62 protein-coding genes and 1 tRNA gene (1 of these 63 only partly in view) are annotated in these 54,135 nt (G+C 66.0%); 29 read left to right on the top strand and 34 right to left on the bottom strand.

Going from position 1 to position 54,135, the window contains the following annotated elements; translation table 11 throughout:
• The 3 genes in view from ACJH5R_RS14985 to ACJH5R_RS14975 are tightly spaced (at most 19 nt apart) and all read right to left on the bottom strand, a layout consistent with a single transcriptional unit that may run on beyond the window.
• Positions 1-586, bottom strand: the 5' portion of a protein-coding gene (locus tag ACJH5R_RS14985) for a hypothetical protein (protein ID WP_406759859.1). The gene continues 308 nt to the left of window position 1, outside the view; only the first 586 of its 894 coding nucleotides appear in the window; the start codon lies at positions 584-586; its stop codon lies beyond the left edge, outside the window.
• 19 nt (positions 587-605) lie between these two features.
• A complete protein-coding gene (locus ACJH5R_RS14980) occupies positions 606-1,238 on the bottom strand; it encodes a TetR/AcrR family transcriptional regulator (RefSeq protein WP_406759858.1) in 633 nt (210 codons plus the stop codon).
• A complete protein-coding gene (locus tag ACJH5R_RS14975; RefSeq protein WP_406759857.1) occupies positions 1,228-2,067 on the bottom strand; it encodes an oxidoreductase in 840 nt (279 codons plus the stop codon). Before ACJH5R_RS14975 ends, ACJH5R_RS14980 begins: the two co-directional genes overlap by 11 nt.
• A 92-nt stretch (positions 2,068-2,159) precedes the next feature.
• On the opposite strand from ACJH5R_RS14975, the gene ACJH5R_RS14970 reads away from it, so the two are divergent.
• On the top strand, positions 2,160-3,107 hold the full coding sequence (locus ACJH5R_RS14970) for a LysR family transcriptional regulator (RefSeq protein ID WP_406759887.1): 948 nt from the start codon (positions 2,160-2,162) through the stop codon (positions 3,105-3,107).
• Positions 3,108-3,201: 94 nt separating this feature from the next.
• Positions 3,202-3,702, top strand: coding sequence for a hypothetical protein (locus tag ACJH5R_RS14965; RefSeq protein WP_406759856.1), 501 nt, complete (start codon positions 3,202-3,204; stop codon positions 3,700-3,702).
• Between the two features lie 74 nt (positions 3,703-3,776).
• On the opposite strand, the gene ACJH5R_RS14960 is transcribed toward ACJH5R_RS14965, so the two are convergent.
• From ACJH5R_RS14960 to ACJH5R_RS14950, 3 genes are read right to left on the bottom strand one after another with little or no spacing between them, the layout of a single operon-like run.
• On the bottom strand, positions 3,777-4,109 hold the full coding sequence (locus ACJH5R_RS14960) for a DUF6527 family protein (RefSeq protein WP_406759886.1): 333 nt from the start codon (positions 4,107-4,109) through the stop codon (positions 3,777-3,779).
• Between the two features lie 50 nt (positions 4,110-4,159).
• On the bottom strand, positions 4,160-5,323 hold the full coding sequence (locus ACJH5R_RS14955; RefSeq protein WP_406759855.1) for a ThiF family adenylyltransferase: 1,164 nt from the start codon (positions 5,321-5,323) through the stop codon (positions 4,160-4,162).
• Positions 5,298-5,930, bottom strand: coding sequence for a multiubiquitin domain-containing protein (locus ACJH5R_RS14950; RefSeq protein WP_406759854.1), 633 nt, complete (start codon positions 5,928-5,930; stop codon positions 5,298-5,300). Before ACJH5R_RS14950 ends, ACJH5R_RS14955 begins: the two co-directional genes overlap by 26 nt.
• A 160-nt stretch (positions 5,931-6,090) precedes the next feature.
• Between ACJH5R_RS14950 and ACJH5R_RS14945 the strand changes: the two genes are divergently transcribed.
• Together ACJH5R_RS14945 and ACJH5R_RS14940 are read left to right on the top strand one after the other, a co-directional pair.
• A complete protein-coding gene (locus ACJH5R_RS14945) occupies positions 6,091-6,468 on the top strand; it encodes a helix-turn-helix domain-containing protein (protein WP_406759853.1) in 378 nt (125 codons plus the stop codon).
• 3 nt (positions 6,469-6,471) lie between these two features.
• Complete coding sequence (locus ACJH5R_RS14940) at positions 6,472-7,191, top strand: ImmA/IrrE family metallo-endopeptidase (RefSeq protein ID WP_406759852.1); 720 nt, start codon at positions 6,472-6,474, stop codon at positions 7,189-7,191.
• 190 nt (positions 7,192-7,381) lie between these two features.
• On the opposite strand, the gene ACJH5R_RS14935 is transcribed toward ACJH5R_RS14940, so the two are convergent.
• Together ACJH5R_RS14935 and ACJH5R_RS14930 are read right to left on the bottom strand one after the other, a co-directional pair.
• The gene (locus ACJH5R_RS14935; protein WP_406759851.1) at positions 7,382-8,425 is read right to left on the bottom strand and encodes a ParA family protein; all 1,044 of its coding nucleotides are present in this window, start codon (positions 8,423-8,425) and stop codon (positions 7,382-7,384) included.
• 482 nt (positions 8,426-8,907) lie between these two features.
• Positions 8,908-9,171, bottom strand: coding sequence for a hypothetical protein (locus ACJH5R_RS14930; protein WP_406782278.1), 264 nt, complete (start codon positions 9,169-9,171; stop codon positions 8,908-8,910).
• Positions 9,172-10,098: 927 nt separating this feature from the next.
• On the opposite strand from ACJH5R_RS14930, the gene ACJH5R_RS14925 reads away from it, so the two are divergent.
• The 3 genes from ACJH5R_RS14925 (at position 10,099) to ACJH5R_RS14915 (ending at position 12,251) form a co-directional block, all read left to right on the top strand.
• Complete coding sequence (locus ACJH5R_RS14925; RefSeq protein WP_406782277.1) at positions 10,099-10,632, top strand: ImmA/IrrE family metallo-endopeptidase; 534 nt, start codon at positions 10,099-10,101, stop codon at positions 10,630-10,632.
• Positions 10,632-11,669: a hypothetical protein gene (locus ACJH5R_RS14920; RefSeq protein WP_406782276.1), complete on the top strand. Its 1,038-nt coding sequence runs from the start codon at positions 10,632-10,634 to the stop codon at positions 11,667-11,669. Before ACJH5R_RS14925 ends, ACJH5R_RS14920 begins: the two co-directional genes overlap by 1 nt.
• Positions 11,670-11,948: 279 nt before the next feature.
• Positions 11,949-12,251 (top strand): hypothetical protein, encoded by a 303-nt coding sequence (locus tag ACJH5R_RS14915; RefSeq protein WP_406782275.1) that lies wholly within the window; start codon positions 11,949-11,951, stop codon positions 12,249-12,251.
• A 4-nt stretch (positions 12,252-12,255) separates the two neighbouring features.
• Here ACJH5R_RS14915 and ACJH5R_RS14910 read toward each other — a convergent pair whose 3' ends face one another.
• From ACJH5R_RS14910 to ACJH5R_RS14855, 12 genes are all read right to left on the bottom strand, one after another.
• The gene (locus tag ACJH5R_RS14910) at positions 12,256-14,040 is read right to left on the bottom strand and encodes a hypothetical protein (protein ID WP_406782274.1); all 1,785 of its coding nucleotides are present in this window, start codon (positions 14,038-14,040) and stop codon (positions 12,256-12,258) included.
• A 63-nt stretch (positions 14,041-14,103) separates the two neighbouring features.
• The gene (locus tag ACJH5R_RS14905; protein ID WP_406782273.1) at positions 14,104-14,796 is read right to left on the bottom strand and encodes a hypothetical protein; all 693 of its coding nucleotides are present in this window, start codon (positions 14,794-14,796) and stop codon (positions 14,104-14,106) included.
• A 15-nt stretch (positions 14,797-14,811) separates the two neighbouring features.
• Positions 14,812-15,159: a helix-turn-helix domain-containing protein gene (locus ACJH5R_RS14900; RefSeq protein WP_406782272.1), complete on the bottom strand. Its 348-nt coding sequence runs from the start codon at positions 15,157-15,159 to the stop codon at positions 14,812-14,814.
• Positions 15,160-15,212: 53 nt separating this feature from the next.
• Complete coding sequence (locus ACJH5R_RS14895; protein ID WP_406782271.1) at positions 15,213-15,482, bottom strand: hypothetical protein; 270 nt, start codon at positions 15,480-15,482, stop codon at positions 15,213-15,215.
• Entirely contained in the window at positions 15,479-15,850 is a 372-nt protein-coding gene (locus tag ACJH5R_RS14890) for a WhiB family transcriptional regulator (protein WP_406782270.1), read from the bottom strand. Before ACJH5R_RS14890 ends, ACJH5R_RS14895 begins: the two co-directional genes overlap by 4 nt.
• A 232-nt stretch (positions 15,851-16,082) precedes the next feature.
• Positions 16,083-16,784, bottom strand: a complete 702-nt coding sequence (locus ACJH5R_RS14885; RefSeq protein WP_406782269.1) for a hypothetical protein — start codon at positions 16,782-16,784, stop codon at positions 16,083-16,085.
• On the bottom strand, positions 16,781-18,331 hold the full coding sequence (locus tag ACJH5R_RS14880; protein WP_406782268.1) for a hypothetical protein: 1,551 nt from the start codon (positions 18,329-18,331) through the stop codon (positions 16,781-16,783). The genes ACJH5R_RS14885 and ACJH5R_RS14880 overlap by 4 nt, the downstream gene beginning before the upstream one ends.
• Positions 18,328-18,636 carry a DUF2742 domain-containing protein gene (locus ACJH5R_RS14875; RefSeq protein ID WP_406782267.1) on the bottom strand — a complete coding sequence of 103 codons (309 nt, stop codon included), beginning with the start codon at positions 18,634-18,636 and terminating at the stop codon, positions 18,328-18,330. The genes ACJH5R_RS14880 and ACJH5R_RS14875 overlap by 4 nt, the downstream gene beginning before the upstream one ends.
• Complete coding sequence (locus ACJH5R_RS14870; protein ID WP_406782266.1) at positions 18,633-18,812, bottom strand: DUF6011 domain-containing protein; 180 nt, start codon at positions 18,810-18,812, stop codon at positions 18,633-18,635. Before ACJH5R_RS14870 ends, ACJH5R_RS14875 begins: the two co-directional genes overlap by 4 nt.
• Positions 18,812-19,213 (bottom strand): DUF6907 domain-containing protein, encoded by a 402-nt coding sequence (locus ACJH5R_RS14865; RefSeq protein ID WP_406782265.1) that lies wholly within the window; start codon positions 19,211-19,213, stop codon positions 18,812-18,814. The genes ACJH5R_RS14870 and ACJH5R_RS14865 overlap by 1 nt, the downstream gene beginning before the upstream one ends.
• Positions 19,213-19,713, bottom strand: a complete 501-nt coding sequence (locus tag ACJH5R_RS14860; protein WP_406782264.1) for a hypothetical protein — start codon at positions 19,711-19,713, stop codon at positions 19,213-19,215. Before ACJH5R_RS14860 ends, ACJH5R_RS14865 begins: the two co-directional genes overlap by 1 nt.
• 160 nt (positions 19,714-19,873) lie before the next feature.
• Positions 19,874-20,095 (bottom strand): helix-turn-helix domain-containing protein, encoded by a 222-nt coding sequence (locus ACJH5R_RS14855; RefSeq protein WP_406782263.1) that lies wholly within the window; start codon positions 20,093-20,095, stop codon positions 19,874-19,876.
• 96 nt (positions 20,096-20,191) lie between these two features.
• Here ACJH5R_RS14855 and ACJH5R_RS14850 point away from each other — a divergent pair, with 96 nt between their 5' ends.
• Positions 20,192-20,800, top strand: coding sequence for a hypothetical protein (locus tag ACJH5R_RS14850; RefSeq protein WP_406782262.1), 609 nt, complete (start codon positions 20,192-20,194; stop codon positions 20,798-20,800).
• Positions 20,793-21,989 carry a tyrosine-type recombinase/integrase gene (locus ACJH5R_RS14845; protein ID WP_406782261.1) on the top strand — a complete coding sequence of 399 codons (1,197 nt, stop codon included), beginning with the start codon at positions 20,793-20,795 and terminating at the stop codon, positions 21,987-21,989. Before ACJH5R_RS14850 ends, ACJH5R_RS14845 begins: the two co-directional genes overlap by 8 nt.
• Before the next feature lie 79 nt (positions 21,990-22,068).
• Here ACJH5R_RS14845 and ACJH5R_RS14840 read toward each other — a convergent pair.
• Positions 22,069-22,142, bottom strand: a tRNA-Gly gene (locus ACJH5R_RS14840).
• 160 nt (positions 22,143-22,302) lie between these two features.
• Between ACJH5R_RS14840 and dcd the strand changes: the two genes are divergently transcribed.
• The 6 genes from dcd to rfbA all read left to right on the top strand — a co-directional run bounded on the left by dcd (position 22,303) and on the right by rfbA (position 28,413).
• Positions 22,303-22,875 carry a dCTP deaminase gene (gene dcd / locus ACJH5R_RS14835; protein WP_406759850.1) on the top strand — a complete coding sequence of 191 codons (573 nt, stop codon included), beginning with the start codon at positions 22,303-22,305 and terminating at the stop codon, positions 22,873-22,875.
• A gap of 109 nt (positions 22,876-22,984) precedes the next feature.
• Positions 22,985-24,460, top strand: coding sequence for a hypothetical protein (locus tag ACJH5R_RS14830; RefSeq protein WP_406759849.1), 1,476 nt, complete (start codon positions 22,985-22,987; stop codon positions 24,458-24,460).
• Positions 24,461-24,572: 112 nt separating this feature from the next.
• Positions 24,573-26,300 carry a hypothetical protein gene (locus tag ACJH5R_RS14825; protein ID WP_406759885.1) on the top strand — a complete coding sequence of 576 codons (1,728 nt, stop codon included), beginning with the start codon at positions 24,573-24,575 and terminating at the stop codon, positions 26,298-26,300.
• A gap of 29 nt (positions 26,301-26,329) precedes the next feature.
• Complete coding sequence (locus ACJH5R_RS14820; protein WP_406759848.1) at positions 26,330-27,091, top strand: maleylpyruvate isomerase family mycothiol-dependent enzyme; 762 nt, start codon at positions 26,330-26,332, stop codon at positions 27,089-27,091.
• A gap of 22 nt (positions 27,092-27,113) precedes the next feature.
• On the top strand, positions 27,114-27,473 hold the full coding sequence (locus tag ACJH5R_RS14815) for a nuclear transport factor 2 family protein (protein WP_406759847.1): 360 nt from the start codon (positions 27,114-27,116) through the stop codon (positions 27,471-27,473).
• A gap of 73 nt (positions 27,474-27,546) precedes the next feature.
• Entirely contained in the window at positions 27,547-28,413 is an 867-nt protein-coding gene (gene rfbA, locus ACJH5R_RS14810; protein WP_406782260.1) for a glucose-1-phosphate thymidylyltransferase RfbA, read from the top strand.
• Between the two features lie 7 nt (positions 28,414-28,420).
• Here rfbA and ACJH5R_RS14805 read toward each other — a convergent pair whose 3' ends face one another.
• The gene (locus ACJH5R_RS14805; protein ID WP_406759845.1) at positions 28,421-29,047 is read right to left on the bottom strand and encodes a TetR/AcrR family transcriptional regulator; all 627 of its coding nucleotides are present in this window, start codon (positions 29,045-29,047) and stop codon (positions 28,421-28,423) included.
• 66 nt (positions 29,048-29,113) lie between these two features.
• Here ACJH5R_RS14805 and ACJH5R_RS14800 point away from each other — a divergent pair, with 66 nt between their 5' ends.
• The gene (locus ACJH5R_RS14800; RefSeq protein ID WP_406782259.1) at positions 29,114-30,559 is read left to right on the top strand and encodes a carotenoid oxygenase family protein; all 1,446 of its coding nucleotides are present in this window, start codon (positions 29,114-29,116) and stop codon (positions 30,557-30,559) included.
• Positions 30,560-30,570: 11 nt separating this feature from the next.
• Positions 30,571-31,062, top strand: coding sequence for a DUF1707 domain-containing protein (locus ACJH5R_RS14795; RefSeq protein WP_406759843.1), 492 nt, complete (start codon positions 30,571-30,573; stop codon positions 31,060-31,062).
• 29 nt (positions 31,063-31,091) lie between these two features.
• On the opposite strand, the gene ACJH5R_RS14790 is transcribed toward ACJH5R_RS14795, so the two are convergent.
• Both ACJH5R_RS14790 and ACJH5R_RS14785 read right to left on the bottom strand, forming a co-directional pair.
• Entirely contained in the window at positions 31,092-32,342 is a 1,251-nt protein-coding gene (locus ACJH5R_RS14790) for a pyridoxal phosphate-dependent aminotransferase (protein WP_406759884.1), read from the bottom strand.
• 118 nt (positions 32,343-32,460) lie between these two features.
• A complete protein-coding gene (locus ACJH5R_RS14785) occupies positions 32,461-35,322 on the bottom strand; it encodes a (Fe-S)-binding protein (RefSeq protein ID WP_406759883.1) in 2,862 nt (953 codons plus the stop codon).
• Positions 35,323-35,575: 253 nt separating this feature from the next.
• Here ACJH5R_RS14785 and ACJH5R_RS14780 point away from each other — a divergent pair, with 253 nt between their 5' ends.
• Positions 35,576-36,049, top strand: coding sequence for a hypothetical protein (locus ACJH5R_RS14780; protein ID WP_406782258.1), 474 nt, complete (start codon positions 35,576-35,578; stop codon positions 36,047-36,049).
• 151 nt (positions 36,050-36,200) lie between these two features.
• On the opposite strand, the gene ACJH5R_RS14775 is transcribed toward ACJH5R_RS14780, so the two are convergent.
• The 6 genes from ACJH5R_RS14775 to ACJH5R_RS14750 all read right to left on the bottom strand — a co-directional run bounded on the left by ACJH5R_RS14775 (position 36,201) and on the right by ACJH5R_RS14750 (position 40,198).
• Positions 36,201-36,572 carry a DUF3054 domain-containing protein gene (locus tag ACJH5R_RS14775; protein WP_406782257.1) on the bottom strand — a complete coding sequence of 124 codons (372 nt, stop codon included), beginning with the start codon at positions 36,570-36,572 and terminating at the stop codon, positions 36,201-36,203.
• A 25-nt stretch (positions 36,573-36,597) separates the two neighbouring features.
• Positions 36,598-37,251 (bottom strand): hypothetical protein, encoded by a 654-nt coding sequence (locus ACJH5R_RS14770; protein WP_406782256.1) that lies wholly within the window; start codon positions 37,249-37,251, stop codon positions 36,598-36,600.
• Positions 37,252-37,298: 47 nt separating this feature from the next.
• Positions 37,299-37,868 carry a hypothetical protein gene (locus ACJH5R_RS14765; protein WP_406782255.1) on the bottom strand — a complete coding sequence of 190 codons (570 nt, stop codon included), beginning with the start codon at positions 37,866-37,868 and terminating at the stop codon, positions 37,299-37,301.
• Between the two features lie 107 nt (positions 37,869-37,975).
• Positions 37,976-38,158, bottom strand: a complete 183-nt coding sequence (locus ACJH5R_RS14760; RefSeq protein WP_406759838.1) for a hypothetical protein — start codon at positions 38,156-38,158, stop codon at positions 37,976-37,978.
• Positions 38,159-38,173: 15 nt separating this feature from the next.
• A complete protein-coding gene (locus ACJH5R_RS14755; RefSeq protein ID WP_406759837.1) occupies positions 38,174-39,658 on the bottom strand; it encodes an amino acid permease in 1,485 nt (494 codons plus the stop codon).
• A 96-nt stretch (positions 39,659-39,754) separates the two neighbouring features.
• Positions 39,755-40,198, bottom strand: coding sequence for a hypothetical protein (locus ACJH5R_RS14750; RefSeq protein ID WP_406782254.1), 444 nt, complete (start codon positions 40,196-40,198; stop codon positions 39,755-39,757).
• Between the two features lie 93 nt (positions 40,199-40,291).
• Between ACJH5R_RS14750 and ACJH5R_RS14745 the strand changes: the two genes are divergently transcribed.
• The 4 genes from ACJH5R_RS14745 to ACJH5R_RS14730 are packed head-to-tail and all read left to right on the top strand — an operon-like array spanning position 40,292 to position 43,729.
• Positions 40,292-40,855, top strand: a complete 564-nt coding sequence (locus ACJH5R_RS14745) for a TetR/AcrR family transcriptional regulator (RefSeq protein WP_406759835.1) — start codon at positions 40,292-40,294, stop codon at positions 40,853-40,855.
• 14 nt (positions 40,856-40,869) lie between these two features.
• Positions 40,870-41,298 carry an MmcQ/YjbR family DNA-binding protein gene (locus ACJH5R_RS14740; RefSeq protein ID WP_406782253.1) on the top strand — a complete coding sequence of 143 codons (429 nt, stop codon included), beginning with the start codon at positions 40,870-40,872 and terminating at the stop codon, positions 41,296-41,298.
• Complete coding sequence (locus ACJH5R_RS14735; protein WP_406782252.1) at positions 41,295-42,458, top strand: FAD-dependent oxidoreductase; 1,164 nt, start codon at positions 41,295-41,297, stop codon at positions 42,456-42,458. The genes ACJH5R_RS14740 and ACJH5R_RS14735 overlap by 4 nt, the downstream gene beginning before the upstream one ends.
• Positions 42,455-43,729 carry a cytochrome P450 gene (locus ACJH5R_RS14730; protein ID WP_406782251.1) on the top strand — a complete coding sequence of 425 codons (1,275 nt, stop codon included), beginning with the start codon at positions 42,455-42,457 and terminating at the stop codon, positions 43,727-43,729. Before ACJH5R_RS14735 ends, ACJH5R_RS14730 begins: the two co-directional genes overlap by 4 nt.
• 23 nt (positions 43,730-43,752) lie before the next feature.
• On the opposite strand, the gene ACJH5R_RS14725 is transcribed toward ACJH5R_RS14730, so the two are convergent.
• A complete protein-coding gene (locus ACJH5R_RS14725) occupies positions 43,753-44,241 on the bottom strand; it encodes a winged helix-turn-helix transcriptional regulator (protein ID WP_406782250.1) in 489 nt (162 codons plus the stop codon).
• A gap of 92 nt (positions 44,242-44,333) precedes the next feature.
• Between ACJH5R_RS14725 and ACJH5R_RS14720 the strand changes: the two genes are divergently transcribed.
• The 7 genes from ACJH5R_RS14720 to ACJH5R_RS14690 all read left to right on the top strand — a co-directional run bounded on the left by ACJH5R_RS14720 (position 44,334) and on the right by ACJH5R_RS14690 (position 51,241).
• Positions 44,334-45,524 (top strand): thiolase family protein, encoded by a 1,191-nt coding sequence (locus ACJH5R_RS14720; protein WP_406782249.1) that lies wholly within the window; start codon positions 44,334-44,336, stop codon positions 45,522-45,524.
• A gap of 5 nt (positions 45,525-45,529) precedes the next feature.
• Complete coding sequence (locus ACJH5R_RS14715; RefSeq protein WP_406782248.1) at positions 45,530-46,507, top strand: nitrilase-related carbon-nitrogen hydrolase; 978 nt, start codon at positions 45,530-45,532, stop codon at positions 46,505-46,507.
• Positions 46,494-47,018 carry a DUF302 domain-containing protein gene (locus tag ACJH5R_RS14710; RefSeq protein WP_406782247.1) on the top strand — a complete coding sequence of 175 codons (525 nt, stop codon included), beginning with the start codon at positions 46,494-46,496 and terminating at the stop codon, positions 47,016-47,018. Before ACJH5R_RS14715 ends, ACJH5R_RS14710 begins: the two co-directional genes overlap by 14 nt.
• A 160-nt stretch (positions 47,019-47,178) precedes the next feature.
• On the top strand, positions 47,179-49,029 hold the full coding sequence (dnaK, locus tag ACJH5R_RS14705) for a molecular chaperone DnaK (RefSeq protein WP_406782246.1): 1,851 nt from the start codon (positions 47,179-47,181) through the stop codon (positions 49,027-49,029).
• Positions 49,026-49,655, top strand: a complete 630-nt coding sequence (gene grpE / locus ACJH5R_RS14700; RefSeq protein ID WP_406759826.1) for a nucleotide exchange factor GrpE — start codon at positions 49,026-49,028, stop codon at positions 49,653-49,655. Before dnaK ends, grpE begins: the two co-directional genes overlap by 4 nt.
• A gap of 21 nt (positions 49,656-49,676) precedes the next feature.
• Positions 49,677-50,873: a molecular chaperone DnaJ gene (gene dnaJ / locus ACJH5R_RS14695; RefSeq protein WP_406759825.1), complete on the top strand. Its 1,197-nt coding sequence runs from the start codon at positions 49,677-49,679 to the stop codon at positions 50,871-50,873.
• Positions 50,870-51,241 (top strand): heat shock protein transcriptional repressor HspR, encoded by a 372-nt coding sequence (locus ACJH5R_RS14690; RefSeq protein WP_406759824.1) that lies wholly within the window; start codon positions 50,870-50,872, stop codon positions 51,239-51,241. Before dnaJ ends, ACJH5R_RS14690 begins: the two co-directional genes overlap by 4 nt.
• A gap of 67 nt (positions 51,242-51,308) precedes the next feature.
• Here ACJH5R_RS14690 and ACJH5R_RS14685 read toward each other — a convergent pair whose 3' ends face one another.
• Genes ACJH5R_RS14685 through ACJH5R_RS14675 form a run of 3 tightly spaced genes read right to left on the bottom strand, consistent with a single transcriptional unit; the run spans position 51,309 to position 54,088 of the window.
• The gene (locus ACJH5R_RS14685; RefSeq protein WP_406782245.1) at positions 51,309-52,211 is read right to left on the bottom strand and encodes an aldose 1-epimerase; all 903 of its coding nucleotides are present in this window, start codon (positions 52,209-52,211) and stop codon (positions 51,309-51,311) included.
• Positions 52,212-52,213: 2 nt separating this feature from the next.
• A complete protein-coding gene (locus tag ACJH5R_RS14680) occupies positions 52,214-53,380 on the bottom strand; it encodes an FAD-binding oxidoreductase (RefSeq protein ID WP_406782244.1) in 1,167 nt (388 codons plus the stop codon).
• 36 nt (positions 53,381-53,416) lie between these two features.
• Complete coding sequence (locus ACJH5R_RS14675) at positions 53,417-54,088, bottom strand: GAP family protein (RefSeq protein WP_406782243.1); 672 nt, start codon at positions 54,086-54,088, stop codon at positions 53,417-53,419.
• Positions 54,089-54,135 lie beyond the last annotated feature (47 nt).

Raw genomic sequence — 54,135 nt, 5'->3', positions numbered from 1 at the left:
GCGGTGCGGGATCGGGTTGCGTTGGTACGTCGACGTTCTCGGGAAGATGGCGCCCGCACAACACCTCGGCGAGCAGCCGCACCTGCTCGCGCCGGTCGGTGACGCCGTACTCGCGGGCCAGCGCGCACAACACGATGGCGTGGTTGACGAATCCCGCCAGCTCGCCCACCGGGACCACTCGGGTCAGCCAGCCGAACACCCCCGGGGAGGCGACCACCACGGTGTTGAGCGCACCCACCCGGTGCACCCACCAGTGCACCCGTTGCTCGCGACTCATCCGCTCCCACGCCGCGGTGCCGGGCAGATCCGCGGCGTTGATCAGCTGGGCCCCGGCGTTCAAGGCGCGGTTGGTGACGTTGGGGCCGCGACCGGCGTCGTGACGGCGCCGCCGCAGCCGAAACCGCCGGATGCGATGGGACAGGCCGCGGGGCGGGGTGAGCAGTCGGCGGGTGCGTTTGCGCAGCCCGATCGGATCGGCCTCGGCGAGCAGGTCGAGCAGCGGATCGATAACCGCGACCGCGCGGCCCAGCGCGTCGGCGACCTCGGTGTCGGTCAAGGTGGCGTGTGGCTTCGGAAACAGACCCATACCGGAGATTGTGGCGGGATCAGCCGGCTTGGGGGCCGTTTGGGGCGAGTGCACTGCGCAGCGCGACGTCGGCCAGCCGCCGCGCATGTTCCTCGGTGAGCGTGCAGTGGCCGCTCATGCGGCGAAAGATGAGCGGCCCGAACAGCAGATCGATGACGTCATCGATGGCTATGTCGGCGTCGACGTCGCCGCGGCTGACTCCCCGTTGCCACAGTTCGGTGATGGCCGCGCGGCGGCCGTCGAGAAAGTAGTCCCGGAAATAGGCGGCGCCCGCCGCGTCTTCGACGCAGGCGGCGAGCAGCTGCGCGAATACGTCACCGCGACTACTCGCGTAGAACGCCGAGACCCGCACCACCTGCTCGGTGAGATCGCCGACGGTGCTTCCGGTATCCGGCAGCGGCAGATCCTGGGCCATCATCGCGCCGAAAGCCTCGGCGGCCACCGCAGTTCGTGACGGCCAGTGCTTGTAGATGGTGGCCTTGCTGGCCCCGGACCGGGCCGCGATCGCGTCGACGGTGGAGGCGGCATAGCCGCCCTCGTCGAGCAGTTGCGCGGTCGCATCCAAGATGGCCTGGTGGATGCGATCGCTGCGGGCACCGGTAGGTCGGACGAAGGTGGATTCGCCCGACCGGCCGGCGGTTTCAGACGACATCGTCGAAGTCGGTCGATGCCGAGACGCCGCGCCACTGCGCCAACTCGGCCTGCACGTGGGCCAGCTTGCCCTCGACTGCGGCGATGGTGTCATTGCCCAGCAGCAGGCGCACCGGGGGCCGCTCGGATTCGACCACATCGATGATCGCGGCCGCCGCCTTGACGGGATCGCCGGGCTGGTCGTGGTTGCGCTCGCCCGCGGTGATGCGCATCTTGCCCGCGGGCCCGTCGGCGTAGTCGTCGATGGTGTGCTGCTGGACCTGCAGGCTGGACGAGTCGAGGAAGTCCGTGCGGAAGTAGCCGGGCTCCACCACCATCGCGTGGATTCCCAGGGGCTGCAGTTCGGCGTGCAGCGCCTCGGAGAGGGCTTCGACGGCGAACTTGGTGGACGCGTACACGCCCCATCCCGGGGAGCTGACGAACCCGCCCACCGACGAAATGTTGACGACGGTGCCGGACCGCTGCGCCCGCAGTACCGGTGTGACCGCGCGGGTGACGGTCAACAGACCGAACACGTTGGTCTCGTAGACAGCGCGAACCTCGGCGTCGGTGGCTTCCTCGACCGCGCCCAGCAGTCCACGGCCGGCGTTGTTGATCAGAACGTCGATGCGACCGAAACGGTCCACTGCCGCCTGCACGGCCTGGCGGGCCTGCGTCTCGTCGGTGACGTCGAGGGCCACGGCGAGCACGTTGTCGTTCTCGCCGAGCGCCTCGGTGACTGTTGCCGCGTCACGCGCGGTCGCGACCACCTGGTGGCCGCGTTCCAGCAGGTCACGTGCGATCTGCAGACCGAACCCGCGGGAAGCTCCTGTGATGAACCAAACGCTCATGTTCTCGCCTTCCGTAACTGAACTGCACGGCTAGTTTAGCTAATGGGACCGGGCGATGCAAGATTTGAGTCGAAGCCGCAGGATGTGCGGCTATATTCGCTGGTATCGACATCAACACCCGCAAGCTGCGCCACTTCGTTGTGGTTGCCGAGGAGCTGAATTTCAGCCGCGCCGCCACCAGCCTGTGTATGACCCAGCAGGCGCTTAGCCGCGAGATCAAGGAAATTGAGGCGTCGGCCGGTGCCAAACTGCTGAACCGCACGACGCGGAAGGTGACGCTCACCCCGGCCGGCGATATCTTCCTGGCCGGGGCGCGGGAGATGCTGGCGACGCTGGACGCCACCACCACCGATATCGCACGGGCGGTCCGCGGACTGTCGGGGACGCTGCGGCTGGGTTTTGGCCCCGGTGGCGCACTGGAGTTGACCGGCCTGATCGTCGACGAGTTCCGTCGTTGCTATCCCGGCGTCGACGTCACCATGCGTGAGTTCCCGATCGGCGACCCGTCGGCCGGGCTGGCGTCGGGGGTCAGCGATGTGGCGCTGCTGCGGTTGCCGGTAAGCACCCCCGATATTGAGACGGAATCACTGTTCGTCGACCCGGTCGTCGCGATGGTCTCCGCCAACCATCGACTTGCCGCCTGCTCCTCGGTATCGGTGCTCGATCTCATCGACGAACCGATTACGGTTACCGACACCACCGATGAGAGTCACCGTGCCTTCTGGTGTCTGGATGCCGTGCGCGATGATGCGACCGCGGTCCGGCGGTTCCCGATCAACTCGGTCACCGAGGAGGCACAGCTGGTTCAGGCTGGGGTGGCGGTCGCAATTACTAGTGCGGCAGTCACGCAGTACCTGCCGGCGCCGGGCGTGCGCTGCCTGCCGGTCGACGACTGGCCGGGATCTGTGGTAGCGGTCGCCTGGCTGCGCGATGAACCGAGCCCGCTGGTGGCGCGGTTCGTCGAGGTGGCTTGCGCCGTTCGAGACCGGGAGGTCGACGTGGTACGTGCAATCGAGGGCCGACTGGCGGGGCGCTCCTAGGGCGAGGGCCGCGCCTTTGCCTCGCCAGGGTTCGTTCATTTGCCGTTGCAAACGGAAAACATCGTTGACACATGACGCCGTTAGCGTTCGCGCTATGAGAATCGCCGTCACAGCGGTATTGCTGGCTACTACGTTCACGGGCGTGGCTGCGCCCGCCACGGCCGCTGCGGCGTGCGGAGATCCCGGCCAATCACTGTGTATCGGAAGCGTTCCCACCGCCGACGAGGTGCTCGCCGCGGTGGCCGAGTTGACCGACCCGAACATCCCCGCGGCGAACAAGACCAACGTCGTCACCCCCGGCTTCACGCCCGAGGAAGCCCAGACCATCGACGATCGCCTGCGCGAGACCCAAGAGGCCGGACTGTTGCCCTACCACTTCGTGGTGTCCGACATTCAGCCCGCGGGCGACAATCTCGCCGGAGCGACCGTCACCTCCGTGGGGGGCTTTCATGAAGAGAGCGCACCCGAGCCCATCGGCCTGATCAACCAGGGCGGGCACTGGCTGATAGCGCACGACACCGCCGTCTCCGCGCTGGAGCATTTCTGGCACAACGCCAACCGGCCGTTTGTGCCGATCGTGCCGTGGGTTAAATGAGCGGGTCTCCTCAGCAGGCCGGCACTGCTCAAACGTGGAGCCGATGACGGGAATCGAACCCGCGTAGCGACCAGTCATCTTTTCTTGAGGCGGTGCCAGGCGCGTCTAATCAAGCCGCCCCTCGAGCGTTGAATCTCCACTGCGTGTTGATCGGCGTGCCGGGCTCGTTGCGCCTGGACCGGGCTGAGATTCTGACGCCAGTCGACTTCGCCTCGGGTGATGAAATAGTGGGAGTTACACGGGAGCCCCGTAGCTGCCACCGACGGCCATAGCGAGACCTCGCCATCGAATGTGATCCGCCATCGGGCTGGGGAGAGCTTGGTGACGACTTGATGCCGGCATCCGCAGGGGCATAGATGACCGGCTGTGGAGTAATTCGGCGAGACGTACAGGATGCCGGGCTCCATTGGTGTAGGGAACGACTCGACGAATTCGGCGGCGTAGCGATCCGCGCGGGTCATGTCGTGTCGCCGTTTCGAAGTTCATTGAGAAACAATTTGTAGATGGTCTCGGCCGCCGGAGTGTGGGTGGCGTAGAAACCGAGATGACGCTTCCAGCTGATGACGGCGAGTAATGCGTTGAGGGCGTTCAGGTCTGCGACTTGTATGTTCGTACCGTAGTCGTCCTGGCCCGGTGTCGCCGGAGGGTTGACCGGTGACGTGATGTGGTTGTCGGGGAGGTACATGGTGGACCGGACGAGTCCGGTGAGACCCCCGTCTTCTTGATGGAGTCCCATCCCGACGTCGACAAACGGGATGTCGTGCTCGCTCAGCCAAGTCATGATGAGGGGCCGCTGGTCGGCGTCCGCCGCCGCAAGGAAGACGAAAGTGGTGTTCGCGAGCAGATCGATGTTGCTCATGGTCAGGTGTTCGGGATGTGCAGTGATGCCGGTGTGCATCCGGGAGTACTCCTCGGCGAAGTACTCCGCTTTGTTCCGTCTCGCCTGAAGTGTTTCAAGTGCAGCGGCGCCGGGTGCGCGGAAAGCATTGTGATTCTCGAACACGTCACCGTCGAAGAGGTCAATGCAGTCAACCCAAGTCTTCGCGACCTGGTCAAGGATGTAGCTCCCGCTGCCCCCGACGCCGATGACGGCGATTCGGTGGCCACGAAAGACGTTGTTCAGTGGTGTGAGTCCTGCTCGGGTGGAATTGGTATCGCGGTAGACGAGGGGCAGGTCGTCTTCGACGGCTTGGAAGGCGGCTCCGGGCGTCGTGGTGAGGGTCGAGTCGACTTCACGAGCGGGGATGCTGAGGATGCGAGCGTAGGAGCGCACCTTCTCGTACAGGCTGGGATAACTGCCGCCGGGTGGCTTGAAGGACAACATGAAGTTGACGCTGCCTGCTTTTCCGAGGTCACGGGGGCTCGCGCCGCCGAGGGGCGCTCCGCGCTCGTCGCGTGGTTCGTTGCCGCTGAACCAGATGGTGTGGTCGCCAATGGCATCGGTGATGACACCGCCGCTGTCATTCACCGGCAGAACCAGCCGGCCGTCGGCGCGCGGGCCGTCAGCGGTCAGGTAGGGCACACGATCGATGATCAGGTGTCCGGTCTGCAATTTCAGGTCGTAACCCTCGGCGAGCAGACGACCAATGGGTTCCTCAGGACCGATTAGTGGGTTCGACATCGAACGTCATTCCTTCCTTGACGCGAACACTCTCGCCCGGCCGCAGGGACTTATCTGGGCCGTGGCCCCGGCTGATTTCGACGGTCGTGCCCGCGGGGTCGTACGGTTGGCCGGGGGAGGCGAGCTCCACTACCTGCTCGAAAGTGATGTCTTTGCCGCCCCACAGGTGGGGCTTGGTGTTGACGATGATCGTGACCCCTTCACTCTTCGTACTGACGAACTCGTCTCCGTCGCGGACGGTGATCAGCTGCTCGTCGGCGAACCGCTCACGTCCACCTGCACCATTGACCCGAGCCAAGTCGTATTTCGCTGGGTCGAGCCCGGCCAACCGCAGCAGCGCCGCCGCAGTCTGGTCGTCGTCCCAACTTGTGTGCGGCTCGCCGTCGATCGTGAAGTGCACCTTGCGGCGGGTGTGGAACTCGTTGCCATCGTGCAGATCGACGATCTGCTTGTCCTTGATGTGCGACTCGATGCCGTGCTGGTCGACGATGAACAGGTCATAGTCCCTCGGGTCCCGGCCCGCGAGGCGAAGCAGCGACGCTGCCTCCTGGTCATCGTCAGTGACGAGGCGTTCGACGTTGTCGATAGTGATGCGCAATGTGGTCACGATCAGGCACTCCTTCTGCTCGGCGGGAGGTCAACCCGCGGCGTTGTTGCGACCGCGGTGCTCCACTGTGCGCGTGTTCGCATGTGTGCGTACATCATGACATTAGCATCATGCGTCGGCAATGTCTGTCAGCGCGGTGCGCGTGCGCTAGTTTGCGAACATGGCGAGTCGTGGCGCGGGCAAACCGCTCGGTGATCGGGTAAAAGATGCGAGGGTCGAGGCGGGCCTTACCCTGCGCGGCGTTGCGAAGTCGCTAGGCCTGTCGCCGTCCTACCTCAACGACATTGAGTACAACCGACGCACACCCTCGGATGACGCGCTGCAAAAAATCTCAGCTCTGTTTGGTCTCGACCTCGACGAACTGCTGGCCGCCGCAGGGCGTGTCGGCATCAGTAAGGATGCCGAGCAGTATATTCGGGAAAACCCCAGTGCTGGAGTTCTTTTCAGGCGTGTGACCAATGAGCGAATTCCTGAGGCGGAGCTCAAGAAGCTGATCGAGGCCGTTGACGAGTTGAAGCGAGATCGCGGACTGGAGTGAGCGATGCAATGGTATTCCGGCCCCGAGGGCGACCAGCGAATTTGGTACGAGGCTGACGAGATTGAGCAGATGGCTGTCGAGCAACTCCGAAAAGCAGAGCTGTTGCCGAGTCTGACGGATCCAGTAGCCGATTTGGAGCTGCTAGTCGAGGGTTACCTGCGATGCGATCTTGACCTGTATGCAGACCTTCCGTCGGATGTACTCGGTTTGACGATCTTCGACCCTAAACGGAAACCGCGAGTGCAGATCAACAGTGAGTTGACCTGCGCTCGGGATGAGGAGGGTGCCGGCACCGCCGCGATCGGACGTTGGAGAGCAACCATCGCCCACGAAGCGTCGCACGTTTACCTGCATCGGTACCTATACGAACCCGAGTTCGCGCGGCTCGCCGGAGCTGCGCAGCCGTTAACTGAGGCGGGTGCGAGAGTCGAGTGTCTGCACCGCGATATTTCGCCGGAACCTGTAGATGCCGTTTTGACGCGCCGGAGATCCGACTGGCGCGAGGTCCAGGCAAATCGAGGAATGGCGGCGTTATTGATGCCACGCAGATTGTTTAATCGGGTGGCACTCAGAGAAATGGGGCGCCTAGGTCTTGGGACGGCCGTCGCTGTTGACTCTGCTGAGCATCAGACATTGACTTCCGTGCTGGCCAGTACGTTCGAGGTATCGCTGCAGGCAGCCGGAATCCGTTTGAAAACTGCGTCGTTCGTCACCGCGGCGTAGGCGCCGGGACCAATGCCCAGATGCTCTGCCGCGTTTTGGCCGCACCAAAAGGCTGCCGTGGAGATGGTTCCCAACAGAAGCGCGGTTGGTGCTCGACTTGACTGCTCCGCTACGGCACCCGAGGTTCTGCAAAGCGGTGTACTGGCCTGCGGTGTTGCGGGCGAACCGGAAACGTTGTACCGCTGACGGGCTAGCTGACCGGTTCGGCGTCCCGGGCCTCCTGGCCGGTACGAGCAAGGATGTTGTCGCACAATGCCCTGAACTGTTCTTCGCTCGCCAACGCCTTCTTGTGTTGGTCGCCGAAAATCACGTCATCCACCTGTAGTTCGAAAATGGCCCGTCGCATGTTCTGCGCATACGGAACGAGGCTGTGATAGTTCTTCAGATCGCCGAGATCCGCGCCCCGGGCGAGGGCCGGATCAGCCAGGGTGGCATCTGTGCCGGTCCCATCTCCGAATTCGGACAGTGGCAGCAGTAGACCGTCGTGGAATGCGCCGGGCATCTGTTCGATCCAATGCCTGAATGCCCGCGTTGCCTCGCCCCTGTAGATATTGAACTGTTGTCGGACGTAGCCAAGCGTCTTTGGCAGTCCCAACGGAATGTCGAATGCCAACCCACGCGGGCAGACGGTCAATGCGGTGGCCCACTGCCGCACCCAAGTCTCCAGGCTGCCGCCGACGCTGGGTAGGGCCCGGATGGAGAACAGGTCGGCCGCCAGCGGCACAATCAGGTAGTCGCTTCCGAGGAGCACAGCCCTGTTCAGCGCGCCAACATTGGGACCAAGGTCAACAAAGGCATAGTCCGCGTCAACCTGGTCAGCAAGTTGCTGGATCAACCGATAAGGCGCACTCGTGACCCGGAAGCCGCGCTCGTTACCAGCCAACGCTTCGGTCCAGGCACTCGGCATGATGCCTTCGAAGTTGGTTAGACCGAGGTCGCCAGCCGCCAACCAAACTCCGCCGGGCCGTACGACGTGCGCCTCAGGGAGTGCGATGTCCCCGGAGCCGCCGACCAGCGGGTTGAACGCGTGCGCCACAGTCTGGTTTGTCGCACCGGCAACGAACAGCTGTTCCAGGGCTTCGTCGGGAAGGCTGATGGCGGTCAAGTTCGCCTGCGCGTCTAGGTCAACCATGAGCACGCGCATCCCGAGACGGGACATCTCGATGGCCGTGTTGAAGAGCATCGTCGTCTTGCCAACGCCGCCCTTGTGGTTGAAGAAGGAAATGATCTGCACGCGCGCCCCTCCACTGCCCGAGGCCCCTTTGCTGGAGCCGCCCTGCCAATCGACATTACGCGAACATCAGTTCGATGCAAGTGGACCGCAGATGACTCTTGACGGACGGGAGTAGAGACAGGGGTGCCCACCCCGGCGGCGTCTTGCAGGCAGAGCAAGGGACCGTTAAGGGACCGCCGGGCGGGTGAGGTGAGCTGATCGGGCTAAAACCCCTGCTCAAACGTGGAGCCGATGACGGGAATCGAACCCGCGTATTCAGCTTGGCGTCGAAGCGTCTGCTGAAGATTGCTGAAGTCCGTTAATGTATTGCGCTGCAAACGATCACGCTTGCTATCAGTGCGTACGGATGCGGGTAAGTACGCGGCGTGTCGTGCACGTTTATACGGGGAAAATACGGAGCAGCTGCAAACAATCTGTCGCCCTTGAACCGTTGAGTTCCGATCAAGTGCGCCGCATTGGGCACGAGGCCTGATCCCGCTAGGTCAGCTCTGCTCCAGCGCTGCCAGCGTGGCCAGGTCTTCACGGATCGCGGCGATATCGTCGGCATCGAGCGCAGGGTCATCAATGAAGTTGACCACCGCGTCGACCAGGTTCTGCGGCAGGCGGATGCTGCGGATCGCAGCCTGCTCAACCAGGTCGATGATCGCTGCGACGTATTCGCCGGCCGCAATCGCGCCCTTGATCGCCCAATCCCCGCTAGGGGCGGCCACAGCGAACAGCTCCTCGGCAAGGTCGCGATCATTCACAACCCAGATTCTACGGCCGGAACCAGTACAGGCCTGCCGCTAAAGGAGAAGCCTCGAACGGCAAGCCATCTCCGACTGCCCTAAGCGAAAATCGGTATCGTCCTCCGCCATGACCCTCCCCGTGAATACCTACTCGCTGGCTGAGGTCGCCCGGTCGGTATGCGGAGATGACCTGGAACACCCCGGCCTGTGGCTGCTGCGCCTGGTCCGGTCAGGGGAGGTGTCCGCACTGCGGATAAGTAGGGGCGTTTACCGCTTCACCCAGCAGCAGGTTGATGCTTTACTTGCGCAACTCGACACCAAGCGCGCAGCAGAACCGAAGGCTGAAGTGCCCACAGCCGAGGGTGCAGAGCCTCGCATCCGCACGCTTTCCCTTACCCCAAGATCCGCCCGCCGCCTTCGCAGCATCAACGCGATACATGACGATGCGGGACGCCAATCCCCCGTGGAACGGGGGGACGTCCCGCACGATCCAGTCTAACGACGAAGGGTGGGGAGGCAGCCAACCCCTTTGCAGGATCGCCGCTCGTGGCTTAGGCATTTACCCCCCATTCCGTTTTTTCCACACCGGGGGAGGGGGGGTATGTCGGGGGGAGTAAACGCCTAAGCCACGAGCGGCGGTGTAGGCGGCCGAGGGGGTCACCCCCCCACCCCTACCTTTGGCGCTGCTGCCCCGCCGGCCCAGCGAAATGGCAGGTCAATCCGTGGGCGCATCGGTGCGCCCCTCAGCTTCATTTGCGGCCTTGTCGGACCGCTGCGCTACCGTGCCGTGTTTGAGAACGGATGGCGCCTTCAGCGCGCTAGTCTTCGTATTATCGGTTTGGCGTGTACCGCCAGTCACCTGGGTCACGAAGGGGGCAGCCTTGCGATGCAACTCGCATACCGGGGCGCCTTCGAGCGCGAGATGATGGTGGTGGAGGTTTGGAAGTGGTAGGCGTGTTGAGTCAGGGTGCGGTGGAGGCGCCGCGATCGAGACTGTCCTATTCAGCAATCGCGACGTACGCCGAGCAGATCGCGGGCGAACACGGAGTCATCGCCACGAACGGCCACGTCAACGTGCACGAGCTGCTCAGGAAGCTCGGCGGCGAGATCATCGTCGACGACCGCGCCGAGTCGCTCGAAGTCCGGGACAAGGGCGACTTCACGGTGATCATCCCCACGCACACCTCGCAGCTGCGCGACCGGTTCACGATCGCCCACGAGTTGGGCCACTACTTCTTGCACTACCGCGCGCCGGAGACGCATCGCGTCGGTGAACGCGTCTCCATCTTCACGCGGCTGGGCCGCAACGTGGCCGAGACGCAGGCGAACGTGTTCGCTTCGAACCTCCTGATGCCGGAGGAACACTTCAAGTCGGCGTTCAAGCAGCTGAACGGCGACATGGTGATGGTCGCTCGTCGCTTCGAGGTGTCGATTCCGGCGGTGAAGGTGCGCGCCGAGTATCTCGGCCTCGACACCTGATGGCTTCGGGCGCCAACCGTGACGGATCGATCCTCTTCCTCTCCTGTGACCTGCAGAACTCGACGCAGTTCAAGCAGAGCGAGGAGAACGACTGGATCAAGACGTTCCTCGCCTTCTACACGGAGTTCCCCTCGATTCTGTCGGCGGAAGTGGCGAAGTCGTGTGCCGGTCTCAGCGGGCGACTGTCGCTGTGGAAGGCCATCGGGGACGAGCTGATCTTTTCGGTTCTCATCGACTCCGAGCAGGAGTGCAGCGATGCAGTTGACGCCTGGCTCGCGGCGATGCTGGCCTTCGAACAGCAGCACCTCCTCTTGAAGACCCCGATGACCTTGAAAGGTGGCGCCTTTCTGGCGACGGTTCCTGCCCCGGACCGGCGGGTCGCGATCCCGCGAAAGGTTCAGGTGCAAGATCCGAAGTCGCAGATCGATGCGGAGGCCGCCAACGAGAAGACCCTCAACGATGCGAGTCCAGACGACGACACCTTCGCCGCCGAGTTCGCGATGGACTTCGTTGGTCCGAGCATCGACACGGGTTTCCGCGTGCTCAAGTACGCGACGCGCGAGTACTTCGTGCTGACCGCAGAAGTAGCGCACCTGCTGTTCAAGCACTACAGCGCTGCGGAGCTCAACAACCGCAAAGCCCATCTCGTCGGCACCCACGTACTCAAGGGTGTGTGGGGTGGTCAGCCGTACCCTGTGTTCGCACTCGCACGCGCGCTGGACGAGCAGACGCCGGCGCAGACGTTGGCCACACTCTTCGACGACAGCAAACTGATCACCGAAGACTACCCGGTGTATCCGTCACGTAAGCCGCACGATGTCCTCGATCCGATCACCCGGTACCGCAGCGCTCGCGGTTGGCAAGGGGGGATATTCGCGCCCGAGGCGGCCCACCCCACATTCCGCAGTCATCAGGCCGCCGTTGATATGCGCCGGAGGCTTGAGGATGACTTCGTCGACACGTCGGAGGATTCACTCGACAAGCTGAACGATCTGGGTGAGCAGAACGTCGTGGGCTCCGACCTGCCGCGTGACTGAGGCGATCCGTCCCAGTCGGTGATCTTGGAAAGAAGATCCCTGGGGGGGCACCCCTTCGGCCACCGACAGTGCCGCTCGTGGCATAGGCATCAATCTCTCCCCGTCAAGAAAAAAAAAGAACTCCCTCTATTAACGCCTATGCCACGAGCGGCGTCGTGGGGGGTCGGAGGGGTTCCCCCCAGGGTATGTGCAGTGCAGCATGGATATGAAGACCTGCGGGGATGGTCGGTCGGGTGGTACTTGTTGTGGATGATTGGAATCAATGCGCGGAGTCGTGTTGTGTCGGTGGCCGGTGTCGGTGTGGCCTGCCTGGGGTTGCTGCTCGGAACAGCCGCAGTGGCGAGTGCCGACAAGCAGGAGTTTCTGGACTTCATCCATGCGCAAGGCGTTCCGCCGAGTTACTTCAGCACGCCCGGCGCCGATTACAGCAACATCATGGTCGCCAACATGGTGTGCGACGTATTCCATAACGGCGGCACCGCAGCCGACATCCCGTTCCTCGGACTTCAGCAGAACGCATACCGCGATCCCCTGATTGAGGGTGCGCAGCGATACATGTGTCCCGACACGCTGCCGCAATAGATCGTCAAAACAAGTCATTGGAGCCGAAGAGAGTCCCGATTGCGGACCACATGGTTTGTAGCGTGCGGACGGCTTGCCCCATGGGGTCTTCCTGCTCCGACCCGGTCCCGATCGTCACGTCGAAAGTCTTCGGGGTGGACTCGTCGTAGTGCATACGGATCGCCGTGAACTGGTCCGTGTAGAGCAGACCGTCGATCTCGAACAGGGCGCGCGTCCCAAGATCGAAGTCGTAGTAGACCTGGTAGGGCCGGCGGTTCCAGATGCTGACCTTGAACGACTGGTAGGGGCGGGTCTTCCAATGCCCCTGCCGCAACGTCAACGCTGAACTGATCGTGTAGGCGGTCCCGCCACCCTCCTGAGTGAAATACTCCAAATAGCCCATGTCCCCGGCTGCGATCTCCCGCATCGGGTCCGTGTGCCGCATGAACGCCAACAGCATGTTGTCGAACTGCCCTTGGTAGACCTCTTCAAGCCCGGATCCTTGGGGGGCGGGGCCGGCCACAGCAGCGCCAGCGCCGCCGTATCCGTATGCATGCGTGACCTGGATAAAGCTGAGCCCGAACTTGATCCCGAACGTCTGTAGCTGGTTCACCCATCCGGGGCTCTTGCCTCCGGCCAGAATGGATTTGGCCTTGCTCTTGAAGATCGCCCGTTCCGACGACTTGATCGGTGACTGGTCCAACGAGTCCCGGAACACAATGTTCGGCAGTTTCGGTGCAGTGCCCAGGAAGTCCTGAATGTAGGGCTTCACGTTCTTCCCGGTGCGTGGGTCGATGGCGTCGGCGTCGCGGAACTCGTACAGGATCTCCGAGATCAAGTCATCAGCCGTCGCCGCAACCAGATTCACGGCCCCGTCGATTGCAGTACCCGTCAAACCAACAACTCCGGACTGGTCCTCAACCGCCAGGACGATGCAGTTCCGGGAAGGCCGCGCAGCTTCCTCCCCGACGAGAACCGCGAGTTCGGGGTGCGGCGAGTCTTCGTCCTCCGTCAGCCAGGTGTAGGCGCGGACGTTGCATCCCGCATCCTTCAACATTCCTTCGGTGGTGTCGTGGGCCGAGGACCAGCGTGACGCCAACACACTGAACCGACTGGTATCGGTGAGTGGGTTGACGAACTGCATCTGGATCGGCCACCCCAACGGTGACCACAACCGCCCATCCGTCAAGGGCTTCAGCCACGCGCCGGGGTTGACGAAGTTGTCGATTATCCCCAACGGCGGGTAGAAGATCCGCGCCAAGTTGACGAACCCCGATACCGCCGTAATCGTCCGCGTGTTCCCCGGTAGCACCCATGCTTTGAGGGGCTGGAATTCCGGGGCACACCAGGGTGTGGCCGCGAAGTAGAGGTGTTTCCAGTGCTCCCGGTTCTCCGCTACATCGAAATGCAGCTCATGCAAGCCCTTCTCAGTGCGCACGTTACGGACAGCAGTGACTTTGCCGCCCCACCGCCACCGCCAATTCCGGTTGTTCGGATACGGGTCGACGGTGATGTTAAGGTCATCGTTGGATCGGACATCGGTGCGTAGGAACTTGTTGATCCAATCCGAGCCCCGCAACACAATCGAACCGGTACCGGTGTCATGCAAACGGGTCTCGATATCAACGGACTTCTCACCACCGATACGGCCGATGAACTTCATGTCCTTGTCCCACAACCGGATTAACGGCCGAGCACGCGACTCCGCATCCTTCGCATTACGCTTCGCGTCCGCCCACATATAGGCCGAGATCGGGGCCAAGACAGGATCAGGTACGCCGTTCTCGCCGATTGCGGGCATTTTGAGCATGTGCCCCCTTCCTATGTGTGTGTGGGTGCGTGGCCGGTGCCTGGCTGACCCAGGGCGAGGCCATCAGGAGACGGCGACGGTTCCGAGGGAGCCGGGACGGTAGGTTCTGCTGGTCGGCTTGGTGGCGTTCGCCGGTGGGGTCTCCGCGAGCTTCCGGAGCTGGCCGGCGGTGTCGTCAGCCGTCAGTATCGACGGTGCGGCGGTGCGGATGATGGAGGCCAGCTCGGTGGGCAACGCAGGCAGCGGGACTGTAAAAACCATCGCCACAGCGGTGTTGAAGTTTCGGCCGGTGGGCAGCGCGTCCAGCTCCGTGTAGGCGCCGGTTTGTCCGGTGCCGGCGGCGTAGGCGGCGGCGACATCGGTGATTCCTTGGGTATCGGCGCGGGCCGCGATGGCTCGTGCCATGAGGTCGTCGCCCCGGTCGAGGGCGCGTGCCATGAGGGGGCCGTATTCGTCGGGGTCGGTGATCTTCGCGGCGCGGTCCTCCGCGTCCCGATAGACCAACACCGTGGCGGGATCGGCCCCGGCGGGCAGGCCGAACAGCTTGCGGGCGAGCTTGCGGCGAGTCTCTTCGCTGGTGGTGACGAACTGGTCCCGCAGTTCGACGGCCAGCGAGCGGGCATCGAGGATGGCCTTCGCGATCTCGTGAACCTTGCCGTCTGTCGAGTACCTGGCGTTCGCGCAGACGGTGTCGACCTCGGCCTGTAGGTCGGCGCGGATGGCGCTCATCTTGGTCTTTGCTTCAGCGAATTGCATTGCGATTACTCCTGTTCAGGTGGCTTGTGTGATGTTGAGGTGCTGCGGGCGGATCAACCACCGGCCACCGCAGCGGGTGGCGGATATCCGGCCGTCGCGGCACCATTTGCGGACGGCGCGGTCGGTGCAGCCCAACAGTTGGGCTGCTTGAGCGGTCGTGATCCATACATCTGAGTCTTGCGGGTTGCGTTGCCGCCCTGCGGTTTCTGTTCCGGTACCGGAACGGTGATGTAGGGCGGCAAGGTGCAAGGCCGCAAGAATCTCGTAGGCCGGCGGGTCGGTGACGCGCAGCCCGATTCGGCGGTCAGCGGTCAGTCCCGCTTTCGCTTCCAGCCACGCCGCGATCCGTGGCGGCACGGTCACTGAGCCATCTGGGCCGACGTGTCGGGCGATTCGGTCAGACCAACTGTCACCTGTCACGGCAGTTCAACCAAGACCAGCTCAGCGCCATCACGCTCAAGGTCGGCGTAGTACGCCAGGACCGGGCCAAGGCCATGGCCTGACCCGTGTGCTTCGGCCTCTTTGATGCGGCGGCAGGCTTGGCGCCAGAGTTCGGGGGGATGTTCCGCGCCGACAGCGAGGGAGGACTGCGGCACCCCGAAGAGCAAGCTCAGCCCAGCGGGGTCGATGTAAAGATCCTCGCCGTCCATGGCATAGCGCACGACAATCCTGCTGGGATTGCTCACGATGCCTCCTTCGTGGCCGTAAACGCGCCGACGGAATTAACTTCTGGTCCCACAGAACTAGAAGTGCTTACTGGGCTGGGGTGGAGTAATCCTGCGGTGACTCCGGTCGGTCGGCGGCGGGACGGTTGTGCCTCGACCCATGTACGGCATTCGGCGAGGGCAGGGCAGCGTGCGCAGATGCGTATGGCTGCTTCAATCCCGTCGCGCAGCTCATTCTCGGCGGCGAAGAACACCGTCGTGTGGTTCCGGCAGGCGGCTCCGGTCAGACGTGGTACGCCGGACAAGATTGCGCCGAGCACGGTGATGGTGGCGTCAGCGTCTGGAAGGTTCGCGTGTGAAACGTGACCCCTTGAGACGGGGGTGGTCATGATGCCTCCCTGGGGTGTCGGGGCTCGCCGAAATCGACGGGGGTCAGGGGCGTGTTTTTCCCGGCTTCAGGCATTGGGATGTCTGCGTTGGCGATTCGGCTGACGCACGGCACCTTGCTCACCCGACCGGTGGCTTTGGTGCAGGGGTTGCCAGGCTGGGCGCCGCAGTGGGGGCAGGGGACATCCCATGCGCCCGTGTCCCGATAGGCGGCGAGTACGACATGGCCGGCGGTCACGAGACGGCCTGGTGCTGGTAGTCGATGACGCGTCGCACGGTTGAGAAGCCGACATTGAGGCGGCGGGCGATCGTGCTGGGCGCGGTGCCGGAGGCGTGGGCTTCGAGCACCTGCGCGACGCGTTCGACTCCGATGCGCACAAGGCCAGTCGCGACGAGGCGGTGCGCGGCGTCCAGATGTGCACCGTCGTGCGCGGTCGGTTCGGCAGAGTGCAGTGCGTTGCTTACCGTGTTGTGCACTGCGACATGCACCGAGGGTGGCGTGTCCGTGTGATGCTCGGCGGTGTGCGCCTGCGGTGCGGGTTGGCTAAGCGCCAGGAGCGCGACCATGCTGGCGGTCATGCCCAGATCAATGATCAGGGGCGCTATCCACGCTATGCCGGGGGCGATGCCCGCCCAACCGATCACCAAGTCGCGCAAGGCGACGTAGTTGAGCGTGAACGCACCGATGGCGAGCACCACCGCGGCGGCCACCGCGGTGCGGTATGCGGCTCCGGCGATCCGGGCCTGCACCAGCATGTGCACTCCAAAAGTGGCGCATACCTGGATGCACACGACTGTGGCAGCCAGAGCGGATGCGATCACCGGGGAGCGCGCGTTGCCGAGCGCGGCGTGCGTCACGACGCCCGTCGTCGACACTGCCGCCGAGGCGATAAGCCACGCCCAAAAGAATCGCCTGGCTGTCCGGGTGGCGGTCATGAAGTGGCCTCTGCGGGAGCGATGGCATAGACGGTGGACTGGCCGATGCGGCGCACGAAGCTCAGTTCGGGGCTGCGCTGGATGTAGGTGGATACGTTCGGCGCCCCGTAGCCGTTGGCACGTCCGGCAGCGTGCACAGCAAACGATGTGACTTCGGTTTCGCCGGCGGCGCGGAGGTCGTCGATGTACTGGGCGAGCCAGTCCGGGCAGGACAGCTTCGCCTGGCTAGATTCCGGCGACCTGCGAGAATCGAGATCCGTGACGGTAGCTGAGGGTTCAGCGGTGAACTCCGGGGTCAGCGCCTCTGAACTGGCATTTTGGGTGCTGAACTGCGGTTCAGCGGTGAACTCCTGGGCCAGCTCGTAGTGCGTGCCGCCCTGTGGGGCCGCGACAGCTGACACCTGGCCGTCGGCAGCTAACTCGGCGATAGCCGAGTCGAGCAGTTCTCGGTATTCGCGTTTGCCCATCCTGGACATCAGATCCCGCCGCGCGGTGCGGCCGTTGGTCAACACCTTGAGCACCCGGCGCTTCACGACGTCGAGGCGTCGGCCGTCTATGACCTCTTCGCCTACTGCACGACTGATCGCGCGATCGCGAAGCTTGGCTCGGGCTGCCTGGCGGTCATAGTCGATCACTGCGTTTCGGGTGGCGTCGGACTTGGCCATGACGACCTCGGACAGTTGCCAGTCCAGTTCGGAGATGACCGACCGGTGATCGAGAATTGCGAGCGCCGCTGCGACCTTGAGTCGGGTCAAGGTTCGGTGGCCATCGAGGGCGTCAACTTCTCCGCGCTGATTGGCCAACAGTCCCGCTGCGACGTACTCAGCAATCTGCGGGGTGCCGTACTGGATCAGCACCGGCTTGTCCGCCAGCGCCCACCCCGGCAGATTCGTGGCCAGCACCCGGTCAGGTTCCGGACCGGGGATGTCCGGGATGGAAGGGTCGGTGACCGATCCCCACACCAGTCGTTGTGGCGTGCCGCCCGATACGTCGTCGAGAAGGACCCCGCAGTGGCCGAACTGTGCGCTGATGGACAGGCCCAGCCGGTAGCTGTCAGCCGGGACTGAGCGCGTCGTAGCAGTGGATGCACCCTTGCTGCCGAGCCTGTCACCTGTCAGCGCCGCTTTGAATGCCGCCCTGGTGTTGTTGCCCTGCCCGGCATTGAGGGCGGTCAGGTGGTCAATCTCTGAGACGGTGATCAGGGCGCGGGTGATCCGGTCCTCGGGATCTTTCGTTTCCTTGAAGAGGTCGTGGATGCCCTGCCCTGAACCGAGTCCTTCTTCGTGAATGTCGTCGCGGGGCCAGACAGTGCGAGCCAACTTGTCAGTGACCCCCTTGCCGGAACCTGACCGGCCGACGAGAACGATGCCCATGTTCAGCGATGCTGGGGCTGGCGGGCCGGGCAACATCACGCGGTGGCTGGTGGACAAATCCACCCGTAGCAGCACCGTGAGTAGCAAGGCCATCGGTGCTACGTATCGTGCCCGTGCCCATTGGTGAATCAGGTTGAGTTGGTCGGTGGCTGACCAGAATTCGTCGTCAGTCAAGATGCCCTCCTGGGGATGTATGCAGGGCCGCGTCCGGCCCGGATGCACCGGGATACGGCGTGCCAGTTCTCCGATGCGGCAATGGCTTTGGATGCGTCGGCAGCGGCGGTTTGGGTGATGTCCCATTGCAGGACGGCGTGCTGGCCAGCGTCAGCGAGGGCAATCAGCTTCTCTATGCTGTCGTCGGGCATGGCGCGCCATTCCGGGGAGCCGGCCAGCGGCAGTGGCCCGCAGTTGGCGGCCTTGATTACCTCGGTGATGAACCGGTTGACTTCCGACCAGGACACCTGGCGGCTGCTCGTCATCCGGCCTCCCGCACCGCACACGAGGGTCCGATGCCAGCGCGGACACTCTGAGGGTCGGTCAGCCACCGATTGCAGCAGCGACACTGCACCGCGATCCGCCACGGCACGAGGTCGGTGGGGACACCGGGCCGAAGCCCGATGCCGCCCTCCGTGATGATCTGCGCCTTGTTGGACATCAGAGGCCGCCCTGGATCTCGGCGGCGACCGTCAACAGGTGCTTGGCCATGACGACTGCTTCGGCTGGCGTCAGCTTGAACTCCGTATCGACGCTCCAGAACGGGCGGCTGCTCTCCCGGTAAACGTGCAGCGCGACGTATGGCAGCCGGTAGTAGCGCCCACACGCGTATGCGCTGATATGCGGATCGGCGCCGATGTCGAGTTCCTTGTGGGCTGCCGGGGCGGCCTCTTCGAGACTGCACCCGACTGTGTAGAGCTGCCCCTGGCACCACTGGTCTTCGCGGTGAGATTCCTGCGGGTGGCCGTCGCCTTCAAGGCACCAGGGGGCGCAGGGCCAACTGTTGGTGAGAGTCGACTCTGCCGTAGCCCGCATCGTTGTCGTCAGAGAGTCGGCGGTCATCACTGCACCACCCACTGGTCGGTGAGATCAGCTGCCGCCAGCAGTGCCCCGGCCAAGGCCCGTGCGTCCGCGGCACTGTAGTTGCCGCTGTCAGCGAAGATGCGCGGCGCTTCCGGCCCCTCAATGACCAGGGTTCCGTCATCGAGCTGGACTGCGCCTACCCGGATACCAAGGTCAGGCAGAGGGGCGGGCAACTCGAAGGTCGGCGACCAAACGCACCTACTGGTGATCCCGGTGGTGTCATCGGTCTCGAACTCGTCGGTGTGCCCCGGATCGGCACCGGGCGGCTGGGGGACGGTGTAGGTGCTCATCGGGCCCACCACCCCGTTGACTAGGGCCAGCAGGTGGTTGGCAAAGGCGACAGCCTCGGAGTCGGCCAGGTGAAGGGTGCGGCCGCAGAAGTTCAGCGTGACGATGCCGTTGCGGAGGTAGGCGACGGGCCGGTCAACGTTGATCGGATCGACCAACAGGTACGGGATCGGCTGATGGTGTGCTTTCATGGTGTTCAGGACTCCTGTTCTTGGATGAGTGGGGGTTTCTGCGAGCCCTCGGCGGTGTTGGCGCACCGACCGGGGGCATTTTTCGTACGGAGGTCTTCCGTCTTGTCCGCCTCGTCCCAGATACCGAGGTCGGGGTGCGATTCCTGCGGGTAGACGCGCATCAGGCCGCATCACCACCGGTTTGGTCGACGCGGTCGATGTAGTCGTTGATGGCCGTCTCGGAGACCAACCGCCGTCGCCCGACTTTCACCGACCGCAGCTCCCCGCTGCGTATCAGATCGAAGACCATGCTCCGGCCGATCGACAGCCGCTGCATGACGGCCTCGACTGTCCACAACCGGCTGTTGAACCGGTCGACCTGCTCCTGTAGCTCGGGCGCCACGACCCCTCCTCATTCGTAAGGCGAAGAATTTCCTCGTCTTGCGCAGATTAACACGGACTTATACGGACGCAAGCGCGTGTGGCATAATTTCTTCGCATGGCGAAGGAGCGGGTATATCCCAGCGACGGCGACAAATGGGCTGCTGAACTGGTTGAACGCATCGGTTCCGCTATGAAGAGGGCGCGCGCGGGCGGAAAATCCGCCGCATGGTTGAGCGCGCGCACCGAAGAGATCGGCTACCGAATATCACCTACGGTGGTATCCAAGCTGGATTCTGGACACAGGGGCGGCGTACTAAGTGTCCCCGAGCTACTCGTTATCGCGGCAGCTCTGGAAATTCCAGCGCTCGACTTGCTCTACTCAGACCATGACCAGCAGGTATGCGTACTCCCTGGCGTCAACGCCTCGACCAAGGTGGCGCGCAACCTGTTCACTGGCCACGATCTGGAACGTCTGGAACGCATCGATGCCGAAGTGCAGCAAGCGAACGACATGCTGCGGGAGGCAATTGAGGAACATCGCCAGGCGGTTGAGGGTCAGCAGCAGGCCAACAACAACATGCGGGAAGCGCTCGCGGCGCGACGCCAGGCAGTCGAGGAGTTTCGTCAGGCCGCCGAGGAACTGCAAGCCGCAATCGAGATCAGGCAGCAGGCGATCGAAATGCAGCGGACACCAAGAGGCGACGATACGGCCGGCGATGCCTAGGCAGCGGATGGAGCCAGGCGAGCACGGCAAGATTGCCGAGCGCGTTGTCACGCACGAACTGAACGGAACGAAGCAGGAAATCTTCTACGCCTCAACTTACTTGCGGCTGCACAGTGGGAAGCTGCGTGAGCGTGAGGCGTCGTCGCGAAAGTCGGCCGAGGATGCCCGGCGGGAGCTGAAGCGCCGCATCGCCGACGAACTCGAAGCCGGGGAACCCACGGGCGTAATCAACCGGACCACCACCCTGTCAGAACTGTTCGCGGCATGGATTCCGGCCAAGATCGCCGAGGACCGTATCGGGGAGCGGACCGCGACCATCTACCGGGATACGTGGCGGCTGCACGGTGAACCGTGGGGCGGTGACCTACGGATCGCGGAACTGACTACCAGCCGGGCCGATGCGCACCTGAAGGCGTTGCCGTCGTCGTCGGCGATCTACTTGAGGATCATCTTGTCGGGGATGTACAGCCTGGCGGCCCGGTTCGACGTGGTGAAGCACAACCCGATCCGGGAGACGAAGACGGCCAAGCCGGAGCGCAAGAAGGCGCGTGCGCTGACGGGCATGGAGCTGGAACAGGTGCGCCGTGCCGTCGAGGTGTGGTGCGGGCATCGGGGGCCGGGGCCTCGTCGGGGGTTGATGCTGCCGGCGTTCGTGGAGCTGCTCGCGGCGACGGGTGTGCGGCCGGGGGAGGTGCTGGCGATCGAATGGGATGAGGTCGACTTGCTCGCCGTGCCGCCGACCGTCACCGTCTCCGGGACTGTGCAGGACGCGGGGCGGGTGGCCGGTAAGCCGCTGCACCGTCAGGACCGCCGCAAAGGGGATGCGCCGCCGCACACGGTGACACTGCCGAAGTTCGGCGCCCAGGTGCTCACCGACCTCTACGCGATCACCGGCCCGACCGGCACGGTGCTCAAGAACAGAGACGGCGGCCTGATGTCCCTGTCCAACATCCGATCATCACTGCGGGAGGCACTGGCACCGCACGCTGACCTGAAGTGGGTGACACCGCACAGCTTCCGACGGTCGGTGGCCACCGTTGTGCGGGACGGGCTCGGTGTCGAGGCGGCCCAACAGCAGCTGTCGCACGCCCAGCTCGCGACCACCGAAGGGCACTACGTTCAGCGGGTGACGGCCGGACCGGATACCCGCGCTGTGCTGGAAGAATGGGCCAGCAAACCGACCGGCTGACCCAATTTACGGGGAAAATGCGGGATTTCGCGAATGCAAGTTTGCTGGCAAACTTCCGAAAGCCTCTGACCTGCATGTATGGAGCCGATGACGGGAATCGAACCCGCGTATTCAGCTTGGGAAGCTGATGTTCTGCCATTGAACTACATCGGCACTGGTGCGCTAGCAGGCTAGCATCCGGGCGCCCAGCCGCTCCGCGAGTGTGCGGAATCGTTGGCCGAACCGCCGAAAACCGAATCAAACCGCACACTCGGTGGCCACCACGGGCTTGGTCATCCGGCCCGGCCCGCGGGTCGAGCGATACGCTCGTGCCGTGCTGCTCTCCGATCGCGATCTGCGGGCCGAAATCGCTGCTGGCCGGCTGGGCATCGACCCGTTTGACGACGAGCTGGTACAGCCGTCCAGCGTGGACGTCCGCCTCGACAGCCTGTTCCGGGTGTTCAACAACACCCGCTACACCCACATCGATCCGGCCAAACAGCAAGACGAGCTGACCACGCTGGTCGAACCCAAACCCGGCGAACCGTTCGTGCTGCATCCCGGGGAGTTCGTGCTGGGCTCCACGCTGGAGTGCTGCACCCTGCCGGAGGATCTGGCCGGCCGGCTGGAGGGCAAGTCGAGCCTGGGCCGCCTCGGCCTGCTGACCCACTCCACCGCGGGTTTCATCGATCCCGGCTTCTCCGGGCACATCACGCTGGAGCTGTCCAACGTGGCGAATCTGCCGATCACGCTGTGGCCGGGTATGAAGATCGGCCAGCTGTGCCTGCTGCGATTGACCAGTCCGGCCGAGCACCCGTACGGCAGTACGCGCGTAGGGTCGAAATATCAGGGCCAGCGCGGGCCGACGCCGTCCCGCTCGTACCAGAACTTCATCAAGTCCGGTTAGCCCTCGGACCTGACGGCCGCCCCGCGGCTGCGATGAAGCCGGTATCGGCCAGCCCTGGTGGGGGTTCGGCCCACATACCTGGCCGATAAGCAGTAACAGGGGAGGTTTCGTGGAGATCGTTCTTGGGGTGTCGGTGGCACCCTCGGCGGTCCGCATGGTGTTGGTGGAAGGCGAGAACGCCGACGGGGTCACCGTGGAGCACGACGACTTCGACGTGATGGATGGCGCCCAAACCGCGCCGGAGCGTGTGGTGTCGGCGATTCTGGGCACCCGTGAGGGCGCCCGCGAGGGCGGCTATGAGCTGAGCTCCACCGGCGTGACCTGGAGCAATCCGGCCGAGGCGAACGCGCTGCGCGAGGCGCTCGCGGGCCGCAAGGTCGAAAACGTGATGCTGGTGTCGGCGTTTCTTGCCGCGGCAGCGCTGGCCCAGTCGGTGGGCAGTGCGACGCGTTACGCCCGGACAGCGCTGCTGTTCGTCGAGCCGGAAGCCGCCACGCTGGCCGTCGTCAATTCCGACGACGGTTCGATCACCGAGATTCACCGTCAGTCGCTGTCGAACGACGATGAGCGTGCGGTCGGCGAGATCACCGAGCTGGCCGCCGGTGCGCAACGGCTGGAGTCGAACCCCGACGGCCTGTTCGTGGTGGGCTCGGGCGTCAACGTGGCGATGATCAAACCGGAGTTGGACAAGGCCACTCCGCTGCCGGTCAGCGTGCCCGAGGAACCGGACATGGCGCTGGCCCGTGGGGCAGCGTTGGCCAGCGCGCACGCCCCGCTGTTCTCGTCCTCCACCCGGGCAGTGGCCTGGGCGCAGGACCCGGGCACCGGCGAAATGGATCCGGCACTGGCCGGTGCCGGATACGCCTACGTCGCGCCCGACGGGGTCAACTACGACGAGGTGGACTACAACGCCACCAGCGATAACGAGCCACTGGCCTACAGCGCGCTTCCGGACAGTGGCGTGGTCCTGGGGGCCGCGCTTCCGGATCTCGCCGACGATCCCGAACTCGTCGACTCCCGGATGCTGGACTTCAGTACCGGCATCCAGCCGCGGGAACGCAAGCCGATGCTGGTCACCGGCGGGGTCGCGGCGATATTCGTGATCGGGGTGCTGGGGCTGGCGATCGCGTTGGCCGTCGGGATGCGGGCGGCCAACCAGCACCGACCTGACGTGCGGGCGAACGTCGTCACCCATCAGGCACCGCCGCCGGCTGCCGTCGTCACGCCCGCACCGGCGCCTCCGCAGGCCCCGCCCGCTCCGGCCGGCGAACCGGCTCCGCCGCGGGCTCCGGCGCCAGCTCCCGCTCCAGTGCCCGAGGCCCCGGCTCCAGCAGCCCCCGCACCGGTGGCACCGCCTCCACCGCCTCCGGCGCTCCCGCCGCCACCGCTTCCCAACCTGGGGATTCCGGGCCTGCCCGGCGGTCCGCCGCTGTTCGGCCCGCCCCGGGGCGGTTGGGGCGGCGACGACGACTGGGGGCCCGGTGGTGGTCATGGCCGCGGTGGCGGTCATGGCGGTGGCCACGGTGGTGGTCACGGCCGCGGTGGTGGCGGGTTCCCGTTTAAGATCCCCGGCCTTCCTTTCTGAGTGGGGATTCACATCCAACAGTCGTAAGATGGGCTAATAATTCGCCGGCCGTAGTGGAGGAGGTGCGGTGGACATCGTTCTGGGGGTCTCGATGGCACCGCCATCGGTACGCATGGTCCTCGTCGAGGGGGAGCGCGCCGGTGGCGTGACCGTCGATGAAGACGGATTCGAGGTGGATGCCGACGAGAAGGCGTTCCCCGACCAGGTCGTGTCGGCCATCCTGGGCACCCAGGAAAGTGCCCGGGAGAGCGGCTACCGGCTGGCCTCGACCGGGGTGACCGTCGCCAACCAGCTGCAAGCCGGCCAGCTGCGTGATGCGCTGGCCGGTCACCGGGTCGAGAACGTGATGCTGGTGTCGGCGTTCTTGGCCGCGGCAGCACTGGCACAGACGGTGGGCGGGTCGATCGGCTACGAGCGGACCGCGCTGATGTTCATCGAGCCCGATGGCGCGACCCTGGCCGTCGTCGACTCCTCGGATGGCTCGATAGCCGAGGTGCAGCGGGTGGCCCTGCCATCCGATGACGCCGCCGCGGTGGGCGCGCTGACCCGTCTGGCCGCCCAGGCCGGCCGCCTGTCGTCGCGACCCGACGGCCTGTTCGTGGTCGGTTCCGGAGTCAACGTCGGCATGGTCAAGCCCGAGCTGGACGCGGTCAGTGCCATCCCGGTGAGCGTGCCCGAGGAGCCCGAGACCGCGCTGGCGCGCGGCGCGGCGCTGGCCAGTGCCCATGCGCCGCTGTTCGACTCCTCGACTTCGGCACTGGCGTGGGCACGCGACCCGGGCACCGGCGTGATCGACCCGGACTTGGTCGCGCTCGCCTATGCCCACCAGGCCGACTATGACGCCACCATGGGCGAGTATGCGCTGGCCTACAGTGCGGTGCGCGACGACACCGCCGACAGCGGCTATCTGAACCTGGTCGACGGTGACGGCTTTGACGGCGCTGTCATCGAGGACGACGACTACCCGCCGAGTTCCGGTGTGGATCTGTTCGAGGACAGCAAACCTCTTCGGCGACGCAACCCCTTCCTGCTGGCCGGCAGCGGGCTGGCGGCGTTCTTCGTGGTCGGGGTCTCCAGCCTGGTGGTGGCGCTGGCGGTCAGCATCCGGCCCACCGCCGCAGATCATCCGCCGCCCGCCGGTCACATCGTGGTCCCCACCCAGCAGGCCCCGGCCCCGGCGCCTGTCCCCGAGGCGGCGCCCCCACCTGCCCCCGCGCCGCCACCGGCGGCCCCGCCCGTCACCGAGGTCCCGGTAGCTCGGCCGGCGCCGGCCGCGCCTGCTCCTGCGCCAGCACCGGCGGCTCCGGCTCCCGCCCCAGCGGCCCCGGCTCCCGCGCCGGTGGCCCCGGTGCCGATTCCGGTGCCCATCCATGTGCCCGCGCCGGTCGAGGCGCCGGCACCTGCTGCACCGGTCCCCGCACCGCCTCCGATCCAGCAACCCGAGCTGCCGCCGATCTTCCGGCCACCGTCCAACAACGGCGGCAACCCTTCCTGGCTGCCGGGCAACAACAACGGTGGCGGCAACAAGGGTGGTAACCCGTCCTGGCTGCCCGACAACGATGGCGGCGGCAAGAAGGGTGGTAACCCGTCCTGGCTGCCCGACAACGATGGCGGCGGAAAAAAGGGTGGCAACCCGTCACCCTGGCTGCCCGGCATCGGCGGCAACGGTGGTGGCGGGAACCCGTGGTTCCCGGGCCTCGGCGGCGGCGGCAACGGCAACGGTGGTGGGCGCGGCGGTGGCGGTGGCGGCGGCTCCTGGTTCCCGGGCCTCGGCGGTGGCGGAGGCGGAGGCGGCCACGGCGGTGGTGGCGGTGGCGGCAAAGGCGGCTGGCCCTTCTGAGCCGGCACAGAATCCACTAGCCTGACGGCGTGGACTACGCCGCAGCATTGCTCGATGAGACGCGCGCGTTCGGGGGGCTGATCCGCGCCGGCGATCCGCAGTTGGCGATCCCGACTTGCCCGGAGTGGAACCTCACCCAACTGTTCCGGCACTTCGGGCGTGGAAACCGTTGGGCCGCACAAATCGTCGCCGATCGAATGGACGGTCCCCTGGACCCGCGTGACGTCGTCGACGGCAAACCGCCCGCCGAGCCCGACGCAGCCCTCGACTGGCTGCACGACGGCGCACAGCGTGTGTTGGACGCGGTGGCCCACGCTGGGCCGGAGACGCCGGCGTGGACGTTCATGGGTCCACGTCCGGCCTCGTGGTGGGTGCGCCGCCGGCTGCACGAGGCAACCGTGCACCGCGCCGACGCCGCGCTGGCGCTCGGCGTTGACTTCGCCCTGTCCCCGGAGTTGGCCGCCGACGGGATCGGTGAGTTGCTGGACCTGATCCCCACGCTCATCGCGCGCAATGGGCAGACGTTGCCGCTGGCCGAAGGCCACAGCGTGCACCTGCACGCCACCGATGACGGCCTCGGGCCGGCCGGGGAGTGGACCATCAGCAGACCGAGCGGTACCGACACGGTGAGCTGGTCGCATGAGCACGGCAAAGGCTCGGTGGCCCTGCGTGGTCCGGCGCGCGACCTGTTTTTGGCGGTGATGCGCCGGGTGCCGATAGCCGATACCGACATCGCGATCTTCGGCGACGCCGCGGTGTGGCAGAACTGGGTCGACCACACCGCCTTCTGATCGGGCGGTAGTTTTGGCGACCATGAGCACATCGGAGATCGCAACGGTCCTCGCCTGGCACGACGCCCTGGCCGCCGGTGATCTGGACACCCTGGAACAGCTGTCCAGCGACGACATCGAGGTGGCCGACGCAAACGGGGCCGGGCAGGGGCATCAGGCGTTGCGCGGGTGGGCCGCGTCGGCGCAGGTGAGCGCCGGAATCGGCCGAATGTACGTGCACGACGGCGTGGTGGTGGCCGAGCTGACCCCGGTGGGAGCGGGCACAGCCCAGGCGGTCGCCTTCCGGGTGGTGCGCGATCACGTCACCGCGGTGTTCCGCCACGACGACCTGGACCACGCCCTGGCCGCCACGGACCTCTCCGAAGCAGATCGGGTCGATTAGCCCGCTGTGTTGATGACGTCGACCCGCTGCGCCCGGCTCCGCCGCGCTTGCGATCGCCGTTAGGCTAGGCGGCATGCGCGGGATCATCCTGGCCGGTGGCTCCGGCACCCGCCTGCATCCGATCACCATGGGCGTCAGCAAGCAGCTGCTGCCGGTGTACGACAAGCCGCTGGTCTACTACCCGCTGTGCACGCTGATGCTGGCGGGAATTCGGGACATTCAGGTGATCACCACCGGCCACGACGCGCCCGCCTTCCAGCGACTGCTGGGGGACGGCAGGGCGTTCGGGGTCGACATCAGCTACGCCGTCCAGGAGCAGCCGGACGGACTGGCGCGAGCGTTCGTGATCGGCGCCGACCACATCGGCACCGACTCTGTTGCGCTGGTGTTGGGGGACAACATCTTCTACGGCGCCGGCTTGGGAACCAGCCTGCGGCGTCACCAATCCCTTTCCGGTGCAGTTATTTTCACGTACTGGATGGCCGACCCATCGGCCTACGGTGTGGTCGAGTTCGACGCGAACGGGTCAGCGGTGTCGGTGGTGGAGAAGCCGACCTCGCCCCGGTCGCACTACGCGATACCCGGGCTGTATTTCTATGACAACGACGTCGTCGAGATCGCCCGGGGCCTCAAGCCTTCCGCGCGCGGCGAGTACGAGATCACCGACATCAACCAGACCTACCTCGAGCAGGGCCACCTCACGGTCGAGACCCTGGCCCGCGGTACCGCGTGGCTGGACACCGGGACTTTCGACTCACTGCTGGACGCCGGCGATTACGTCCGCACCGTCGAGCGGCGCCAGGGCCTCAAGATCGGTGTGCCCGAAGAGGTGGCCTGGCGGATGGGCTTCATCGACGACGCCGCACTCGCCGCCCGGGCCGCGGCGCTGTGCAAGTCCGGCTACGGCGACTACCTGATGGGCTTGTTGGATCGTCGGTGACGGGTGCTCACTGACGAATGGCGTCGGCCGCACGTCGCAGTGACAGCTCGGCGCTTGTCCGACTGTCGCCCATCCCGACGAACAGGTCGATGGTCATCGGGCTGAGGATGTGAGTCAGCGCCCGGCCGTCCTGCTCGAACGTGCCGACAAGTTCCAGCAGCACCACGCCGTGGATCATGCTCCAGATTCGCCCGGCCAGTTCAACGGCGTCGTCGGCGCGGATCCGGCCGGTGGTGACAATACGATCCACGGCGGCGACGAGTTGGTCGAAGGTCGCTGTCGCTACGGGTATTTCGGGGACGTGAAACTTCTGGGGTGCGGCGAGCCCGAACATCAGCCGATAGCGTTGCGGGCTGGCTAGCGCGAACTCCCGGTAGGCGTAACCCATGACGAAGAAGTCCGCCATCGGATCGTCGGTCTTGGGTGCGGACGCCAGCGCGGCGCCGAAACGCTCGAACGCGGCGGAGACGATTGCCTCCAGGAGCCCGTTCATCCCGCCGAAGTGGGTGTAGACCGCCATGGTGGAGGCGCCGATCTCGGCGGCGACCTTGCGGGCCTGCAGAGACTCGGGGCCCTCGCTGTCCAGCAGTCGGGTACCGGCCTCGATCAGGCGATCGCGCGGGCTCGAATTCACCCTTGCCATCCTGCCATAACAGTGTTATACATGGTCCATAACATTGTTATGGACAGGAGGTGTCCGATGACCAATCCTTACCTTCAGGGCGGATTCGCGCCGATCGCACAGGAGCACACCCTCACCGAGCTGGCGGTGACCGGGACTATCCCGGACTACCTGGACGGGCGCTACCTGCGTAACGGGCCCAACCCGGTCGGCGAGATCGATCCCGCGTTCTATCACTGGTTCATCGGGGACGGCATGGTCCACGGCGTGCGCCTTCGCGACGGCAAGGCCGAGTGGTACCGCAACCGGTACGTGCGGGGCCCGCAGACTGCGGCCGCGCTCGGCGAATCGCCGCGCCCCGGCCGGCACGGCGGGGCTTCCGGGATCGGCGCCAACACCAACGTGATCGGCCACGCCGGGCGGACCCTTGCGCTGATCGAGGGCGGGATCTCCTGCTACGAGCTGACCGACGAGCTGGAGACCGTCGGCACCTGCGACTTCGACGGCACGTTGTCCGGCGGGTACACCGCGCACCCCAAACGTGACCCCGACACCGGTGAGCTGCATGCCGTGTCGTACGCGTTCAACCGCGGAAACACTGTCCAGTACTCGGTGATCGGCGCCGACGGTCGGGCGCGGCGCACCGTGGATATCGAAGTCACCGGTTCTCCGATGATGCACGACTTCTCGCTCACCGAGAACCACGTCGTCTTCTATGACCTGCCGGTCACGTTCGACGCCCGCCAGGTCGCCGAGGGTGCAGCGCCGCCTGGCCTGCGGCTACCGGTGCGGCTGATCATGTCGGCTCTGATCGGCCGGGTGCGCATTCCGGATCCGATCATGGCCCGGTTGCCGATGCCCAAGAGCAGTGTTCGCACCATGCCGTATCGGTGGAACCCGAAATACCCTGCGCGGGTAGGAGTAATGCCACGTGACGGGGGCAACGACGACGTTCGGTGGTTCGAAGTGGAACCGTGCTACGTGTTCCATCCGATGAATGCCTACGACGAGGGTGACACCGTCGTCCTCGATGTGGTCCGGCATCCGAAGATGTTCGACACCGAGATGCGTGGCCCCGCCGAGGGGCTGCCCACGCTGGAACGGTGGACCATCGACCTGGCCGACGGCAAGGTCCGCGAATCTCGGGTTGACGATCGTGGTCAGGAGTTTCCCCGCGTTGACGAACGACTGGTCGGCAAGCGGCACCGGTTCGGCTACGCGGTCAGTATCGGCAACGGCGTAGTCCCCGACGCGACGCTGCTCAAACACGACCTGGTCGGCGGGTCGGCAGCGACGCGTTCATTCGGTGAGGGAAAACAGTTGGGTGAGTTCGTCTTCCATCCGGCAACGGCGGACGCGGCCGAAGATGACGGCGTTCTGATGGGCTTCGTCTACGACAGCTCGACCGACACCAGCGAGCTGGCGATCCTGGATGCGGCCACGCTGGAGGACATCGCGGGCATCCACCTGCCGCACCGTGTCCCGGCCGGATTTCACGGCAACTGGGTGCCTAACGGCCAATAGGGGTGCGACACATGACCACACGATTCGTCACGCCATCGGATTCTGCTGTACGAGTAGGTGACGCGGAGCGGGGCCGCACCGCCGACCATCTCGGTCAGGCGTTCACCCAGGGCTACCTGTCGATGGAGGAATACGAGACACGACTGGCCTGGGCGTTTGAGGCTCAGACAGCCGGAGCGCTCGAGGATCTCCTCACCGATCTGCCTGTCGCGCAGATCATCAGGAGAGACCCCCGCCGTTCTGCGCAACGCAGCGCGGCCGCCCGACGGGGCGTCCAGATTCACCTGGGCGTCTACCTGGCCGTGTCCGTGTTGATGATCGGCATCTGGCTGGTGACCGCGGTGACCGCCGGTGCGTGGTACTTCTGGCCGGTCTGGCCGATCCTCGGATGGGGCATCGGGATCGTCTCGCACGCGATTCCCGTCGGGGCGTGTGCGCGCAGGGCTTCGGGTGCCGTCGAGCCTGTTGTTAGCGAGTTCGGTACTCGAACTTTCTCGCGCTAACTACAGTTTCGGCGCAAGCGCCGAAGAAACTAGGGGCGGTAGCTGACCAGGAAGTTGCCCAGCCGCTCGATGGCGCTGGACAGGTCGCGGGCCCACGGCAGGGTCACGATGCGCAGGTGGTCGGGCGCCGGCCAGTTGAACCCGGTGCCCTGGGTGACCAGGATCTTCTCCTGCAACAACAGGTCCAGCACCAACTGCTCGTCGTTGTCGATCGGATAGACCTCCGGGTCCAGCCGCGGGAACGCGTAGAGCGCACCACGGGGCTTGACGCAGGAGACACCGGGGATCTCGTTGAGCTTGCTCCAGGCCACATCACGCTGTTCGAGTAGCCGCCCACCCGGCAGCACCAGATCATCGATGCTCTGGTGGCCGCCCAACGCCACCTGAATGGCGTGCTGGGCCGGCACATTCGGGCACAGCCGCATGTTGGCCAGCAGGTTGATGCCCTCCAGGAAGCTGGTTGCGTGCTCCTTGGGGCCGGTGATCGCCAGCCAGCCGGAGCGGTAGCCGGCCACCCGGTAGGCCTTCGACAGGCCATTGAAGGTCAAGCACAACAGATCTGGCGCCAGGGTGGCCAGGCTGGTGTGCTCGGCGTCGTCATAGAGGATCTTGTCGTAGATCTCATCGGCCAGCAGCAGCAGCTGGTGCTTACGGGCCAACTCGGCGATCTGGCCGAGGACCTCGCGGCTGTAGACCGCCCCGGTCGGGTTGTTCGGGTTGATCACGACCAACGCCTTGGTGCGTTCGGTGATCTTCGATTCCATGTCGGCGATGTCGGGCTGCCAGCCCTGGGTCTCGTCGCACAGATAGTGCACCGGGGTGCCACCGGCCAGCGAGGTCGACGCCGTCCACAGCGGGTAGTCCGGGGCCGGGATCAGCACCTGGTCGCCGTTGTCCAACAGCGCCTGCAACACCAGCGAGATCAGTTCGGAGACGCCGTTACCGAGGTAGACATCGTCGACGTCGAAGCGGGGGAAGCCTTCCACCAATTCGTAGCGGGTGACCACCGCGCGCCGCGCCGGCAGGATGCCCTGGGAGTCCGAGTAGCCCTGCGCATACGGCAGCGCCTGGATCATGTCCCGCATGATCACGTCGGGCGCGTCGAACCCGAATGGCGCCGGGTTGCCGATGTTGAGCTTGAGGATGCGGTGCCCCTCGGCCTCCATCCGGGCGGCCTGGGCGTGGATCGGGCCGCGGATCTCGTAGAGGACGTCCTGCAGCTTGGTCGACTGCGCGAACGTACGCTGCCGTGGCTGACTGCCGGTGGCAGGCCAGGGCATCTGGTGCGGCAACGAATGAGCGGTCACGTTGGCAATAATCCCATAGCTGTCCAATCAAAATTTGCCCGAGAAACAAGTTGGGGCCGTATGTGCACCCATACGGCCCCAACCTGTTATCTCAGCGTTTGCCAGGCGGTCGTGCTCCGCGCTGGATTCCCAGGCCCTTCACCGGCGGCTGTTCCTTGGGTGCCTCCGCTGCCGGAGCCGCCTCGGGAGCTGCCGGAGCCGTCTCGGGCTCGTCAGCAACCGGCGCGGAAGCCGGTTCGGGGGCGGCTTGCGCGGGCTCGGCGGCCGGAGCGGCCGGGGCGGCCTTCTTGGCGCCGGGCTTGCGGGCGCCTGCTGCCATGCCCAGGCCCTTGACCGGCGCAGCCGGTGCGGCGGGTGCCGCGGGTGCGGCCGACTCAGCGGGCGCCGCGGGAGCGGCGGTGCTGGCCTCGGGCGCGGGGGCCGCGGGGGCTGCGGCCGGGGCCGCCTTCTTGGCGCCCGGACGCTTGGCGCCGCCCGCCATCCCCAGCCCCTTCACCGGGGCAGCGGCAGCCGCCGGTGCGGGGGCGCTGGCCTCGGGCGCGGGGGCCGCGGGGGCTGCGGCCGGGGCCGCCTTCTTGGCGCCCGGGCGCTTGGCGGCGCCGGCCATCCCCAGGCCCTTGACCGGGGCCGCGGCCTTGGCCTCGGCAGCCGGCTTCTCCACCGTCGCGGTGGCCACAGCAGCCGCAGCAGGTGCCGGCGCCTTCTCCTCGACCTTCTTCGGACCCGCCTTGGCGGCGGCCTCGGCGGCAGTGCCCTTGGCCGGCAACGTCACCGAGTCCATGTCGAGGGACTCCAGCAGCAGCTGGGCGATGTCACGCACGTCCACACCGGAACGGCCGGACGCCTCGATGCGGTCGTCGATGCCGTCGCTGACCATCACCCGGCAGAACGGGCAGCCGGTGGCGATGGTGGTGGCTCCGGTGGCCAGCGCCTCGTCCACGCGGTCGTGGTTCACCCGCTTGCCGATGTGCTCTTCCATCCACATCCGGGCACCGCCGGCGCCACAGCAGAACGAGCGGTCGCGGTTACGCGGCATCTCGACCAAGTTGGCACCTGAGGCCTCGACCAGCTCACGCGGCGGCTCGTAGACCTTGTTGTGGCGACCCAGGAAGCACGGGTCGTGGTAGGTGACCTCCCGCGACACCGGAGCGACCGGAATCAGTCGCTTGTCGCGGACCAGCCGGTTGAGCACCTGAGTGTGGTGCAGCACCGTGTATTCGCTGCCCAGCTGCGGGTATTCGCGAGAGATCGTGTTGAAGCAGTGCGGGCAGCTGGCGATGATCTTGCGGTCCGGCTTGTCCAGGCCGTCGAACACCTCGTTGAGCATCTCGACGTTCTGCGAGGCCAACTGCTGGAACAGGAACTCGTTGCCGGCACGGCGGGCCGGGTCACCGGTACAGGTCTCGCCGGTGCCCAGCACCAGGAACTTCACGCCGGCAGCGGCCAGCAGCTCCGCGGTCGCCTTGGTGGTCTTCTTGGCGCGGTCCTCATAGGCGCCGGCACAGCCCACCCAGAACAGGTACTCGAACCCGTCGAAGCTGTCGACGTCCTGGCCGTAGACCGGGATGTCGAAGTTGAGCTCGTCGATCCAGGAGGTGCGCTCCTTGGCGTTCTGCCCCCACGGGTTGCCCTTGTTCTCCAGGTTCTTGAACAGCACACCCAGCTCGGAGGGGAACTCCGACTCCACCAGCACCTGGTAGCGGCGCATGTCGACGATGTGGTCGATGTGCTCGATGTCCACCGGGCACTGCTCGACGCAGGCGCCACAGTTGGTGCACGACCACAGCACGTCGGGGTCGATCACGCCGCCTTCTTCGGCGGTGCCCACCAGCGGGCGGACGGCCTGCTCCGGGCCGGAGCCGCCGATACGCTCGAAGCCCTTCTCCGGCACGTGGTGGCCGGGCAGCGGCTGGGCGTCGGCCAGGTCGACCTCACCGGTCGGCATCGGCTTGTCGCCGAGCAGGTAGGGGGCCTTGGCCATCCAGTGGTCACGCAGGTCCATGATGAGCAACTTGGGGCTCAGCGGCTTGCCGGTGTTCCAGGCGGGACACTGCGACTGGCAGCGGCCACACTCGGTACAGGTGGCGAAGTCGAGCATGCCCTTCCAGGTGAAGTCGTCGATCTTGCCGCGACCGAACACCGCGTCTTCCGGCGGGTTGTCGAAGTCCAGCGGCTCGCCCTGGTACTCGATCGGCAGCAGCGGGCCCAGGGCGTTGGGCAGACGCTTGAAGGTGACGTTGATCGGGGCCAAGAAGATGTGCAGGTGCTTGGAGTTCAGCACGATCAGCAGGAAGCCCAGTGCCACGGCGACGTGCAGCAGCAACGCGGCGGTCTCGATGTTCTCGTTGACGGCGAGCCCCAGCGGCGCCATGACCTTGCCCATGAGGTGCGACAGGTAGGCGCCCTTGCCGTAGGGCAGGGTGCCGGTGTTGGCCGCGGCCCCGCGCAGCAGCAGGAAGGTCCAGACCACGTTGAGGATCATCACCAGGATCAGCCACGCACCGCCGTTGTGCGAGCCGTAGAACCGGGACGACCGGCCGTGCTCGGTCGGGTTGCGCAGGACCCGGATGACCATGAACACGAAGATCGACAGGGTGACCGCGGTGATGAAGAAGTCCTGCATGAAGCCCAGGAAGTCCCAGTGCCCCACGAGCGGGATGGCGAAGTGGGGGTTGAACATCTGACCGTAGGCCTCGATGTAGACCGTGATCAGGACGAAGAACGCCCACATGGTGAAGAAGTGCGCGATCCCGGGGATATTCCACTTCAGCAGCTTGGCCTGGCCGGCGACCTCGCGGATCTGGGTCTCGATCCGGGACTTGATGTCGTTCGTCCGTTCGGCACCGACCTTCTGACCGGACATGACCAGTCGGAAGAGCCAGAACACCCGGCGTGCGGCCAGCAGGCCGACGAGTCCCGTCATGGACAGGCCGACCACCAGCCTGATCAGCATCTGGGTATTTTCGGTCACGGAGAGCCTCTCCCATCCACAAGTTACCGGTCAGTAACTTAGCTATGGTTACTGACGGGTAACTTACCGCCAATCTTGCGCAGCACCAGTTCAAGCCCTGCTCGGTGCTCGCTCATAGTGCCACTCCGAGGCCGTTCAGCGCGACAAAGGCTGGCCTAACTGTATCGGCCGGCGACTGTTCGGCCGGGCTTTCGCGCCCGGTCAGGCGGTCGGAATTCAGAGTCCGGGCAGCGGGATGACGATCGCCGGTGGCTGTCGCGTCGACGTCGGGGTGGCGGGGGCAGCCGTGGTGCTCGGGGCCGTCGTAGTCGGGGCCTCGGACGTGGTCGGCGGCACCGTGGTGGTGGTCGGCGGTTCGGTGGTTGTCGTGGTGGTCGGTGCCTCGGTGGTGGAAGTGGGGGACTCCGACTCCGTCGCCGGCGGCGGGTTTTCGGCGGTGGGGGCGTCGGACGGGGCCTGTTCCGGGCCCGTGTCGGCGGGCGCTTCGGCGGGCGCGGTGGTGGTAGAGGTCACCGAACTGGTCGCCGGGGCGGTGGGGCTCGGTTCCTTGTTCACCAGCCGGACCATGCCCCACACCAACAGGGCGATCAGGATTGCGGTCACCACGCCCAGGCCGACCAGCGCGACTGGTCGCAGATACCAGGGGGTCGGTGGTGGCGGCTCGGTCCACTCGGGCTGGCGTCCCGTGGGCTCGCGGTACTCGCTGTAATAGGCCGGCTCGCCGTAGTTACCGTTGCCGCCGTAGTCGAGCCGGCCATCTGGGTCGGCTCGTTATTCGGGTCGTCCGGCGATCGGTTCACACGAACCGAGGGTAGGGGCCGCGCCTGACGAAATCCCGCGACGACACTGGCGGAAACCCGTCAGCTGTCCGAGCGGCGACGTGCGACAAGCTCGGAGACGGCTCGCCAGCCGAGCAGGAACACGGCGGTCACCGTCGACGCGACCAGGATGAAACTCCTCGCCACGCCGGCCGAGGTCGCTTCGCGCAGCAGCATGCCGACCAGCACCGTCGATACCCAGACCGTGACCCCGGTGGGCCAGAGCGCGGTGGGATTGCGCCAGGCGCGCGATAACAGCCAGCCCAGCGCTGTGCCGCTCAGAAATGGCCAGGCCGTGGTCGCCAAGCCGCTGAGGGTGATGCCCTCGTCGTGACTACGCCGGCCGAGAGCGCAGAAGATCAACACGGCCACCACGTCAATGCCGAGCCAAGCCGGCTTCCGGGGTGGTTGCATGCGGCGAGAGTACCGGGCCGGTGGACTACCGGCGCGGCGGCAGTGTGATCACCGTCGGCAGCTCGGGAACCTTGGGGATCGGCGGGATGGTGATCACCGACGGCAGATGCGGCAGGTGACGGTGCGACGGCTCGCTCGGTGGCGGCGCCTGCTGTGCCGGAGGCTGCGGCGGCGGGGCCTGTCGGGGCGGGGCGGCCGACGGCGCGGTGGTGCTGGGCGCACTGGACGTGGCACTGGTCGTGCTGCTGGTCGTACTACTGGTCGAGCTGCTGGTGGTGCTGGACGAGCTGGTCGCCGGGGTGGTGCCGCCGCCGGGTCCGTGGCTGGTCAGCTGGATGATTCCCCAGACCACCAGCGCGATCATCACCGCGATGAGCCCGAACCAGGCGATCAGCACCGATCGGCGGCGAAACCAGGGGATGGCCGATGGCGCAGCGAAATCGGCGCCCGTCGGATCGGTCGGTTCGTCGAAGGCGTTGTAGGAGGCGTACTGGGTGGGTGCGTTGCCCGGCTGGTAACGGGCATCGCCTGGGTTACGTCCCGGGTTGGCGGGGCCGAAGGGGGCCGGGGGCGGTCCGGGCGGCCCTGGCGGCCGTGGGCCGCGCTGGGCGGCGGGCATGGACCGAGTCTGGTCCTCGCTGGGTTTGCCGGAACCGTCCGAAGATCCGAAGCGCGCCATTTCACCGATCGTATCGGAAACTACTAGCAGGCGACGTGGCCGAAAAATCAGAAAGTATCGATGTTCTCGATGCTGACGACCATGCCGTGGCCGGTGCGGTCGTTGGTGAACCGCGTGCCGTTGATGTCGGCGTTGATCGTCCAGCCTTGAGCTTGGTAGGTGAGGTAGTCGATGGTGACGACCGGGATGTCACCCAGGTTGCCCAACACCCATTTCACGGACCCGTCGGTGCTGATACTGACCCCGTTGGCGTGCTGTCCGTCCTTGAGCGGGGTATTGGTGAACTGGGCCTCGCAGTCGACCTGCGCCGACGAGATCTGACAGCGGGTCCGGCCGGATTTCGTCTCGATGAAGACGTAACCGTTGTCGTCGGGAGGCAGCGGGATGGCATCGGCCGGCCGGTTCGGAGTGGCCGACTTGGTGGGGCCCGGCGAGCTCGTCGGGGTCGGCGGTGCGGTGCTGGTGCGGGGCGGCCGAAACGACGGCTCCGGTGGTCCACCGCCCGGAACCGCGGTCGGGTGGCCGTCGACGGTGCTACTGCAACCCGCCAGTAGTAGCGCAGCCGCCAGCGCCAGCTTCCCGGCCGTCCGGCGCCTCGTCTGGTCTGGTACCCGCACTCATTCCCCCGCTGACATATGTTGCGGACTAGCCTACGCATCCAGTGACATCAGTGGCTGTAGTGACGCGCGGTACTACGGAGCGACGTCCGGTGCGCGGCCTGCGGTCAGGAAAAGTCGCGGAAGGCCAGCGCCGTACCGGCGACCGCCGTCACCGCGGCGAGCGCATAACCCACCAGCGACCACCAGCCGGCGTGCAGGTAGGCGGTGACGGCGACGATCGCGATGGCGCAGAAGACCAGCACCATTCCATACAGCGGGGGTCTGGCTGCGTAACGGTTGCGGGCCATCTGGTTTCGGGCCTTCTACTCGTCGGGATCCGGCTGCACGGCCATGGCCGGGGTCTGCTCGGGGGGCGTCGTTTCGGCGAGCGCTGCGGCGGCCTGCACCCGCCCGCGCACCAGGAACCAACCGACGATCAGTGCAGGTGTGCCGATGAGCAGCACTCCCCACACGAACGGGCCGCTGCGGTGATCGAACAGCATGAGCACCAGCACGCCCGCCAGGAACAGCAAGGTCGTGTACCCGCTGTAGGGGGCCAGCGGCATTCGGAACGACGGACGTTTCAGCACCCCGGCATTGGCCAGCCGGAGCAACCGTAATTGGCAGGCCACGATCGTCGCCCACGCCGCCATGACTCCGACCGCGGCGATGTTGAGCACGATCTCGAAGGCCTGGCCGGGACGCAGCGCGTTGAGCACGACGCCCAGCAGCCCGACGCCACTGGTCAGCAGAATGCCGCCGTAGGGCACCCCGTTCTTGGAGATCTTGGCGGTGAACGCCGGGCCGCTGCCGTTGACGGCCATCGAGCGCAGGATCCGACCGGTGGAGTACAGCCCGGCGTTGAGGCTGGAGAACGCGGCGGTCAGCACCACCAGGTTCATCAAGCTGCCCGCGCCGGTGAAGCCGACCTTGGAGAAGAACGTGACGAAGGGGCTCTGGTGCTCCTTGAACGCGGTGTAGGGCAGCAGCAGTGCCAGCAGCACTACCGATCCCACATAGAAGATCCCGATGCGCGCTACCACGGAGTTGATCGCCCGCGGCATGACCTTCTCGGGGTTGGGGGTTTCGCCGGCTGCGGTGCCGACCAGTTCGACCCCGGCGTAGGAGAACACCACTCCGGAGGTCACCAACACCAGCGGGAGCAGGCCCGTGGGCAGGAATCCGCCGTTCTGGGTCAAGAGGTGCAGGCCGGTTTCCTGACCGTCGACCTGGTAGCGGCCGCCCAGAAAGATGGTGCCGACCACCAGGAACGTCATCAGCGCGAGGACCTTGATCAGCGCTGCCCAGAATTCCAGCTCGCCGAAGAGCTTCACCGAGATCAGGTTCATCGACAGCACCGCCAACAAGGCGATCAGCGCCAGCGTCCACTGTGGGATCACCTCGAACAGGTGCCAATAGTGGAAGTAGCTGGCGATCGCGGTGGTGTCGACGATGCCGGTCATCGACCAGTTCAGGAAGTACAGCCACCCCGCGACGTATGCGGTTTTCTCCCCGAAGAATTCGCGCGCGTAGGAGACGAACGATCCCGGCGACGGCCGGTGCAGCACCAGCTCGCCGAGCGCGCGCAGGATAAGGAAGGCAAAGGCGCCACAGACCGCGTAGACCACGAACAGGCCCGGTCCGGCCGAGGCGAGCCGGCCGCCGGCACCGAGGAACAACCCGGTCCCGATGGCACCGCCCAGGGCGATCATCTGCAGCTGTCGGGGTGCCAGGTCCTTGTGGTAGCCCTCGTTCTCACGGGTCAGTGCAGCCGTGGAAACCGGGTGCGGGGCGGGGGAAAGTGACATCGGTGCGAGGGTAACGCACCAGGGTTGCTGGTCAGGACCAAAGCCCATGGCGCTCGGGCCCTGCTGTTTCGCTACGACGAGCCGACCCCGGTGCCGTCATCCAGCGAAGGCGACCATCGCCGCGGCGGCCAGGTAGAGGATCTCCTCGGCGGTGCGCACCGGCAGCCTCGTCGTCATTGCTTGGGGCGGATCAGGCATCCGGGCGGCGTAGATGTTGGCCGGGAACATCGCCAGCATCAGCACCAGCAGGCAGACGGCGGCGGCGATGCGGGTGGCCGGAAGCAGCAGGCCCACTGCACCCAGCAGTTCGAGCACGCCGGTGACGCTGACCAGCAAACCCGGCGCGGGCAGTGCCGGTGGCACGATCGCGATCAGCTGGCCGCGCAGCGGTGGTGCGAAATGGGCCACACCGGTGAGGAAGAACATCGCCGCGAGGCCGATGGCGATCGCGCGAACCCACGAGTCCACGTAGGCGATGCCGCACCAGCCGACGATCCGGGCGGCCAGGCTGCCCGCCAGCAGCGTGATCAAGGGAGCCATGACAACCTCCGGATCTAGGCAATGACAAGTTATGGCGCCGAGCGTAAATCCGGTATCTAGTCGGTGTCAAGATTGTCTTGTAGGGTGACCGCTATGGCCCGTTCGACCTACCACCACGGCGATCTGCGTGCGGCGATCCTGGCCGAGGCGGCGCGCCTGGTGGCCGAGCAGGGGGCCGACCGGGTGTCGCTGCGTGAACTGGCGCGCGCGGCCGGGGTGTCGCATGCCGCCCCGGCGCATCACTTCACCGACCGGCGGGGCCTGTTCACCGCACTGGCGACCGAAGGATTTCAGCTGTTGAGCGCCGCGCTCACCGCAGCTCGGGGCCGGTTCGTCGACGCCGCGTTGGCCTACGTGCGGTTCGCGCTGGATCATCCAGGCCACTACGAAGTGATGTTCGACAAGTCGCTGCTGGATCCCGCCGATGCCGAGCTGGTCGCTGCGGAAATGGCTGCCGGAGCTGAACTTTCCCGGGGCGTGGCGACGTTGGAGGACGTGGCTGCGCGTGCGGATCCGGCCGGTGCCGAGTTGGCGGCCTGGTCGTTGGTCCATGGCTTTGCGACGCTCTGGCTCAATGACGCGGTAGCCGACGGCGTGAAGGTCGCTGATCCGATGGTCACGGTCGAGCGGATCGCGCGCCTGCTGTTCGACGGGTGACTACGGTTGCGGTTATGGCCGATCGACCCGCGCGAGTCGCAGACGTGCACGAGGTCGCCGCGTCGATGCCGCACGTCACCAGAATCGAAGGGCCGAAAGGCAATCCGATTTACCAGGTGGGCGGCAAATCGTTCGTGTTCTTCCGCACCCCGCGGCCCGACGCCAAGGATCCCGTGACCGGTGCGGCCTACCCCGATGTCATCGTGATCTGGGTGGAGTCCGACGCCGACAAGCAGGCCCTCATCCAAGACCCCAGCACACCGTTTTTCAGCACTGACCATTTCAACGGTCATCTGTCCGTTCTGGTTCGGGAGGCAGACCTGCACGCGATCAGCAAGAGTGAACTGGCCGAAGTGGTTCAGGACGCCTGGCTGTCTCGAGCTTCGAACAGGCGGCGGACAGCCTGGCTGGCTACCCACGACACCGACGGTCCAGCCCGATGAGCAGGCGGATCGGCGTAGTGGGGGCCGGTATCGCCGGGCTGGCGACCGCGATCGGCCTGCAGCGACGCGGTCACCACGTCACCGTCGTCGAACAGCGGACCGACACCTCATCGGGCGCCGGCATCAGCATCTGGCCCAACGCGCTGGCCGCGCTGGACCACCTCGGTCTGGGCGATGAGGTCCGCGCGGCCGGGGGCCGGATCACCGCCGGCGCGGCGCGCTGGTACGACGGATCGTGGCTGCGCCGCCCGGCGGCCGAGCGGATGGTGCGGGCACTGGGTGAACCGCTCGTGGTGGTGCAGCGCTCGGTACTTCGCGACATCCTTGCCGAAGCGTTGGGGGAGGGCAGCCTGCACTACGGGGTCGCCGCCACCGACGTGGCGATGGCGGGAGACGGTGTCGCGCTGCAACTCTCGGATGGCACGGTAGAGAACTTCGATGCCGTCGTCGGCGCCGACGGCACCCATTCGGTTCTGGCCCGCCACCTCAACGGCCCGCTGCGCCGACGCTACGTCGGTTACACCGCATGGCGAGGAATCGCTGCCTACGCCTTGGACCCCGACCTGGCCGGGGAAACCATGGGGCCCGGAGTCGAAACCGGCCATGTGCCGATGGGGCCGGACCTGACCTACTGGTTCGCCACCGAACGGGTCCCGGAGGGACAGCGGGCGGGCGAAGGAGAACTGGCCTACCTCCGAGCCAAATTCGCCCACTGGTGTGAGCCCATCCCGAGCATCCTTGCCGCGACCTCGCCCGCCGACGTCTTGCGCGACGACCTCTACGATCGCGCGCCCGCTCGTCACTGGGCGCGCGGACCCATCGTGCTGGTCGGCGACGCGGCCCATCCCATGCGTCCGCATCTCGGCCAGGGTGGCTGTCAGGGCTTGGAAGACGCCGCCATCCTGGCCGAGTTCGTCGACCGGGCACCGGATCTGCCCACCGCGTTCGCCCGGTTCGTCGCGTTCCGGCGGCCACGGGTGGCGCCGCTGGTCCGAGAGTCGGCGTGGTTCGGGAAGGTGGTCAACATGCGGCCCGACTTCCTCAGTGCCGCCGCCAGTCGCGCCACCGGTCTGATTCCGGAAGCGCTGTTGATGAGGCACCTGGCAACGGTGGCCGCAGGGTCGGCGTTCGTGCTGCCGGCGATAGGTGCGCAGCGATGAGACCAAAACTGTGGTTTCGGTGGGTGCTGTTGCAGGGGTTTCCGCGCGCGTTCCTTGCGGTGCAGGCGCGGCGCGGCGACCCGATGGCACGTTTGCTCATCGGCCCGGTGCGTGGCGGCGACCCGGAAGCGCTGACCGAACAGATCCGTGCCCGCGGTCGGTTGACGCGCACGCCGTTCGTCTCGGTGACCGCCGACCATGAGCTATGCCGCGCAATCTTGCGCGACGATAGGTTCGGGGCGAGTAACCCGGCCAATATCAATCTGCCGAGAACGACCCGCTGGCTGATCAGCCGAACGGATCCCCAGCTGCCGAATCCGGCTGAGCCGCCCTCGATGCTGGTGGTCGATCCACCCGACCACACCCGTTACCGGCGTGCGGTGGTGCGCGCGTTCACACCTCGTGCGATCGACAGACTGCGGACCCGGATCGTCGAGATCACTCATGAACTGCTGGATCGGGTGGAATCGACAGCACGCCCGGATCTGATCGCCGATTTCGCGGGGCCCTTACCGGCTTTGATCATCGCCGAGATTCTCGGAATCCCCGAGGAGCAGCGGCCGCAGATGCTCGACCGGGGTGATCGTGGCGCACCGTTGCTCGATATCGGGGTGTCCTGGAAAACCTTTCGGGTTGCCATGGAATCCCTGCGGGAAAACGATCACGAGTTCAGCGACCACATCGAACGGTTGCGCAACAACCCCGGTGACGACATCTACAGCCAGATCATTCGCGACGGGGACCTGGACCGACGCGAGCTGGGCGTGACGGCACTGCTGCTCGCCGGCGCGGGTTTTGAGACCACCATCAACCTGATCGGCAACGCGATCGTGCTGTTGTTGCGCCACCGCGAACAGCTGGCGATGCTGCGCGAGGATCCCGAGTTATGGCCGGGCGCGGTCGAGGAAGTGCTGCGCTTCGACAGCCCGGTGCAGATGACGTCACGCAACGCCCTCTGCGACATCGAGCTCGCGGGGTACCACGTCGCCGCGGGCGAAACGGTGGCGCTGCTGCTGGGCGGCGCCAATCACGACCCCGACGTGTTCGAGGAGCCCGGCCGCTTCGACGTCACCAGGGCCAACGCCAAAGAGCATCTGTCGTTCAGCAGCGGTATCCACGCCTGCCTCGGAGCCAACCTGGCCCGCATGGAGGCCACTATCGCGCTGCAAGCGCTGTTCGAACGTTTCCCCGACCTGCAGCTCGACGGACCCCCGACCCCACGTGGACTGGCCACGCTGCACGGTTTCCGGCACATCCCGGCGACCACCTGATCGGGCGTGTCGTCGGGCGGGTGTCATTCAGGGCGTGGCACCTTCGACCTGACCAGCCGCGCACCCAGTTCGCCGGGCTCGACGCGGTGACCTTCGGTGCAGCGGATCTCGACCAGCGCGTCCGCGCCGCAGTCCAGATGCGTCAGGCGTAGCCGACCGCGGTTGGGCAGGTGGCGTTGTCCCCACTGGAACATGGCCCAGACCACCGGCATGAAATCGGTGCCGGCCTCGGTCAGGACGTATTCGTCGCGGCTGCGCTGGCCGGGCTCACGGTAGGGCCGGCGGGCCAGCAATCCGAGGTCGACGAGTTCGGTGAGCCGTGTCGCGGTCGCGGCTTTGGTGATGCCAACCCGGTGCGCGAAGTCGTCGAAGCGGGTGGTGCCGTAGTAGGCCTCACGCATGATCAGCATCGCGGACTTGGTGCCGACCACCGCCATGGTCTTTTCGACGGGGCACTCGCCGATCGCCGACCAGCCATCGCGATCCGCCAGCGGGCCCTGCAGGAAAGTCATCTCCATCCACCTCACTCCTGAGTTGACTCTACTATACCCAGGGTGTATAGCTGAGTATAGAAAGTAATACTCAGATGTCAGGAGGTTGAGTGATGTCCGGATATCAAGGCCGCGACGCGGTCATCGTCGGGGCCGTCCGCACTCCCATCGGCAAGGGCAAGCCCGGCGGGGCCTTGCACGATGTCCTCCCCGCGGACCTGCTGGCGCACAGCCTGCGCGAGGTGGTGCGGCGAACGGGTATCGATCCGACCCGGATCGACGACGTCATCGTCGGTGCTGTCACACAGGTAGGCGATCAGGCTGTCAATATCGGCCGCAATGCCCTGTTGGGCGCGGGTTTCCCGGAGTCGGTGCCCGGCACCACGATTGACCGGCAGTGCGGCAGCAGTCAACAGGCAATCAGCTTCGCGGCCCAGGGTGTATTGGCGGGCGCCTACGACGTGGTCGTCGCCGCGGGCGTGGAGTCGATGAGCCGCGTCCCGATGGGAACATCGCTACTTCCGGGCAGCAACCCCTTCGGTGAGGAAATGACGCGCCGCTATCCCGAAGGCCTGGTGCCGCAGGGCATCAGCGCCGAGCTGATCGCCGCACGGTGGGGCCTCTCGCGTGCCGAACTGGACGAATTCTCCGCGGCCAGCCACGAAAAGGCGGCAGTTGCCACGAAAGAGGGACTCCTCGACGACGAACTCATGCCCATTGCCGGCCTGGCGACGGACGAGATCATTCGACCCGGCACCACCGTGGAGGCCTTGGCAAAGCTTCGCCCGGCCTTCTACAGCGAGGCGATGAAAGCGCGCTTTCCCCAGATCAATTGGGATATCACTGCCGGAAACTCATCACCGTTGTCCGATGGCAGCGCAGCTGTGGTCGTCACCAGTGGGGAGGTCGCCAAGAAACTGGGCCTGCGGCCGCTGGCGCGGATCCACACCACCACCGTCGTCGGGTCCGATCCGCTGTACATGCTCACCGGGGTGATCCCGGCCACCCAGAAGGTGCTGCAGCGGGCCGGTCTGAGGTTGTCCGACATCGACCTGTTCGAGGTCAACGAGGCGTTCGCTCCGGTGGTGTTGGCCTGGGCGAAAGAAACTGGCGCAGATCTGGCCAAGACGAACGTCAATGGCGGCGCGATCGCTATCGGGCATCCGTTGGGTGCCAGTGGTGCGCGCCTGATGACGACCCTCGTCAATGCGTTGCAGCACAGCGGAAAACGCTACGGACTGCAGACGATGTGCGAGGGCGGCGGAATGGCTAACGCCACCATCATCGAGCGGCTCGAGGGCTGAGGACGATGAACACAATTCGAGCCGCCGCCGTGCAGATCAGCCCCGTGCTCTACAGCCGGGAGGGGACCGTTGAGCGGGTGGTCGGCAAGATTGCGCAGCTGGCGCACCACGGCGTGCGATTCGCGGCATTTCCCGAAGCGGTGATCCCCTACTACCCGTACTTCGCGTTCGTTCAGCGCCCTTTCGAGATGCGACCGGAACACCTCAGATTGATGGAGCAGGCCGTGACGATTCCGTCGCCGGAGATCGACGCGATCGCGGCGGCGGCCCGGCAGGCCGAAATGGTCGTCTCGATCGGCGTCACCGAACGGGACGGGGGATCGCTGTACAACACCCAGCTGCTGTTCGACGCCGACGGGAGCCTGCTGCAGCGCCGGCGCAAGATCATGCCGACCTACCACGAACGGATGATCTGGGGGCAGGGCGACGGCAGCGGGCTGCGCGCTGTAGACAGCACGGTCGGGCGGATCGGGCAGCTCGCTTGCTGGGAGCACTACATCCCGCTGGCGCGGTATGCCCTGATCGCCGACGGCGAGCAGATCCACTCGGGGATGTGGCCGGGGTCGTTCGCCGGTGACCTGTTCGCGCAACAGGTCGAGATCAGCGTGCGCAATCACGCGCTTGAGTCGGCCGCTTTCGTCGTGAATGCCACCGCGTGGCTGGACCCCGATCAGCAGGAACGAATCATGGCCGACACCGGGTGTCCGCCCGGTCCCATCTCGGGCGGGTGTTTCACCGCGATCATCAACCCGCACGGCGAAATGCTCGGTGAGCCACTGCGCTCCGGCGAGGGCGAGGTGATCGCCGACCTCGACTTCTCCGTGATCGACGCCCGTAAGTCCCAGATGGATTCGCGCGGTCACTACAGCCGCCCGGACGTACTGAGCCTGCTGGTGGACCGCACACCACGTGCACACGTCCAGGACCGATTCGAGCAATCGGCAGACCTCAACACCTTGGAGGCGGATCGTGTCGCAGTCTGAACCGCGTGAGACCCGGTTCTCCGGAGTCCGGGTGCGCTACGAGAGCGTCAAGAGCTATGACGAGCTGGTTGCTGCATTGCTGGCCGACGTCGGTGATCGACCCGTCCCGATCGATGACTTTCCGAAGGACTTCGTCAGTTGGGACTCTTACCGGGCGAAGGTCGAATCCTATGTTGGCCCCAGTGGATTCATGCTGTTTGCGACTTTCGACCATGGGGGCTGGATCACGAAGGCGGGCATCGACCGGAAAGTGCTGCGCGCCATCGTCGGCAACCCGTTGATCGCGATCGCCATGTTGCGCCATGACGTGACTGCGGGATTGTTCGCGCCGGTGGAACTGCTGCTTGTCGGTGAGGCGGACGGCCGCAGCAGCCTGACCTACGTCAAGCCGTCCTCGCTGATGGTCGTCGAACCCAATGCAGAGCTGCTGGCGGCTGCCGAAGAGCTCGACGCCAAGCTGGCCGTACTGGCGGAGCGGGTAGCGGGCATTTTGACGGTCGTTGACAGCTGACCGAACCTCCCGGGAACAAACCCGGGCTCCCTCCCGTTGACCACTTCGACAAGTTGAGTCATAAGCACTCAAGTCTGGGTTGACAGCCAAGCCGCCCAAGGAGCATCCTTGAGCGCAGTCCGCTCAGACTAGGGATATCGTCTACCAGGGAGGAACCACAATGGCTCGTGCGGTCGGAATCGACCTCGGGACCACCAACTCGTGCGTCGCAGTGCTGGAGGGCGGCGACCCCGTCGTCGTAGCCAACTCGGAGGGCTCGCGCACCACCCCATCGGTCGTCGCGTTCGCCCGCAACGGCGAAGTGCTGGTCGGCCAGCCCGCCAAGAACCAGGCGGTCACCAACGTCGACCGCACCATCCGCTCGGTCAAACGCCACATCGGCACCGACTGGAAAGTCGAGATCGACGGCAAGGACTACACCTCGCAGGAGATCAGCGCCCGGGTGCTGATGAAGCTCAAGCGCGATGCGGAGGCCTACCTCGGTGAGGACATCACCGACGCCGTGATCACCGTGCCGGCTTACTTCAACGACGCCCAGCGCCAAGCCACCAAGGAAGCCGGCCAGATCGCCGGGCTGAACGTGCTGCGCATCGTCAACGAGCCGACCGCGGCCGCGCTGGCCTACGGCCTGGACAAGGGCCACAAGGAACAGACCATCCTGGTGTTCGACCTCGGTGGCGGCACCTTCGACGTCTCCCTGCTGGAGATCGGCGAGGGCGTGGTCGAGGTGCGGGCCACCTCCGGTGACAACCACCTCGGTGGCGACGACTGGGACGACCGTGTCGTCGACTGGCTGGTCGACAAGTTCAAGGGCACCTCGGGCATCGACCTGACCAAGGACAAGATGGCCATGCAGCGGCTGCGTGAAGCCGCCGAGAAGGCCAAGATCGAGCTGTCGAGCTCGCAGAGCACCTCGATCAACCTGCCCTACATCACCGTTGACGCCGACAAGAACCCGCTGTTCCTCGACGAGCAGCTCACCCGTTCGGAGTTCCAGAAGATCACCCAAGATCTGCTGGACCGCACCCGCAAGCCGTTCCAGTCGGTGATCAAGGACGCCGGCATCTCGGTGTCGGAGATCGACCACGTGGTGCTGGTGGGTGGTTCCACCCGCATGCCCGCGGTCACCGAGCTGGTCAAGGAGCTGACCGGTGGCCAGGAGCCCAACAAGGGCGTCAACCCCGACGAGGTTGTCGCCGTGGGTGCCGCCCTGCAGGCCGGCGTGCTGAAGGGCGAGGTGAAAGACGTTCTGCTGCTTGACGTCACCCCGCTGAGCCTTGGTATCGAAACCAAGGGCGGTGTGATGACCAAGCTGATCGAGCGCAACACCACCATCCCGACCAAGCGCAGCGAGACCTTCACCACGGCCGACGACAACCAGCCGTCGGTGCAGATCCAGGTCTTTCAGGGTGAGCGTGAGATCGCCTCGCACAACAAGCTGCTCGGCTCCTTCGAGCTCACCGGTATCCCGCCGGCCCCGCGCGGTGTCCCGCAGATCGAGGTCACCTTCGACATCGACGCCAACGGCATCGTGCACGTCACCGCCAAGGACAAGGGCACCGGCAAGGAGAACACGATCAAGATCCAGGAGGGCTCCGGCCTTTCCCAGGAGGAGATCGACCGGATGATCAAGGACGCCGAGGCGCACGCCGAGGAGGACCGCAAGCGTCGCGAAGAGGCCGACGTGCGGAATCAGGCCGAGTCGCTGGTCTACCAGACGGAGAAGTTCGTCAAGGAGCAGCGCGAAGCCGAAGGCGGCTCGAAGGTTCCCGAGGACACCCTTGCCAAGGTCGACGCCGCTATCGGCGACGCGAAGAAGGCGCTGGAGGGTACCGACATCGGTGCCATCAAGTCCGCGATGGAGAAGCTCGGCGTCGAGTCGCAGGCGCTGGGCCAGGCGATCTACGAGGCCACCCAGGCCGAGCAGGGCGCCAGTGACGCCGGCGGGCCGTCCGGTGGCGACGACGACGTCGTGGACGCAGAGGTGGTCGATGACGGAGACACCAAGTGAGCGAAGAGAACTCGCGCGAACAGTCTCCGGAGACCATCACCGTCACTGACAAGCGGCGCATCGACCCGGAAACCGGTGAGGTGCGGGAGGGTTCCTCCGGGCCGGCCCCTAGTGGGCCGGCACCGGAGGAGCCGGCCGCCGACGAAGGGCAGGCCGCCCAAGCCGACCAGGTCGCCGAGCTGACCGCGGACCTGCAGCGGGTACAGGCGGACTTCGCCAACTACCGCAAGCGGGCGCTGCGCGACCAGCAAGGCGTCGCGGACCGGGCCAAGGCCGCAGTGGTGACCGAATTGCTCGGAATCCTCGACGACCTGGACCGCGCCCGCAGCCATGGCGATCTGGAATCGGGTCCGCTGAAATCGGTGGCGGACAAGCTGACCGGTGCGCTCACCGGCATGGGGCTGACGTCGTTCGGCGCCGAGGGCGACGAGTTCGACCCTTCGCTGCACGAGGCGGTGCAGCATGAGGGCGACGGGACACACTCGGTGATCGGTAGCGTCCTGCGGCAGGGCTACAAGCTCGGTGAGCAGGTGTTGCGGCACGCGATGGTCGGGGTGGTCGACACCGTCCCGGACGCCGCGGCCGACGGCGCGGTTGTCGACGGTGACACTGCTGAAGAGAATTGACAGGTAAGGAGGTGACGCGTCATGGCTCAGCGTGAATGGGTCGAAAAGGACTTCTACAAGGAGTTGGGCGTCTCCTCCGACGCCAGCGAGAAAGAGATCAAGAGCGCCTACCGCAAGTTGGCCTCCGAACTGCATCCGGACCGCAACCCGAACAACCCGGCCGCCGCCGACCGCTTCAAGGCGGTGTCCGAGGCCTACAGCGTGTTGTCCGACGAGGCCAAGCGCAAGGAGTACGACGAGACCCGGCGGCTGTTCGCCGGCGGCGGCTTCGGGCGGCGCTTCAACGGCGGCAGCGGGTTCGGTGGCGGCAACTTCGATCGGTTCTCCACCGGCGGTGACGGCAACGAGTTCAACCTCAACGACCTGTTCGGCGCGGCCGGACAGACCGGCGGGGCGAACATCGGTGATCTCTTCGGCGGCCTGTTCGGACGCGGTGCGCAGCAACGGCCCAGCCGGCCGCGGCGGGGCAACGACCTGGAAACCGACTCCGAGCTGAGTTTCCTGGAGGCCACCAAGGGTGTGGAGATGCCGCTACGGCTGACCAGTGCCGCACCGTGCACCAACTGTCACGGCAGCGGCGCCCGGCCGGGCACCAGTCCGCGCGTGTGCGTCTCCTGCAACGGCTCCGGGGTGATCAGCAGTAATCAGGGCGCCTTCGGGTTCTCGGAGCCGTGTACCGACTGCCGTGGCAGCGGGTCGATCATCGAGCACCCGTGTTCGGAGTGCAAGGGAACCGGGCGGGCCGCCCGGACCCGCACCATCAACGTGCGGATTCCCCCCGGTGTCGAAGACGGCCAACGGATTCGTTTGGCGGGCCAAGGCGAGGCCGGCCTGCGCGGCGCGCCCTCGGGCGACCTCTACGTGACGGTGCGTGTGCGTCCGGACAAGGTCTTCGGGCGGGACGGCGACGACCTGACGGTCACCATCCCGGTGAGCTTCTCTGAGCTTGCTTTGGGTACCACTCTCTCGGTCCCGACGCTGGACGGCAAGGTCGGCGTGCGGGTGCCGAAAGGTACCGCCGACGGCCGGATTCTGCGGGTCCGCGGGCGTGGTGTGCCCAAACGTGGCGGCGGTAGCGGCGACCTGCTGGTCACCGTAAAGGTCGCGGTCCCACCGAATCTGGAGGGTCCGGCGCAAGAGGCGCTCGAGGCGTACGCGGCGGCGGAGCAGTCCAGCGGATTCGACCCGCGGGCCGGATGGGCGGGTAATCGCTCATGAGCAAATCGGACAATGCCCGCACCTTCCTGATCTCGGTGGCCGCCGAGCTGGCCGGGATGCACGCTCAGACGTTGCGGACTTATGACCGGATCGGTTTGGTGAGTCCGCAGCGCAGCTCCGGCGGCGGACGCCGCTACTCCGAGCGGGACGTCGACCTGCTGCGCGAGGTGCAGCGGCTATCGCACGACGAGGGTGTCAACCTCGCGGGCATCAAGCGGATCATCGAGTTGACCAACCAGGTTGAGGCGCTGCAGTCGCGGGTCAAGGAGATGAACGCGGAGTTGGAGATGTTGCGCGCCAACCAGCGTCGCGAGATCGCGGTGGTGCCCAAGAGCACCGCCGTGGTGGTCTGGCAACCGCGTCGCTAGCCGTTTGTCTCGTTGACTCTGCGTCCACGGCGTGCCCTACTCGCACTTTTGCGCCGTAGGCGCAGAGTCAACGGACGTGGATCGAGAATTGGGCCACGCCGGGCTGTCCTAAGCGTGCCACCGCATAGCCGCCGCGGCGCAGTGCGTCGGTAGGTGCGGCCATCGGCTCGAAGCAGACCACGTCTTCAGTGGCCGGCGCGTAGATCTGCGCCGCCGGATACCCCTGGTCGAAACGCACCTCGATGCGTCGGCCGCCGCCGGAGAGCGCGAACACCGCTCCCGGTGCCACCTCGTCGAAACCGTGATCGAAAACCTCCTCGCCCAACAACTTTGTCGATGCCGGGTGCGGCTCGATCGCGCCGGTGGGGAGGCCGTGCGCGTCGACGATCCGCGACCGCATCGGCGGGGTCTCGACGAGCCATTGCGCCCTGGGCACACCGGGAAGCTGCAGATACGGGTGGAAACCGAAGCACAGCGGCACCGCCGTGGCGCTGGTGGCGGTGACCGTGGTACGCACCGTCAGGGTGCGGTCCGCCAGTGTGATAGCCAACTCCAGCAGGTGCGGGAACGGGAACGAAGCCAACAGGTCCGGGCGGGCCCCGAAGTCGAGTTCGGCGGTCAACGCCGACGGCGATCGCGCGCTCACCCGCCAACCGGCATCCCCGGCCAGCGTGCCGTGGATCGGTGCGCCGAATTGGTCGGCGTGCACTCCGCCGATTCCCGGGATGAGCGTCACCTCCGTAGCGTCCACCTGGTAGCCGTTGCCGCTCAATCGATTCGCCCACGGATACAACAGCGGAATGCCCATGGTCTTTTGCTCGGCGACATAGCCGGCGACACCCCGGCGCTGGCCGAGCAGTTCCACGCCGTCGTCGGACAGTGACGTCCCGATCATGCCGGCATTCGGGACGAACGTCGCCGTCAGCGACGACGACGGATCGGACAGTACGCAGGGCTCGAGATCAGTCATGCTCACTCCGACAGTGGGTCATGTTGAATGTGTTGTGGGGGAGCTCCTTTGGCGACCAAAGCCGACACGGTAGCCCGCGTCATCTCCGGACCGCCGCAGACCAGAATCTGGCGATCGCCCCAGCTGCCGTACCGGGTGACCACCTCCGCCAACCGCCCGGTCTGCCGCACATGCAATCCCCGCGGCGGGGTCACGTCGGGGTAATCGGCGGCCCATTCCGGATCGCGTGCGTACTCCGACACAGGGGTCACCGACAGCCACGGGTTGTGCGCCGCGATCTGCCACAGGGTGGGCAGGTCGTAGAGCTCGCAGGGATAGCGGCCACCGAAGAACAGGTGCACACGAGGATTCACGCCCCACCGGGTCAGGTCCATGATGATCGCCCGCAGCGGGGCCAAGCCGGTGCTTCCGGCCACCATCAGCACATCACCGGCGTCGCGATCGACATGCAATCCGCCGTGGGGACTGGACAGTCGCCACCGCTCGCCGGGCCGTGTTTCGTTGACGATGGCGGTGCTGACCAGACCGGCGGGGACCGCGCGGACGTGAAACTCGATGGCCCCGGTCTGGTCGGGGGGCATGCTCGGGCTCAAGTAGCGCCACGATCGCGGGCACTGCGGCACCTCGACTTTGACGTACTGGCCCGGGTGATAGGGCAGCGGTTGGTCCAGCTGGATCCGCACGACGGCCATGTCGCGGGAGACCCGCAGGTGCTCGACGACGGTGCCGTCCCACCACGCCGGGCCCTCTTCGGCGTCGGCGGCCCCGCCCATTACCCCGATGATCAGGTTCAGCGCTTCGCGGGCGGCGTCGTCGATGGCTGCGGTCCACCGGTCGGACAACTCATCACGCAGCGTAGCCAGCAGCACTCGGCCCACCACCTGGTAATGGCGTTGCGTCACACCGTACTTGCGGTGGTCACGGCCCAGTTGAGCCAAAAGCGCCACGGGTTCCTGGGCCCGTTGGGCGATGAATTCTCCGAGCACCCAGCTGATGGCATGCGCGAAAGCGGACCGCTGGGCGGTCAGGTCGGCGGGGAACAGGTCACGCACCGACGGGTCGGTGCCAAACCATCGGGTGAAGAACTGCGCGACAACACCGGAACCGTCGGATGGCACGGCAAACGCGTCATGCAGCACGCGCAGCGCATCGCGATCGTCCAGTCCCACGGCCGCGATCTTAATGCTGGCCGGCGGCACTGCCGCCTATAGCGCGTGAATACCGTTGTAGACCACCATCGCACCGATGAGGACTAGGACGACGGCGGTCAGCGCGGCGTGCTGCTGCTCCATCCAGTCCTTGAGCCGGTTCAGTGCCGGGTCGAGTCGGTCGCTGGCCGCCAGGTAGCCCAGAATCGGGATCAGCACCGAGGATGCGGAGAGCACGACAAAAAATACGGCCGCGGGCCAACTGTCCTCTCTGCTCAGTCCGGCGCTGCCGATGGCCAGGCCGGCCGCCGCACACATGAACAGCACCTCGGGCCGAATCACGGCGAGCGCCGCGGCCGTCAGGCCCGCGCGGAGCGGGGACATCGAGGTGAATGAGCGCATCCAGCGCGGCATCTCGCCGTGCCCGTGCCGGGTCGCCCACCGGTAGACGCCGAACGCGATCAGCACCGTACCGACGACGATCCGCAACCAGGACGCCCAGGTCGGCGGGGTCGTGTGCAGGCCGCCCAGCAGTCCGGATATCGCGATGAAGGCGGCGGTCAGGGCCGCCAGGCCCACCAGCCAACCGAGCAGGAAGGCCAGTCCGGTCTCGCGCGGGCGTGCGGTGTGCAGCACCAGTACGGCCGGGATGACGGTGATCGGCGAGAGGGCCACCACCAGCGCGAGCGGTATCAACGCGGTCCATAGCGAAGCCAGGCTGGTCGTCATAGCTGCACCGTATCGGAACGGGCGGCGCGTGCCGGGTCACGCAGAAC

The sequence above is a fragment of the Mycobacterium sp. SMC-19 genome, assembly GCF_045310815.1.
Taxonomy (GTDB): domain Bacteria; phylum Actinomycetota; class Actinomycetes; order Mycobacteriales; family Mycobacteriaceae; genus Mycobacterium.
This window is presented reverse-complemented; position numbering and strand designations above follow the sequence as displayed.

Bases quoted from the DNA above. Each gene is read 5' to 3' on its own strand.
- rfbA (WP_406782260.1), top strand. From the start codon at position 27,547: ATGCGCGGGATCATCCTGGCCGGTGGCTCCGGCACCCGCCTGCATCCG.
- ACJH5R_RS14945 (WP_406759853.1), top strand. From the start codon at position 6,091: ATGGCGAGTCGTGGCGCGGGCAAACCGCTCGGTGATCGGGTAAAAGAT.
- ACJH5R_RS14860 (WP_406782264.1), bottom strand. From the start codon at position 19,713: ATGAAAGCACACCATCAGCCGATCCCGTACCTGTTGGTCGATCCGATC.
- ACJH5R_RS14940 (WP_406759852.1), top strand. From the start codon at position 6,472: ATGCAATGGTATTCCGGCCCCGAGGGCGACCAGCGAATTTGGTACGAG.
- ACJH5R_RS14715 (WP_406782248.1), top strand. From the start codon at position 45,530: ATGAACACAATTCGAGCCGCCGCCGTGCAGATCAGCCCCGTGCTCTAC.
- ACJH5R_RS14795 (WP_406759843.1), top strand. From the start codon at position 30,571: ATGACCACACGATTCGTCACGCCATCGGATTCTGCTGTACGAGTAGGT.
- ACJH5R_RS14775 (WP_406782257.1), bottom strand. From the start codon at position 36,572: ATGCAACCACCCCGGAAGCCGGCTTGGCTCGGCATTGACGTGGTGGCC.
- ACJH5R_RS14690 (WP_406759824.1), top strand. From the start codon at position 50,870: ATGAGCAAATCGGACAATGCCCGCACCTTCCTGATCTCGGTGGCCGCC.
- ACJH5R_RS14910 (WP_406782274.1), bottom strand. From the start codon at position 14,040: ATGCTCAAAATGCCCGCAATCGGCGAGAACGGCGTACCTGATCCTGTC.
- ACJH5R_RS14735 (WP_406782252.1), top strand. From the start codon at position 41,295: ATGAGCAGGCGGATCGGCGTAGTGGGGGCCGGTATCGCCGGGCTGGCG.
- ACJH5R_RS14780 (WP_406782258.1), top strand. From the start codon at position 35,576: ATGACGATCGCCGGTGGCTGTCGCGTCGACGTCGGGGTGGCGGGGGCA.
- ACJH5R_RS14850 (WP_406782262.1), top strand. From the start codon at position 20,192: ATGGCGAAGGAGCGGGTATATCCCAGCGACGGCGACAAATGGGCTGCT.
- ACJH5R_RS14675 (WP_406782243.1), bottom strand. From the start codon at position 54,088: ATGACGACCAGCCTGGCTTCGCTATGGACCGCGTTGATACCGCTCGCG.
- ACJH5R_RS14890 (WP_406782270.1), bottom strand. From the start codon at position 15,850: ATGACCACCCCCGTCTCAAGGGGTCACGTTTCACACGCGAACCTTCCA.
- ACJH5R_RS14730 (WP_406782251.1), top strand. From the start codon at position 42,455: ATGAGACCAAAACTGTGGTTTCGGTGGGTGCTGTTGCAGGGGTTTCCG.
- ACJH5R_RS14960 (WP_406759886.1), bottom strand. From the start codon at position 4,109: ATGGAGCCCGGCATCCTGTACGTCTCGCCGAATTACTCCACAGCCGGT.
- ACJH5R_RS14975 (WP_406759857.1), bottom strand. From the start codon at position 2,067: ATGAGCGTTTGGTTCATCACAGGAGCTTCCCGCGGGTTCGGTCTGCAG.
- ACJH5R_RS14770 (WP_406782256.1), bottom strand. From the start codon at position 37,251: ATGGCGCGCTTCGGATCTTCGGACGGTTCCGGCAAACCCAGCGAGGAC.
- ACJH5R_RS14720 (WP_406782249.1), top strand. From the start codon at position 44,334: ATGTCCGGATATCAAGGCCGCGACGCGGTCATCGTCGGGGCCGTCCGC.
- ACJH5R_RS14955 (WP_406759855.1), bottom strand. From the start codon at position 5,323: ATGTCGAACCCACTAATCGGTCCTGAGGAACCCATTGGTCGTCTGCTC.
- ACJH5R_RS14740 (WP_406782253.1), top strand. From the start codon at position 40,870: ATGGCCGATCGACCCGCGCGAGTCGCAGACGTGCACGAGGTCGCCGCG.
- ACJH5R_RS14800 (WP_406782259.1), top strand. From the start codon at position 29,114: ATGACCAATCCTTACCTTCAGGGCGGATTCGCGCCGATCGCACAGGAG.
- ACJH5R_RS14685 (WP_406782245.1), bottom strand. From the start codon at position 52,211: ATGACTGATCTCGAGCCCTGCGTACTGTCCGATCCGTCGTCGTCGCTG.
- ACJH5R_RS14785 (WP_406759883.1), bottom strand. From the start codon at position 35,322: ATGCTGATCAGGCTGGTGGTCGGCCTGTCCATGACGGGACTCGTCGGC.
- ACJH5R_RS14870 (WP_406782266.1), bottom strand. From the start codon at position 18,812: ATGTCCAACAAGGCGCAGATCATCACGGAGGGCGGCATCGGGCTTCGG.
- ACJH5R_RS14920 (WP_406782276.1), top strand. From the start codon at position 10,632: ATGGCTTCGGGCGCCAACCGTGACGGATCGATCCTCTTCCTCTCCTGT.
- ACJH5R_RS14760 (WP_406759838.1), bottom strand. From the start codon at position 38,158: ATGGCCCGCAACCGTTACGCAGCCAGACCCCCGCTGTATGGAATGGTG.
- ACJH5R_RS14725 (WP_406782250.1), bottom strand. From the start codon at position 44,241: ATGACTTTCCTGCAGGGCCCGCTGGCGGATCGCGATGGCTGGTCGGCG.
- ACJH5R_RS14905 (WP_406782273.1), bottom strand. From the start codon at position 14,796: ATGCAATTCGCTGAAGCAAAGACCAAGATGAGCGCCATCCGCGCCGAC.
- dnaJ (WP_406759825.1), top strand. From the start codon at position 49,677: ATGGCTCAGCGTGAATGGGTCGAAAAGGACTTCTACAAGGAGTTGGGC.
- ACJH5R_RS14885 (WP_406782269.1), bottom strand. From the start codon at position 16,784: ATGACCGCCACCCGGACAGCCAGGCGATTCTTTTGGGCGTGGCTTATC.
- ACJH5R_RS14815 (WP_406759847.1), top strand. From the start codon at position 27,114: ATGAGCACATCGGAGATCGCAACGGTCCTCGCCTGGCACGACGCCCTG.
- ACJH5R_RS14865 (WP_406782265.1), bottom strand. From the start codon at position 19,213: ATGACCGCCGACTCTCTGACGACAACGATGCGGGCTACGGCAGAGTCG.
- dnaK (WP_406782246.1), top strand. From the start codon at position 47,179: ATGGCTCGTGCGGTCGGAATCGACCTCGGGACCACCAACTCGTGCGTC.
- ACJH5R_RS14750 (WP_406782254.1), bottom strand. From the start codon at position 40,198: ATGGCTCCCTTGATCACGCTGCTGGCGGGCAGCCTGGCCGCCCGGATC.
- ACJH5R_RS14825 (WP_406759885.1), top strand. From the start codon at position 24,573: ATGGTCCTCGTCGAGGGGGAGCGCGCCGGTGGCGTGACCGTCGATGAA.
- ACJH5R_RS14965 (WP_406759856.1), top strand. From the start codon at position 3,202: ATGAGAATCGCCGTCACAGCGGTATTGCTGGCTACTACGTTCACGGGC.
- ACJH5R_RS14845 (WP_406782261.1), top strand. From the start codon at position 20,793: ATGCCTAGGCAGCGGATGGAGCCAGGCGAGCACGGCAAGATTGCCGAG.
- ACJH5R_RS14980 (WP_406759858.1), bottom strand. From the start codon at position 1,238: ATGTCGTCTGAAACCGCCGGCCGGTCGGGCGAATCCACCTTCGTCCGA.
- ACJH5R_RS14875 (WP_406782267.1), bottom strand. From the start codon at position 18,636: ATGACGAGCAGCCGCCAGGTGTCCTGGTCGGAAGTCAACCGGTTCATC.
- ACJH5R_RS14755 (WP_406759837.1), bottom strand. From the start codon at position 39,658: ATGTCACTTTCCCCCGCCCCGCACCCGGTTTCCACGGCTGCACTGACC.
- ACJH5R_RS14790 (WP_406759884.1), bottom strand. From the start codon at position 32,342: ATGCCCTGGCCTGCCACCGGCAGTCAGCCACGGCAGCGTACGTTCGCG.
- ACJH5R_RS14745 (WP_406759835.1), top strand. From the start codon at position 40,292: ATGGCCCGTTCGACCTACCACCACGGCGATCTGCGTGCGGCGATCCTG.